Source organism: Burkholderia sp. PvR073 (assembly GCF_054055695.1).
Window position 1 is genome coordinate 1 of record NZ_JBSRXO010000019.1, and the last position, 57238, is coordinate 57238.

Sequence of the window (57238 nt, forward strand, 5' to 3'; positions counted from 1 at the left end):
ATCGCGACCGTGCGGATGTTCAGCTCGGCGGCGGCACGCATCACGCGGATCGAGATTTCCGAACGGTTCGCGATCAGGATGGACTGGATGGGGGTTGAAGTCACGGCAGCCATGAATCGTTGAAGGTTGAATGAAACCCGTCGACGCGATCCATCCGCCGCCAGATCAAGTTGCCGGTCGGTGCGCGGAGCGCGCCGGCGTTCGCTTTGCATCGGGCCCGCTTGCGGCCACCTGCATTGTTGTCACACTTTCCGGCGGCCGCAATCGGCATCGCGCCGGCGAATGGTATCCAGCCGACTGGTCGCGAGCCGGCGCGCGGCCGCTGTGCGGCGAAAGACGCGGCGAATAAAGGACCCGAAGCGGGCCCGATGCGGATCAGTCGCGATGATCGAAGAGCGGCGCGTGATCCATCCAGTCGTAGTGAGCACTGCCGGTCGCCCATGCCCAGTTCACGTCGACGCGCCGCGTGCTGTTCGCACCCGATGTCGCCGGCGCGTGCCTGTCATGTGCCACAGGGTCGTCCGGTGCGACGGAGGCACCGCAGCGCCGCGCACCGGTGCCCGTTCCAATGTCGCTCATCGCATCAGTCCCCCGGCGCATCATTGCGCGTCGCGGATCATGTTGCGGGCGATCACCAGTTGCTGGATCTGGGTCGTGCCTTCGTAGATGCGGAACAGGCGCACGTCGCGATAGAAGCGCTCGATGCCGTATTCGGCCATGTACCCCGCACCGCCGAAAATCTGCACGGCACGATCGGCCACGCGCCCGCACATCTCGGATGCGAACAGCTTCGCGCACGACGCCTCGGTGCTCACCGGCAACTTCGCGTCGCGCCGGCGCGCGGCGTCCACCACCATGCAGCGCGCCGCATAGATTTCGGCCTTGCTGTCGGCGAGCATCGCCTGCACGAGCTGAAAATCGGCGATGGGCTTGCCGAACTGCTTGCGCTCCATCGCATACGTCAACGCCATCGACAGCATGCGCTCGGCCACGGCCACACAGACCGCGGCGATGTGGATGCGCCCCTTGTCGAGCACCTTCATCGCCGTCTTGAAGCCCTGGCCCTCTTTCCCGCCGATCAGGTTGGCCGCCGGCACGCGCACGTTGTCGAAGATCACGTCGCAGGTATGCGCGCCCTTCTGCCCCATTTTCTTGTCGCGCTTGCCGAAGCTGATGCCCGGCGTCTTCGCGTCGACGATGAACGCCGAGATGCCGCCCGAGCCCTTGTCCTCCGGATTGGTGCGCGCCATCAGCGTGAAGATGCCGGCATGCGGCGCATTCGTGATGAAGCGCTTGGTGCCGTTGACCACGTAGTCGTCGCCGTCCCGGATGGCCGTGGTGCGCAACGACGCCGCGTCGGAGCCGGACTCCGGCTCGGTCAGCGCGAACGACGCGATCAGCTCGCCGGTCGCGAGGCGCGGCAGGTAGCGCTCCTGCTGCTCGGGCGTGCCGTCGAACAGGATGCCCTGCGACCCGATGCCCACGGTCGTGCCCAGCAGCGAGCGAAACACCGGCGATGCCTGGCACAGCTCGAACACCGCGAGCACCTCTTCCTCCATCGTCAGTTCCAGCCCGCCGAAGCGCTCGGGAATGGTGAGGCCGAACAGGCCCATCGCCTTCATGTCGGCGACGATGTCCTCGGGTATTTCATCGGTTTCGGCTACCTGCTCCTCGTTGGGTACGAGACGCTCGCGCACGAAGCGGGCAATGGAGTCGAGCAGGCCGTTGAGCGTTTCTTGATCGCGAATCATGTCGGTACGCCTGAAAAAGGTGAAGAAAACGTCGAAATGCTGCGCCGACTGCCGACACGAAACAATCACGTCGACGAAAACGTTCCGTAGATTGAAATCACGCCGGCTAAGCGGGGACTGGAGCCGGCGATCCGGCCGGCCGGTCATCTACCAAGGTACGGAACAAACTCGATCGATGCGTTGACCGGCGATCGGCGCGGTTCCATCGTAGGGACTCGAATCAATCGCCACTCCATTCGCCATGCCGCTCCAGCCCGATCACCTGCTGTCCCGCCGCTTTCCGCCCATCGAGCACGCGTACTCGCTGCGCGATACCCAGCTCTACGCGCTCGGCCTCGGGCTCGGCGCCGATCCGCTCGACGCCGGGCAATTGCGCTACGTCTACGAAGGCAACGAAGGCGAGTCGCTGCGCGCGCTGCCGACGATGGCGAACGTGCTCGCCTACCCCGGGTTCTGGGCACGCGAACCGGACACGGGCATCACCTGGCAAAAGATCCTGCACGCCGAACAGGAAATCCGGATTCACGCGCCGCTACCCGCGAGCGGCCGCGTCACGGGCACGACGCGCATCACCGGCCTGTGGGACAAGGGGGAAAACAAGGGCGCGTTCCTGCAGCAGACGCGCGACATCGCCGATGCCGACACCGGCCGCCTGCTTGCGACCGTGGTGCAACTGAGCCTGTTGCGCGGCGACGGCGGTTTCGGCGACGGCGGCAGCACCGACGCGCTGCCGATGCCGCACACGATGCCCGACGGCGCGCCCGACCACGTGTGCGAACTGACCACGCCCGCGCAGCTGGCGCTGATCTATCGCCTGAGCGGCGACCTGAATCCGTTGCATGCCGATCCCGCGGTGGCATCGGCGGCCGGTTTTCCGCGCCCGATCCTGCACGGCATGGCGCTGATGGGCGTGGCCGCACATGCGGTGCTGCGCACGGTGCTCGACTACGACAACACGCGCTTCGCGGGCATGCGCGTGCGCTTCACCGCGCCGGCGTGGCCCGGCGACACGCTGCGCACCGAGATGTGGGTGCGCGACAAGACGGTTTCACTGCGCGTCACGGCCGTGGAGCGCAACGTGGTGGTATTGACCAACGCGCGGGTCGACCTGCGCTGAATCGCAATTCTTCAGGAGACACACATGGATCTGGGTTTGACCGGCAAAGTTGCCATCGTCACCGGCTCGGCACGCGGCCTGGGCGCCGCCACAGCGCGCCGGCTCGCGCAGGAAGGCGCGAGCGTCGTCATCACCGACATCAACGCGGAACTGGCGCAGGCCACCGCGAAGGCGCTGCAGGACGAAGGGCTGGCCGCGCACTGCATCGTGGGCGACATCACCAAGGAAGCCGACGTACAGCGCCTCGTCGATGAAACCGTCGCGCATTTCGGCGGCGTGCACATCCTGGTGAACAACGCCGGCGCGCCGCGCGACAAGTACCTGGTGAAGATGAGCGCGGACGACTGGGATTTCGTGATGAACGTGATGCTCAAGGGCGCGTTCCTGGCCGCGCGGGCCGTCATGCCGCACTTCATCGAGCAATGTTGGGGCCGCCTGATCAACATCAGCTCGCGCGCGCACCTGGGCAATCCGACGCAGGCCAACTACTCGGCCGCGAAGGCCGGCCTGATCGGCATGGCCAAGGCGCTGTCGATGGAAGAAGGCCGCTACGGCATCACCGCGAACTGCGTAGCGCCCGGCTTCATGGAAACGGAAATGGTGCAGGCGCTGCCGACCTACGAAACGATCAAGGAGCGCGCGGTGGCGGCCCAGCCGATCAAGCGCGTCGGCCGCCCGGACGACATCGCCGACGCGGTGGCGTTCCTGGCCAGCGAACGCGCCGGCTTCATCAGCGGCGAGGTGCTGCACGTTACCGGCGGACGCTACGGCTGATCGCGCGACGGCAGACCACGGACAATAGCGGCCAGCGCGTGACAGACGCGCGATGGCGGCGGAACATTCATGACATTCAAGAGGCAATTCAAATGAAACGAGCAGCCATCGTCGCCCCGCTGCGGACTCCGGTGGGCGCATTCGGCGGAACGTTGAAGGGCGTTCCCGTCGAGGAACTCGGCGCCACCGTCGCGCGTGCGGTCGTGGAGCGCACCGGGCTCGACCCCGCGCGCATCGACGACGTCGTGTTCGCGCAAAGCTACGCGAGCGGCGAGACGCCGTGCACCGGGCGCTGGGTCGCGCTGCAGGCCGGCTTCCCGATCGAAGTGGCCGGGATGCAGCTCGACCGCCGCTGCGGCGGCGGCGTGCAGGCGCTGGCCACCGCGGCGATGATGGTGCAGACCGGCGCGGCCGACGTGGTGATGGCCGGCGGCGTCGAAAGCATGAGCAACGTCGAGTTCTATACGACCGACATGCGCTGGGGCAAGCGCGCGGGCTCGGTCACGATGCACGACCGCCTCGATCGCGGCCGCGAGCGCTCGCAGCCGGAAAGCCGCTTCGGCCGCATCAGCGGCATGATCGAAACCGCCGAGACGCTGGCGCGCGAATACGACATCACGCGCGAAGCGTCCGACCGCTTCGCCGCCCGCAGCCACCAGCGTGCCGCCGCCGCGCAGCAGGCCGGGTATTTCGACGCGGAGATCGTCCCCGTCGCCGTGCCGCAGCGCAAGGGCGATGCGCTGATCGTCAGGCAGGACGAAGGGGTGCGCGGCGACACCACGCCGGAAAGCCTCGCGAAGCTGCGCACGATCATGAAGGACGGCGTCGTCACGGCCGGCAACGCATGCCAGCAGAACGACGCGGCGGCCGCGTGCCTGATCGTCGCCGAGGACAAGCTCGACGAGCTGGGCCTCACGCCGATCGGCTGGCTGGTCGGCTGGGCGGCCGCCGGCTGCGACCCGGCGCGCATGGGCATCGGCCCCGTGCCGGCCGTACAGAAGGTGCTGGCGCGCACCGGCCTCACGTTCGACCAGATGGACCTGATCGAGCTGAACGAAGCGTTCGCGTGCCAGGCGCTGGCCTGCGTGAAGGGCTGGGGCAGCTCGATGGCGGCGCTGGAAGACAAGCTCAACGTGAACGGCTCGGGCATTTCGCTGGGCCACCCGGTGGGCGCGACGGGCGGGCGCATCATGACGACGCTGCTGCACGAAATGCAGCGTCGCCAGGCACGCTACGGCCTGGAAACGATGTGCATCGGCGGCGGCCAGGGCATCGCGATGATCGTCGAACGCGCATAAGGCAGGAGACCAACCATGAGCCACCCTGAATCCGGCCAGACCTGGCAACCGGGCCAGCGCGAGCTGCAGAACGCCGGCATCGTGAAGCTGATGCGCGCGCTGGACGTGCCGTCGTATGACGAACTGATGCGCGTATCGATCGCCGAGCCCGAGCGCTACTGGCACACCGTGATGTGCGAATGCGCGATCGCGTGGGACGTGCCGCCGACCGGCTATGTCGACCTGTCGCGCGGCCCGCAGTTTCCGAGCTGGTTCCCCGGCGGCAAGCTCAACTGGGTCAACACGATCTACGCGTGGGCACGGCATCCCGCCACAGCGCAGCAAAAGGCCGTGGTGGCCGAACGCGAGGACGGCGGCGTCAACACGCTGACTTTCGCGGAACTGGAGCAGCGTGTGCAGGATTTCGCTGCGGGGCTCGCGCGTCGCGGCGTCAAGCAGGGCGACCGCATCGGCCTGCTGATGGAAAACGGCGTCGAAGCCACCATCTCGCTGCTGGCGATCGTGCACCTCGGCGCACTGGTCGTGCCGCTGTTCAGCGGCTTCGGCGTCGATGCGATCGTGGCCCGCCTCTCCGCCGCCGAAGCGCGCATGGTGATCGCGTCCACCGGCTTCTCGCGCCGCACCAAGCGCGTGGACGTGCAAGGCGCGCTGCGCGACGCGTGGCGCCAGTTGCCGCTGCTCGAACACGTGATCTGGAAGCGCGGCGAAGGCGACACCGCGCAGGACGCGCGCGACCTCGACTGGCAGGAGACCGCGGCCGCTGCACCGGAACAACGCAGCGCCGCCGTGTCGGTCACGCCCGACACGCCGTTCATGGTGATCTATACGTCGGGCACCACGGGCAAGCCCAAGGGCGTCGTGCATACGCACGGCAGCTTCCCGATCAAGATCGCACACGACTCGCTGATCCACTTCGACGTACATCCTGGCGACGTCTATTGCTGGCCGGCCGACATGGGCTGGATCGCAGGCACGCTGGTGCTCGGCTGCGCGCTGCTGCGGGGCGCGACGCTGGTGTGCTACGACGGCGCGCCCGACTACCCCGACTGGTCGCGCATGTCGCGCGTGGTCGAACGTCATCGCGTCACGCACTTCGGCTCGGCCCCCACGCTGATCCGCGGGATGGCGAGCCACGAGGCACTGGCGCTCGCGGGCGACCGCTCGACGGTGCGGCTGCTGATCACGGCCGGCGAAGGCATCGCGCCCGAGCATTTCAACTGGTTCCTGCAACGCTTCGGCGACGGCACGGCGCCCGTCATCAACTACACGGGCGGCACCGAGGCATCGGGCGCGCTGCTCGCGAGCGTGCCGATCCGGCCGATTCCGCCGAGCGGCTTCAACACCGTGTCGCCGGGCGTGGCCGCCGACGTCGTGAACGCAGACGGCCAGAGCGTGACCGGCGAAGTCGGCGAGCTGGCGATCCGCGCGCCGTTCGTCGGCATGACGCACTCGTTCTGGCGCGACGACGAGCGCTACCTGGAAACCTACTGGCAGACCATTCCGGGGATCTGGGTGCATGGCGACCTGGCGCTACGCACGCCCGACGGCAACTACTTCATGATGGGCCGCTCCGACGACACGCTGAAGGTCGCCGGGAAGCGACTGGGGCCGGCCGAGGTCGAGGAAGTCGTGCTGGAGCTGCATGACGTGGCCGAAGCGGCCGCGATCGGCGTGGCGGATGCCGACAAGGGCCAGAAACTGGTGGTCTTCGTCGTGCCCAAGCCCGGCACGGCTGTCGCGGCCGCCGAACTGGAAACCCTCGTTTCCGGTCACGTCGACAAGCGGCTGGGCCGCCCGTTCCGGCCTGGCCACGTGCACGTGGTCGCGCAACTGCCGAAGACGCGCAGCTCGAAGATCATGCGGCGCGTGATCCGCAGCGTGTACTGCGGGCAGCCGCCGGGCGACCTGTCGTCGCTGGACAATCCCGCCGCGCTCGACGAAGTGCGCGCGGCCTCGACCGTCTGCTGACCCGCGCAACGTCCGGCCCCGGGCCCGCCCTGGCCGCGCTCGGGCCGGATCGAGCCATGCGATGCATGCGCTCGCATGAAGCGCAACCGGCATGGCCGCCTGGCCGATCCCAGATCGACCAGGCGGCCGACTTAACCGTAAACGAAACATGAAAGTACTCGAAGGCATCAAGGTCCTCGATTTCGGCCGCTTCATCGCCGGGCCGTTCTGCTCGGCGCTGCTCGCCGACTACGGCGCCGACGTCATCCGCATCGACCGCGTCGGCGGCGGCGAGGATCGCTTCATCGTGCCCGTCACCGAACACGGCGAAGGCGCGCTGTTCCTGCAGGTCAACCGCAACAAGCGCTCGATGACGCTCGATCTCGACAGCCCGGAGGGGCGCGAGATCGTGCGCAAGCTCGTCGCCGATGCCGACGTGGTGATCGCCAACATGCCGCCGCGCACGCTCAAGAGCCTCGGCCTCGACTACGCCAGCCTGTGCGCGATCAAGCCCGACGTGATCCTGGTCGCATCCAATGCGTTCGGCAACAGCGAGGCGGTGCGCGACCGCGTGGGCTTCGACGGCGTGGGCCAGGCGCTGAGCGGCGCCGTGCACATCGCGGGCACGCCCGACCGGCCGCAGAAGGCAATGGTGCCGGTGGTCGACTTCGCGACCGCGTTCTCCTGCGCGCTCGGCGTGATGCTGGCGCTCTACGAACGTCAGCGCAGCGGCATGGGCCAGGAAGTCAGCGCATCGCTGCTGTGCACGGGCCTGAACATGGCCAGCGGCGCGCTGATCGAGGAAGCGTTGCTCGGTCTCGATCGTCAAGCTACGTTGAATCGAGCCTCCGGCTATGCGCCGTCGGACATCTTCAAGGCCACCGACGGCTGGTTCATCACGCAGGTCATCGGCCGCCCGATGTTCAAGCGCTGGACGCAACTCGTGGGCCGGCCGGAACTGCTCGACGATCCGCGCTTCGCCGACGATACGCTGCGCGGCGAGCACGGCGAGTTCCTGAGCGATATCATGAGCGCATGGTGCGCGGACAAGACGCTGGCCGACGTGCTGGCCGAACTCGAAAAGGCGCGTATCCCGGCCAGCCCGGTCAACTCGCCGCGTCAGGTGCTGGAAGACGAGACCGTCAAGGCCGCCGATGTGATCCGCTGGATGGACTATCCCGGCGCGCCGAAGCAGGTACCGATCTTCGCGACGCCGGTGACGCTGTCGCGCACGCCACCGGAAATCCATACGCGACCACCGCTGACCGGTGAGCACACGGATGAAATCCTGGCGGGGATTGGTCTCGATGCGCGGACCGTCGCCGATCTGAGGGCGCGGAAGATCGTGTGACCTGACCGGAGCACACCGTCGTGACCCGTGGCATCCCTGGCCGCGACCACGGGTGCCGGGTCCCGTTGACGGTGCGCCCCCCTTCGATCGTCCCGGCCGGCGTCGTGGCATCGCGGACGCCGCAACGATATGGATATTCGCCAAGTACAATCTGCGCTATCGTCGTAAGACATACTTGACAATCGAATCATGGACCCGTCCCAGCTCCCTTCCCTCGCATGGTTCGTGCATATCGCGCACCATCTCAGCTTCACGAAGGCAGCGGCCGAGATGGGTGTGTCGCGCGCGGCGCTGTCGCAGAACCTGAAGGCGCTCGAGCGGCAATTGAACGTGAAGCTCCTGTACCGGACGACGCGCGACATGTCGCTGACCGAGGACGGGCAACGCCTGTACGACACGCTGCGGCCGGCGTTCGGCTCGATCGAACGGGCGATCCGCAGCCTGCACGAAGTACGGAACGAGCCGTCGGGTTTGCTGCGCGTCAATACGTCCCGGATTGCTGCGAGGAAGCTGATCGAGCCGCACCTGGGCGAATTCATGGCGCGTTACCCGCTGCTGCGGGTCGAACTCGTGATGGACGACGGACTGTCGAACATCATCGCCGACGGATACGATGCGGGTATCCGCCTTGGCGAAAGCCTTGCGGAACACATGGTCGCGGTGCCGATCACACCGATGCTCGAAATGGCGGTGGTCGGCTCGCCGGACTATTTCGCTCGCCACGGCAAGCCGGCGACGCCCGCCGACCTGATCGGGCACAACTGCCTGTGCTATCGCCACACGACGAGCGGTGCGATCTATCGTTGGGAATTCACGTCGACCGAAATCGAAGGCCACGCATTCGAGGTGGAACCGCAAGGCAGCGTGGTCACGAATGACGACGACGGCATGATTCGCGCGGGGCTGCAGGGCATCGGCCTGATTCAGCACCAGGACATCGCGTTGCGTGAGCATCTGGCCGCCGGCACGCTGGTGCGCGTACTTGAAGCGTGGTGCAAGCCGTTTCCCGGCTACTACCTCTACACGCCCTCGCGCGAACAGATGCCCGCGAAGGTGCGCGCGCTGATGGATTTCCTGGTCGAGAAACGAGAACACCTTGCCGCTGACGCGGCAAAGCGCTCGGCCGCCCCCGCCACACCGAAGCGCCGCAAGCCGTCGACTCGACGTGCGTGAGCGGCCGCGATTCGTGCCGCTGACCGACCCTACTCAACGCTTCCCGCGCTGCGCGAATTCGTGCACTGATGCGACCAGCGTCGGTGATTCGGTGCGGTAGCGATACTGCATCCACCTCTCCATCGCCAGCCCGTCGTTCAGCGGTATCTCCATCGCCCGGCGGGCCAAGAGCTTCATGGCCGCCAGCGCATCGGCATCGATTCGCGCGATCTCGCTGGCAAGCTGCATCGTCGCCGTGTCGAGGTCATCGCCGCTCACCGCCTGCGACGCCAGCCCCATCCGTTCGGCGTCGCGCCCCGTCATGCGCCGCCCGGTGACGAGGTAGTACATCGCACGGGCGAGCCCGATCTTGCGCGGCAACCGCTGCGAGCCGCCGCCGCTCGGCAGCAGGTTGCGCTGCAGATGCCCGTCACCGAGTTCCGCGCTCTCGTCGGCGATCAAGATGTCGCATGCCAGCGCCAGTTCGAAGCCGCCGGCCACCGCATGGCCGTTGACCGACGCGATCGTGATTTGACGCGCGCCCTCCATCGACGAGAACGTGTCCTGCATCAGGTCCTGGTGCCGCATGTGCGCCGCAGGATCAGAGAGCACGCCGCTCGCAAGCCATTTCAGATCATTGCCGGCGCAGAATGCGCGTCCGCTGCCGCGAATCACGATCACGCGAATCTCGAGCGCGGGATCCGCGGCCGTCCGCACGGCGTCGTTCAATGCAGCAAGCGTCGGGCCGTCGAGCGCATTCATCCGCTCGGGGCGATTCAGCGTGACGACGCGAACGCCGGGCAGCGAATCGTCGATCAGGAGCGATTGCGTCATGAGCCGTCACCGTGCTTGCTTTCCGGCGCGCACCGACCCACGCCGGCGCCCGTCGCGATCGCGGCATCGGCAACGCCCTGCTCCCGGCACGCGCGATCCGGCGCCGTTCGGGTCTCGTCCGGTGCCATGCCGGACGCTGCTTCGTTGTGCATGCTGTCTCCTCGCCGTCTGGGTCGACCGGCACCTGCTTGCGGTGTGCTGGCACTCCGGCCCCTGCCCTCATTAAAGGCGCGTGTCGTCGGTCTTCGCAATGCGACACGCGAGTTGTTCCGAATGTTGGAAATACACGTGGCGCCGGTAACGACAAGTGCCGCGACCTGAGCCGCTTGCCCAGCGTCGCGTGCCCGGAAATCGCGCATGCCAATCGCGCGCGACCCGGCCCCGCGCATCGCACTGTCACCGGCATCGCCGGCGCGCGCATCATGGCCGCCCCTTCCGAAGTACGAAACAATGTGCAGGAAACGGATCGGCATCGATGTCCGCCGTGATGCAATCGAATATCCATGTCCGGACGAGTACAACACGCTTCTCGAACGCGGCCGGCGCTCGATCCGCAAGGACGCGCTTCGGCAAAGCCGCCCATCAAACAATCTCGAGGGAGACACACCATGCCGTTACTGCATACCATTCGCTCGCGGATCGGCCATGCGGAAGTCGTGCAGATCGTCGAAATGGACATCAGCCGGATTCTGGAGACCCTGCTGCCCGACGCCACGCCCGACGTGTTGAAGACCATTCCGTGGATGAAGCCTCCCTACGTGGACGACGACTACGGCATGCGTGCCGTCAGCCAGTGCTTTATCGTCAGGACGGGCGCACGCACGCTGGTGGTGGATACCTGCGTTGGAAACGACAAGAACACGGCCGGCTTCGATGCGTTCGCCGATCTGCAGCTCGAATTCCTGGCCACGCTCGAGCAGGCAGGCATCGACCGTCACGCGGTCACCGATGTGCTGTGCACGCACCTGCATTTCGATCACGTGGGCTGGAACACCTACAAGCAGGACGGCCGGTGGCTGCCGACTTTCCCCAATGCGAAATACCACCTCGGCAAGCAGGAGTTCGAGTTCGCGCAACAAGGCAACCCGAACGACGCGATGTATAACGCGCAGGACCTGTCGTTCCAGGAGTCCGTCAAGCCAGTCGTCGAGGCGGGCCTCGCGAACTTCATCAATCGCGACACCGACCTCGGTGACGGGATCACGGTGTTCTCCACACCGGGGCACACCATCGGCCACATCGCGATCGAGATCGACGCCGGCACCGAGACCTTCATCATCGCCGGCGACGCCATGCACCACCCGGTCCAGGTTGCCAGGCCGGATATGGCGCAGATATTCGACTACGACAACGCCCAGTCGTCGGCCACGCGACACGCGTTGCTGTCGCGCCTCGACGGCAGCGCAACGCTATTCGCCTGCACGCATTTCTGTTCGCCGTCGTTCGGGTTGATTACCCGTGATCCGGAAGGCGACTACGTGTTCACCGGCGTGCACAAGTAACCCTTATTTTTCGAATCCATGCTCAGTCTCGTCCCCACACTCGACCGGTTGAACGTCCGCCCCGGGCGTCTTTTCATCGATGGCCAATGGCTGGACTGGCCCGATGCGCGTTTCGATCAGTTCAACCCCAATACCAACGAAGTCATGACCAGCTTCGCCGACGCGGGCCCGCGCGGCGTGGATCTGGCGGTGGCCGCGGCGCGCAAGGCATTCGACGATGGCCCCTGGCCGCGCATGCGCGCGCAGGACCGCAAGCGCCTGTTGCAGCCCATTGTCGATCGCCTGTACGCGGCAGAGGAAGAGATCGCCCGGCTGCAAACGCTCGACAACGGCATTCCGTACACCTTCAGCCGAAACTCCCGCGTGTCCGCCAAGGCGGCCGCCGACATCTTCGATCACTTCCTGGGGTGGATCGACAAGATCAACGGCGAGACGCTCCCGATCTTCTCCGGTGCGTCGAACATGCAGTACATGACCTTTCGCGACCCGATCGGCGTGGTTGCGGCCGTGCTGCCGTACAACGGCCCGGTGATGACGTTCGCGATGAAAGTGGCACCGGCGCTGGCCTGCGGCTGTACCGTGATCGTCAAGCCGTCGGAGCTCACCAACCTGGCCGTGAGCAGGTTGGCGCAGATCCTGGCCGAGAGCGACTTGCCGCCCGGCGTGTTCAACCTCGTTACCGGCGGCATCGAAACCGGCACCGCTCTCACCTCGCACGCCGGCGTCGACAAGGTGACCTTCACCGGCAGCCCGCTGGTAGGCGAAAAAATCACGGTCGCCAGCGCGCCGACCATGAAGCGCCTGTCGCTGGAGTTGGGCGGCAAGAGCGCGGCGCTGGTCTTTCCCGACACGCGCAGCGTCCAGGCCACCGCGCAGGCGCTGATGGGGCTGTGTTCGACCTTTTTGTCGGGACAGGTCTGCACCACGCCGTCACGCGCGGTCGTGCATCGCTCGATCATGGACGAGTTCCTCCAGCACGCTCAGGCACAACTCGGGAAGGTACGGTTCGGCGATCCGTTCGATGCCGCCACCACGTCGGCGCCGATGATCTCCCGGCGTCACCAGGCGCGCGTCCTCGACTACGTCGAAAGCGGCCGGCAGCAAGGCGCGAAGCTTCTGGCCGGCGGCGGCATGCCCGGTGGCGAATTCGGCAACGGCAACTGGGTCGAGCCCGCGCTCTTCGCCGACGTACGCAACGACATGAAGATCGCCCAGGAAGAGATCTTCGGCCCCGTGCTGTCGGTGATTCCGTTCGACACCGAGGAGGAGGCCGTGCGCATCGCCAACGACAGCGAGTACGGCCTCGCGGGCTGCGTCTACACCACGGACGTGAGCCGCGCCTTCCGCGTGGCGCGCGCGGTGAAGAGCGGCTCGATTGGTGTCAACGGCTTCGCCAGCATTCCGAATGCGCCTTTCGGTGGCATCAAGCGCTCGGGCGTGGGGCGTGAAGGCGGCTGGTCGACGATCGAGGCGTTCACCGAACTGAAGACCATCAACTTCAATCTGGATGCCTGAGCCATGACCGAAACCTTTGACTATGTCGTCGTCGGCGCGGGTAGCGGTGGCAGCGTGGTGGCCGCGCGCCTGGCAGAAGCAGGCCATACCGTGTGCGTGCTCGAAGCCGGCCCGCCCGATACCAATCCCTTCATTCACATTCCGGCCGGGTACATCAAGAACCTGTTCAACGACAAGCTGGTGTGGCGCTTCCGCAGCGGCCCGATCGCAGGCACGGATGGACGCACCATCGAATTGACGCAGGGCAAGGTCGTGGGCGGCTCGGGTTCGATCAACGGGATGGTCTACAACCGCGGTCAGCACGCCGATTTCGACGACTGGGCCGCACTGGGCAATCCGGGGTGGAGTTACGACGACGTCCTGCCGTTCTTCAAGAAGGCGGAAACGCGGATCGGGCCCGGCGATGATCGCTATCGTGGCCGCAGCGGGCCGCTGATCATTACCGACCCGATCATGCCCGCCCCGTTGTGCAATCTGTTCATCGAAGCAGTCGAGAGCCTGGGCTACCCCTATGTCGCCGACTCCAACGCCGAAGCTCAGGATGGTGTCGGCCCGTGGCATTTCATGATTGACACGCGCGGCCGTGCGCCGCGACGCAGAAGCGCCGCCAGGGCCTACCTGCATCCGGCCATCAAGAACGGCCGCGTGACGCTGCGGACCGGCAGCCCCGCCACCCGCGTGCTGCTGGACGGTCGCCGCGCCACGGGCGTGCGTTACCGGGCGGGCGGCGCCGGCGCACCCGAGCACGAAGTGCGCGCCAATCGCGAGGTCATCGTGGCGGCAGGCGCGCTGAACACGCCTCGCCTTCTGCAAATCTCGGGCATCGGCGACAGCGCGCATCTACGTGCGATCGGCGTGCAGACGCGGGTCGACCTTCCCGGTGTCGGCGCCAACCTGGTCGATCACTTCAACCTGCGCGTGGCCGTCAAGGTCAAGGAGGTCGCCACCATCAACGAGCGCGGGCGCGGCTTGCCGCTGGTCAGGGAGATCGCAAAGTACTTCCTCGGACGGCCCAGCATCCTGAGCATGGGCCCCGTGCCGATGCGTTTTTTCTTCCGCTCCGAACCTGCGTTGTCGCGGCCCGACCTGCAGGTTTCGTTCACGCCGGGCAGCTATCAGGAGGGACTGCCCGGCCTGCTGGATCATTATCCGGGTATGACGCTCGGTGGCCACAAGCAGCGCCCCGACAGTCGGGGTTGGGTCAAGGCGCGCTCCGCCAACATCGACGAACTGCCCGAGGTGCAGCCCAACTACCTGACCAACGAGTCGGACCAGCGCGCCATGGTGGCGGTGGTAAAGATGGCGCGCGCCGTGCTGCAGGCCCGGCCGTTCGCACCGTACTACGTCGACGAAATGTTCCCCGGCAAGGACGTCCGCACCGACGACGAGATCCTCGCGTTCGCACGCCAGCGCGGCGGTACCGTTTATCATCACAACGGCACCGCGCGCATGGGGCCGGACAGCGATCCAATGGCCGTGGTAGATGCGCGACTGCGTGTTCGCGGCGTGCAGGGCCTGCGTGTGGCCGACGCGTCGATCATGCCGTCGCCGATCTCGGGCGCGACCAATGCGGCCACCATCATGATTGGCGAGAAGGCCGCTGACATGCTGATCCAGGACGCGAAGACGATAGTCTAGGCGCGCGTCCGGCGGATGCCGCCCATCTTCCCGGATGCGGATGGGTGGGCGGCAATACGGAATACGAAAGCCGACAGGCGGTTGCCCCGCCACCGCTGAGCGCTCGACATCCGAGTCGCTACTTCACCGGCACCGCCGGTACCGGTCCGGCAGCGCTGAAATCGATTGATCGGCTGATGGCTTCCCACTGGATGGCCGCTTCGGCACGCACGCGGTCGGCGTTGCGTCCCGCTTCAATCGCATCATTGCCGAGAATGATGTGCGCCGGCAGTCTCCGGGCCTCCGCAACTTTCAATACGACCTGTGCCACCCGGGCCGGATCGCCGGATTCGTTTCCCCAGACCGATCGCAGGAAACCCAGGAACTGGCCCACGGAAGGCTCGTAGTCCGGCCACGCTTCATCTCGTTCCGGCGCCGCAACGGTACCAAACCCGGTCCGCATCCCGCCCGGTTCAAGCGCCGTGATCTCGACGCCGAACGGTGCCGTCTCTTGCGCGACCGACTCCGTAAATCCGCTCACCGCCCACTTCGCCGCGTGGTACGAAGCACTGCCCGGGAACCCGATCCGTCCACCGATCGACGAAATCTGGATCACGTGTCCGCTGCGTTGCGCACGCATAACCGGGAGCGCGGCGCGCGTCATGTTCACCACACCAAACAGGCAGGTTTCCACGACGCGGCGAAAATCCTCCGACGGCGTTTGCTCGAACGGGCGCAGGTCGCCATAGCCGGCATTGTTGACAAGCACGTCGAGCCGACCGAACGCATCGACCGCCGTTTGTACGGCGGCCTTGCCTTGCGCCTCGTCGGTTACATCCAGTCGGAAGGTGCGGACCTGCGCGCCATACCGGTCGACCAGATCGCCAAGCGGCTCGACGTTTCGTGCGGTTGCAACCAGCCGATGGCCCGCAGCGAGCACGGCATCGGCAATGGTGCGGCCCAAACCGCCGGCACTACCCGTAATCAGCCAGACTTTTGACATCGTGATCTCTTTCGTAAAGGTTTATTGAGGATTGCTACGGTGTAAGTCAATACTGGAACGACTTTTCTCGATGGCGTTGACGTATCGGCGAGTGGCTGGTGCGCCATGAAAAACGGTAGGGCACTGGCCGACGCAATGCCGACCGGCTCCGGCGATGGATCCGGCTGCCGAACGATTCGGAAAGTATGTTTTCCACTCAGCGACGCTTATCCTAGCCAATGGGTGCACTTTCCCGTATCTCTCGAATTCAAACTCAGTGTTCAGTCGCAATTGACAATGCACTCGCCGGATCGGTCGGACACGCGCCGCTACGCACGTTGGCTCGATCGATCGGCAATGATCTCGATACGTCAGCAGAGACAGAAACGGAGCCGTTGTAGTAACCTATCACTTGTTAGGTTACTGCATCGTCCGGCGTCATGTCATCTTTAAATCCGCCACTGCTCACAATCCGGAACGTCGAACGGAGAGAATCCGCTTGAGCGCGCCTGCATCCCTGCGATCAGCCGGTAAGGGTCACCCGCTGCGCGACCTGCTGTTTCCCTGGGCCATCGCTATTGCCACCGGGCTCGACTATTTCGACAGTTCGTCGTTTTCGTTCTTCATTACCCGTATCGCAGGCGGCATCAACGCATCGCCGGACGAACTCGTGTGGGCGTCAAGCGCCTACGCGGCCGCGTCGGTCGCCGGCATTCTGCAGCAGCAATGGTGGGTCGAGCGGATCGGCTATCGACGCTATATCTCGGGTTCGCTGCTCTTGTTCGCCGCCGGATCGACGATGGCGATCCTCAGTGAATCGTCGCTTGAATTGGCATTCGCCCGCGGATTCCAGGGTTACTTCATCGGCCCGATGATGTCTGCATGCCGGATTCTGCTGCAGGTGGGTTTCCCCGCGCAGCGGCGCGCAAGCGGCACCCGGCTGTTCCTGTTGATGATCCTGCTCGGCAGTGCGCTCGCGCCGCTCGTCGGCGGATACCTGGTCGCGGATTTCGGCTGGCGAGCGCTGTTCGCCTGTACGGCGTTCGCCGGCGCTGCCTCTGCGTCGCTCGCCATGTTCGCGTTGCCGCCGGCGGGCAAGGTCGTGCCCGAAGAACGCGGCGATGCGCATCTGTGGCCCTACCTCGTGTTCGCCTTCGCACAAGGGGCGCTTCAAATCTCGATGCAGCAAGTACGGTTCGAACTTTATACCGCGAGCCCGGAACTGATGCTGCTCACCGCAATCGCGCTGCTCTGCCTCGGCTGGTTCGGCTGGCATCAATGGCACCACCCGAAGCCGCTGATACGTCTGCACGCGTTGCGCGAGCGTACCTACCAGACCGGCATCGCGCTCTATGTCTGCTACTACTATGTCAGCAATGCGCTCGGCTATCTCGTGTCGCGATTCCTGGAAGGTGGGCTCGCGTACCCGATCGAGAATGCCGGGACACTGGTCGGATACACGTCACTCGCCTCATTGGCGGGCGCAGTCATCTATTTTCGCTATTCGGCGCGCATCGCGCGCAAGAAATGGCTGATTGTCCCGGGTCTCATGCTCGCCGTCGCAATCAGCGCGGGGATGGCCAACATGCCGCCCGATGTCAGCATGGCATGGCTCGCCGTTCCGCTTGTCCTTCGCGGCCTGCTACTGCTGCTCATCGCTTTGCCAAACGCCGGCATCACGTTCCGGATCTTTTCTATCGACGAGTATCACAACGGCTATCGTCTGAAGAACATCGTCAAGCAGTTGACCTTCTCGTTCTCGACCGCGACGATGATCATCCTCGATCAACACCGGCGCGCGCTGCACGAGACACGGCTTACCGAGTCCGTCAACGTGTACAACCCGCAGTTTCAAAATACCTTCGACATCCTCACCCGCGCTTTCGTGAGCCTCGGCCGCACGGTCGACAATTCAAGGGAACTCGCGCTCGCCGAAATCAGCAACACGATTACGCGACAGGCGGCATTCCTCAGCACCCTCGACGGGTTCTGGTTCATTGCGGGAGTCGCGACGGCTGGCTGCCTCTTCGCAGTCTGGCAGAAGCAGATCGACTGAAGCGTCCGGAATCGCGACATCCATACACCGCATCGGGTGCGAATGGAGCAGTTTTCCTCGGCATACGGATCGACAGATCGGCGCCGATCAGCACTCGATCGTGCAGGCCGACTGTACAACGTCGTTTCTCGGTCGTCATTCCGTACTTCGAAATACCTTCCCGGCCAGCGGACGGACGCAGCGCTGTCGCCGTCGCTCCGCCTGTCATCCGGACGATCCATTTATCTAACGAATGATAGATCGATTCGAAAATGACGACGACTCCATCCGGTCAAACCCGCACGCACGCGCCACGTACGGATCATGCAAGTCGCGCTTAATGGATAACACCCATGGCACATCACTTTCGATCTCGACAAACTACCTAACAATAGTTTGATAAAAGCACTCGCAGACGTCGTCGCAGCAGTTCCGATCGATGTGGCGATGAGCACCCGATGCACTCGATCGACGCGATGCCATCACTTCGCCTGTCGTGTCTTTCGTAATCACCGAAAAGATTTCACTGCAACTCAATGGTCGAATTGGAGAAATGATGAGGAATGCCATGAATGAATCCCCGCCCGTCGGAAACCTAAGCGATGCACTAGCGGGACACACCTCGGCCCAGACCGGGCATGACAGCCTCCGGTCATGGTACGTCTTGGTCATTCTCACGCTGGCGTACTCGCTTGCGTACATCGACCGCCAGCTCCTCAATCTGCTCGTCGACCCGATCCGGCATTCGCTTGCCATCTCCGACACCCAGCTCAGTCTCGTCCAGGGCCTCGCGTTCATTTCCGCCTATCTGATCGCGTCGCCGCTTTTCGGCCGGCTCGTCGACGTGACCAACCGGCGCAACATCCTGCTGGCCGGCATCTGTCTGTGGTGCGTCTTTACCGCCCTGTGCGGAAAGGCCACGACGTTTCAGGGGTTGTTTCTCGCGCGCGTCGGCGTTGGCGCCAGCGAAGCCTGCGTGTTTCCGATCGCACTTTCGATGATCGCCGATTGCTTTTCGGCGAAGCGGATGCCGCGCGCGATGAGCATCTTCATCCTGGGCCCGATGCTCGGCGGTGGACTCTCGCTTGTCGCCGGCGGCCTCGTCATCTCATTCGCTCGCAACGTTCGCGAGCAGTTCCCGATGCTCGCTCAGTTCGAGACCTGGCAGCTCGCATTTGTACTGATCGGGCTGCCGGGTATTCTGTTCGCGTTGCTGGTATTGTTGACGGTTCGCGAACCGGTGCGCAGCAAGGTCTCCAGTGGCGGAAAGGATGAACGTCAATACTCGACCCGCGAGTCATTCGCATTTCTTTGGGAGCGGCGCGGATTCTATGCGCGCATCCTGCTCGGCGTCGGCATGCTCGCGATCGTCGTGCTCGGCATGCCCGCGTGGCTGCCGACGTATCTGATCCGTTCACACGGTATGCCGGCAGCGCTCGTCGGATTCCGCTTTGGCGCGCTGGTGGTCTGCTCCGGCATCGTCGGCGCGCTGGTCGGCCCATGGGTCGTTCGCCAGTTCGAGAAGCGTGGCTACGAGGATGCCTCCCTGCGAACTGCCTCGTTTGCGATGATTCCGATGCTGCTCTGCTGTGCGAGCATTCCGTTTGCGCCCGGCGCAAACGGTGCACTGGCCGCGGCCGCAGGCACCGTCTTTTTCTTCACGCTGCCGACTGCCTGCATGGCCGCTGCACTGCAACTCGTCGCACCCAGTCGCATGCGGGGCATGGTCGGGGCACTCTACTCGTTCTTCGCCCAATTGATCGGCTTCGGACTCGGGCCGACGTTGATTGCACTCGTCACGGATCGCGTGTTCGGTAATCCGAAGATGGTTGGCAATTCCATCGGAATCGTCTGCGCGATTGCGGCAGCATTGGCCGCATGGCTTCTGTTCACTGCGCTACCGCACTACCGCAAATTGCTTGCAGAGGAGCGTGGCGCGCACGCTGATTGATGTTGCGCGAAGTTCGTCAGGCGGCGGCTGGCGTCTCGACGTCCCGAGGTTCAAGCGCAACGTTACTATTGCGAACGTGAAGCACCTCATTGCCCCGCGACTGTCCCCGCTGAAGGGGTAGATAGTCCTTACTATCGGCCCCTTCATTTTGTTTGAGTTCCCCTGTAGTGGTCAACCAACCGCGGACACTGAGTTAAGTTCTTCTTCCGCCACCAACAACTCGCCGTGTGACCAGATCGACCATCGCCGCCAGATAATGCCAACGGCCTTGCGCCCAGACGTAAGTGATGTCGCCAAACCAGACCTGATTCGGCGCAGCAACCTCAAACTGACGGTTGAGATGGTTCGGGATATCGATCCGTTCTACCGTCGCCTGCTTGTGCGCATGGCTGCCTGGCTGCTTGCAAATCAATCTCAGTTCTTCCATCAAGCGACTTACCTTGAAGCGGCCAATTGCCGTGCCTTCCTCGCGCATCACGCCCACGATGCTGCGGCTACTATCGCAGCGTCAAGGATCCGCAGACGGCGCTGCGTCAGCGCATGCGCGAGATCGCGCAGACGCGAGTTCGATACGGCTACCGGCGCGTGCACGCGCTGCTCAAGCGTGAAGGTTGGCGTGTGAACCGAAATCGGGTCTATCGGCTCTACGCCGAAGAGCAGCTTCAGTTGCGCTCGAAGCTGCCCAAGCGCAGCAAGATGGTGGTGTCGCGCCGCGAGCGTTGCGTGCCTGTTCGCCCCAATGAAGTCTGGAGACTGGACTTTGTAGCGGGCCAGTTGGCCGACGGCACCCGCCTGCGAGCCCTGACGGTCGTGGACATCTTTAGTCGCGACGCACTGGCCATCGAAGTGGGCAAGCGCTTGCATGCCGAGGATGTCGTGTCAGTGCTGAATCGATCGGTAGCGCAACGCCATGCGCCGCGATTTCTGTTTGCCGATAACGGCAGCGAATTCTCGGGTCGTCTACTGGACATGTGGGCCTACCACTACAAGGTGCAGATCGACTTCAGCCGACCAGGCAAGCCCACCGACAATAGCTTCATCGAGACATTCAACGGCTCGTTCAGGGACGAATGCCTGAACCTGCACTGGTTCGAATCGTTGGCGGATCAAAACGCCGGAAAACTCGCTCTAGATTTGGCCCGGAAACCCCAAGCGGATCAAAAAGACCGAACACTAACGCTCGGCACTGTCCAAGAAATCCAAGCGGCTCAAAAATCGGACGAGGCGAACGGAACGTCACTCTGCTGAATTTGCTGAAGATTGCTCACGCGCTTTCATGCCGCCCGTCCGAATTACTTTCTTCCGCTGCATTGTAAGCACACTTCATGCTCAAAAGCCCCCACTGGATATCGGTATCCATTGACCGCGCAACCCGCGATGCGAAGCCGTCCTCTGCATGGGCCCACGGCCCTCTCCTGTGGCGGTGATCCGGTTCATTGGCCACATAACACATTGGTGCGACTCTGCTCGGAATCCAGCGAATGCAACCTATGATGGCCCGTCTCTAACCATCGTCACCTACGATTGACCACTTGTCGGCCGCGGGCAATCCAGCGCCGGAGGCTGCGATGGCTGCAACGGAACGGATCACGATGACGATGCACTAGCTGGACCGATTCAAGGTCATTCAGGACGTAGCCGACGACAACCTCAAGCCATGGCGTGCGGCGGAACGGCTGGAACTGACGAAGCGGCAAGTTCGCCGTCACGTCGCCAGGTTTGCTTTTTGCGTCCGGTGAAGCCGGCTCTGGCAGGACACCTTTCGCGGCCGCGATCGGCGTAACGAGCAGCCCGAGCATCGTGTTGCGCATGCGGATTAGCCGGTTCGATATCGTGCGCCGACGGTCGCGCAGCGCGACCCGTAACGGCATCAGGTGCTCTCGTCGCACGTTCCGCGAAATTCGAGTTCGGCATTTGCGCGCGTTGAGTTCGAATATCACGCCAACCCATCGTTACCGCGGCGAATGTCAATTCAATATCATATTATGATATATAAGGATGGTTGACTAAATGACCCGGATGCTGTGGCAGACATCCGCAGCTCGCGCTTGCCGGAACCTGTCGCGGGGCGTATGGTTTATTTCTCTATCGCCCTTTTCCGGGGGATATCAAAATGGCTGCCATGCAATCCGCGGCCACGCCCCTCTCCGACGAGGAAGCCCGGCGCCAGTTGCACCGCGCCGTCATCGCCAGCACGATTGGCACCACGATCGAATGGTATGACTTCTTCCTCTACAGCACGGTCACCGGCCTGGTCTTCGCAAAGCTGTATTTCCCGCAATCCCATCCACTCGTCGGCACGCTGCAGGCGTTCCTGATCTATGCCGTCGGCTTTGTCGCACGGCCGGTCGGCGCGGCGATCTTCGGCCATTACGGCGATCGCATCGGACGCAAGGCCACCCTGATCGTGACCTTGTTGCTGATGGGGCTCGCCACGTTCGCCGTGGCCTTTGTTCCGACCTATGCCGCGATCGGCATCTGGGGCGCCGTTATCCTCACGGTACTGCGCTTCATCCAGGGCGTCGGCGTGGGCGGCGAATGGGGCGGCTCGGTCCTGATGTCGATGGAGTGGGCGCGCACCAATACGCATCGCGGTTTCGTCGCGTCGTGGCCGCAATTCGGCGTGCCTGCGGGATTGTTCCTCGCCAACCTTGCCGTGCTGGCCATGAGCTGGTTTTCCGGCAGCGCTTTCCTCGCGTGGGGCTGGCGCGTGCCGTTTTTCCTCAGCATCGTGCTGGTCGCGATCGGGCTCTATATCCGGCTGAATATTCTCGAGACGCCGATCTTCGCGAAGCTGCTGGCCGAGCGTCGGATCGAGAAGACCCCGATGCTCGAAGTGCTGCGCAAGCAGCCGAGGGATATCGTGCTGTCGGCGTTTTCGCGGATGGCCGAGCAGGCGCCGTTCTATATCTATACGGCGTTCGTGTTCACTTACGGGATCACGGCGCTGGGCGTCACGCGCGAACTGCTGCTGGCGGCGGTGCTGGTCGCATCCGTGGTCGAGTTCTTCACCATTCCGCTGTTCGGGCACGTGTCGGATCTGATCGGGCGGCGGAGGATGTACATGATCGGTGCGGCTGCCGCCGGCGTGTTCGGATTCGTCTACTTCGCGATGGTCGATAGCCGGAATCCGGTGTGGATCTTCGTGGCCATCGTATTGTCGTTGGTTCCGCATTCGATGATGTATGGACCGCAGGCTGCATTGATTGCCGAGTCATTCACAGGGCGGTTGCGGTATAGCGGCGCGTCGATGGGTTATCAGCTCGCTTCCGTCATTGCCGGTGGCCCGGCACCGCTGATCGCAACGGCGCTGTTTGCCTACTACCACTCGGGGTATGCGATCGCGGTGTACGTGCTGGTGTGTGCGGTGCTGAGCGTGGTCGCCGCATCGAAGCTCGGGGACTATACAAACAAGGATATTTCGCGGGAATACGACGACGCCCAGGCGGTGGGGGATCATGGGCACGCGCCGCCGGTGACTTGACAAATTCGGCGGTTCAGGCACGCGATGACGATGGCGGCCGCGATCCCATGGCGTCACGGATGCATCGCGGCTTCTTTGGTGGGTCGACCCGCTGGGCCGCACCGCGAGACGGCGCCGGGCGACGCAGAACACCGAGCGTAACCGGGTTATCGCTCGCTGACCTTCACGCGCGGCAGCCATTCAGCCTGGGCGCCCTGCGTACCTTTCAGATGAGCAGGAGTCGCGTCGTGCGCGTGCGCGCCGAAACGGCGTGCCGCCTCGGTGTCGAGATGCCGGCCATCGAACGTCGACTGGCGACGGGTAATCATGTTGATGCGAAGGCGTTTTGCCGCCATGGTCGGTATTCCTTGAGAAAACGGTACCCCGCCGACAGGCGAAGTGCCATAGATTTACGCGAGAAAAATGTCGCTGCGATGACGCGGCGCGCGACGCGAATCTCCACCCTCACCTCTCTCCTCCGGCAATCCCTCCTCAACCATCCGTCCAGGATGACCCAGAACAAACAGATCAGGCATAGCCTGAGGGGGGCCCTGGTATCGGCGCTTGTCTTGTAGCTGAAGAACGAGCATGCCTTGCAGGTGCAGATGTAGAAATACACTTGGCAGACATTTGTTCGTCTCGACTTTCAACAAGAACGTAATGCCGCGAATAAGAATTAGCGGACTTGACGACGCACCCCAAAAAACCGGCTACGGCCAGGTTGCCGTCGTCGCATGAGGTGGCTCCGCCGCCTACTTCATTGTCGCCAACGGATCGTGCGTGAGGGACAGGAAGCCGAAGTGTCCGTAGAGCGCCGCAGCGCCCTCGTCCTTCGCGTCGACGGTCAAGGCGACGGCCGGAATCTCGGAGCGGGCAGCTCGTCGCAGTGCATTGACCAGCAAGGTCGCACCCAGCCCCCTGTCCCGGTACCGGCGATCAACGGCCTCGTGTTCGGCATCGTGGTCGCGACGACGTTTCCTGACCGGTCAGACGCAATCCATGCGGCCCGCCCGGCACCGCGCACGCGCGTTACGCGTTCACGTCCTCGGCAATCCCGGCGGATTGGTCTGCGACCTGTCGATCGCCTCGGCATCGAGACTCCAGCGGCCGAGCACCTTCCGGTAACTGCCATTCGCGATCAATGCATTGATCGCGAGCGTCAGCGGATCGGCGAGTCCGCTGCCCCTGCGCGTCGTGATCGCGATATCCGCGGTGCGCGGCCAGCCGCCGCTCACGGTGCCGATCAGCTTCGCATCGCCGCGCAGCGACGCCTGATACGCGAGCATCGAATTCACGCTAAAGATCGTGTCGACGCGGCCCGACTGCAATGCGACCCAGCGTTCCGCAGCATCGGCGTAATACTGGATCGCGACGGGCGCGAGGCCGCGTTCGACGTTCTGCCGGTTCCATTCGAGCAGGATCTTTTCCTGGTTCGTGCCGGGGTCGGTGACGACGCGCAGCCCGGCGACGTCCTTCGGTTCGCGGATCGCCGCGATCCGGTTGCCGGACTTCACATAGAAGCCGAGCTGATCCTTGCGATACGTCGAGAAGTCGAACTTCTCCTTGCGCTGCTCGGTAACCGTCACATTCGAGATCACCGCGTCGACCTTGCCCGACTGCAGCGCGAGCGGCCAGTCGGCCCACGCGAGCGGTACGATCTTCAGCTTGCGCCCGATACTGTCCGCAACGAGTTGCGCGAGATCTGGATCGAACCCGACTACCGTGCGCGCGTCGGTCGCATACGTGCTCAGCGGCGGCAAGTTCGGCGCGATGCCGATCGTCAGCGTGTTCGCTTCGGCAAACCTGAAGCCGCCCGGCACGGCCTGCTCGACCGCCGGGTTCACAGTGCCGCGCTGCCGGCCCCGCTGCTCGGGGCTAAGGTCGAATGTCGCGGCCTGGGCGGCGACGCCAGCGCCGATCAGCGCAACGGCCAGCACGCGAACGAGGTGCGCAATCTGGAATGCAGTTCGTCTCATATCCTACTCACCCCTTTCCGTCCTTCTAATAAAAAAAGCAACGAACGCGGACGGGAGCCGAACGATTTTGACCACACATCGCCCCGCCCCACGTTCCGGTCCGTGTCAAGCCGGCGTTGCCTCGAGATCGGTCGCAGTTTCACGACGGACCGCCGGCCGCGCAGCCGGCGCGAGGCGCTGCACCGGCGAGTCGCCCGCATACAACGCCTTCGGGTCGAATACGCGCGCCTGCAGCGGCGTAAATGCGCGGAAGTTCCACAGGCTGCGCGCGACGAACACACGCTGTACCCAGCGAAACGCGCGATCGTTCTCGTCGTATTGCGGATCGAACTTGTCGCGCGAATGCAGCGTGAAGTGGTTGTTGATCAGCACCAGCTTGCCCGGCGACACCTGGACGCCGAACGACACCTCGCGTACCGCGCGATACAGGTTGGCCAATGCTTCCTGAGCGCGCGTATTGACTGGCAGCACCATGTCCGGATAGAACGCGACCGTCACGCGCGGCGCGTCGAGCGGCCCGGACAGCACGGCGCTCAGGTCGGTGTTGTCGCGCGGCGTCGGGGTCGCGCCGCGCCAGCGGTATGGCACCCGGATGATGTAATGCTCGCCGTACAGTTGCGCGATATCGTCCGGCGACAGGAGCTGCAGCGCGCGGCGCGCGTCGGCGAGCCGTGTGTACGGGCCGCCGCCGGCTTCGCTGCGGATGCCGAGCAGCAGCAACGCGAATGGCGACGTGTCGCCCTCGGGCATGTGGGCCTGCGCGGCGTTCTCGATATGGAAATCGAGTTCGACCTCGGAGCCGAGACCCGTGTAATCGCGCGCGGTCGTCTTGTGCGGCGTCAGGTTGTTCACCAGCTCGCGCCCTTCGTGCGCGATCGAATACGGTTCGCCGGCCAGCGTGCTCAATGCAACGAGCACGTTTTCGCTCAGCACGCCGGCCTTGAACGAGCGACCGGTTTCCTCGAAGCGCGGGCTGCCGTTCACGTCGCCGTCGATCGGCAGGTTGTCGATCTCGATGGAGCCGTGCGCGTCGGCGGTCGGCGCCTTCGCGCGATCGAACGCGTCGACGATCCGGTCGGGAAACGCGTTGTAGGCGAGCTTGCGGACAGCGCTGATGTAGCCGGCGCCGCCGGCTGGGTCGTAATTTAGCGCGCCGAGCGTCTTCCGGATGTGGCCGGACTCCGCCGCCGTCAAAGCGATACGTTCATCTGCGAGATAGGTCATAGGTCTCTCGAATTAATTTCCTGGATCGAAGAGCGGTGTGCCACCACCGCCGCGCGTTGCCGTCCTCGGTGCGAAGCGCTCGACAAGACTAGGGGACCGGCATTCCCTTTAGAAATGATATAAATTCGATTGCAAACAAAAATTATCGATATAAGTTCAGCAACGCAATCGGCGCGCGGCCGCGCCGGCCGATTCCGCCCTTAACACGAATAGTTGTTAAAAAATCGCCGGTTATTATTTGTATTGGCTAGCGGGTCGATGCTAGTTTCTGTCGGACTCCACGACGCGGCCGGCCGTCGATCGACGGTCGGCGCCCTTCATCCGCCACACGGGAACCCGCAGATGAACCGATACCGCCTGTCATGCCGCGCCCACTGCCACGAGACATCGCTGCCGACGCACGGCGTCATCCGCCACGCGGCCCGGGAGCTGCGATGAGCGAGCGTGTTCCCGCACTCGACAGCGCACTGGCCGCCGCCGCGCCGCAGCACCGCACGTCACTGCGCGCGATCTTCCCGACGGTTGCGGCCGCGAGCCTCGGCTTCGCGATCGTCCAGCTCGACGTGACCGTCGTCAACGTCGCGATTCCGAGCCTCGGTCATTCATTCGGATCGAGCGTTCACGGCCTGCAATGGATCGTCGATGCCTATACGCTGTCGTTCGCCGCGCTGCTGCTGACGTCCGGCACGCTGGCCGATCGCTTCGGCAGCCGGAAACTGTTCGCATACGGCCTCGCGCTGTTCCTGCTCGCGTCGCTCGGTTGCGCGCTCGCGCCATCGCTCGCCGCGCTGATCGCCGCGCGGGTCGCACAGGGCGTCGGCGCCGCGATGATTCTGCCGACGTCGCTCGCGCTCATCACGCATGCGTGCGCGAACGACGCCGCCGCGCGCGTGAAAGCCGTCGCGTGGTGGAGCGCGACAGGCGGCGCGATCAGCGCGGCCGGGCCGACGCTCGGCGGCCTGCTGATCGACTCGCTGGGCTGGCGCGCGATCTTCTTCATCAACCTGCCGATCTGTGCGCTCGGGTTATGGCTCACGCTGCGCCACGTGCAGGATTCGGCCGCCGCGCGCACGCGGCTGTTCGATCCGGCCGGTCAGATCGTCGCGGTGCTGGTGCTCGGGCTGCTGACAGGCGGGATCATCCGGGCCGGCGCCCAGGGCATCGGCGACCCTTACGCGGTCGGTGCGCTGGCCGCGTCGGTCGTGCTCGGTGCGCTGTTCGTCGCAATCGAGCGACGCGTCGCCGCGCCGATGCTGCAACTGGCGTTCTTCCGGATCGCGCGCGTGCCGGGCGTGCTCGCGATCGGTGCGATCACGAACGCCGCGTTCTACGGGCTGATCTTCTCGTTGAGCCTGTATTTCCAGAACGCGCGCGGCTTCACCGCGACCGAATCGGGGCTGGCGCTCGCGCCGCTCACGATCATCATGCTCGCCAACATCGCGAGCGCGCGGCTGGCCGTCCGGTACGGATTCCGCGTGACCGTCGTCATCGGCCTCGCCGTATCGCTCGTGGGCTATCTGTGGCTGTGGCAGACGCTTGCCGCCCATACGCCGTACCTGCTGCTCGCGCCCGGGCTCGCGGCGATGGCGGTCGGCGGCGGCATCGCGATTCCGGCACTGACGTCGACGCTGCTCGGCAGCGTCGAGACCGGCCGCTCGGCCACGGCGTCCGCGATCCTCAATACCGCACGCCAGGTAGGGGCCGCAATCGGCGTCGCGGCGCTCGGTGCGCTGGTCGCCGGCCAGGGCGCGGCGATCGTGACCGGCGCGGCGCGCGCGTTCGCGATCGCGGCCGCGCTCGTCGCCGTCTGCATCGTGCTGGCCGCGCGCTGGCGCGGCGACGCACCGCCTGCCGGCACGCGGCCCTGATCGCGTGCGGTCCGCCATCCTTCAACCGATTCCCCAGCCGAGCGAGGACTCCATGCAGCATCGCTTCATCGATACCGTCCTGATCGTCGACGGCGCGTCGACGGCCGCCTATCTGGCGCCCGCGTTTCGCGCGTACGGCATCCGTTGCGCGCACGTGATCAGCGCCCCCGATCTGCCGGCCATCTACCGGAACCAGTTCAATCCGTCCGACTACGTCCGCCAGGTCGAGCATCGCGGCGACATCGACGCAACCCTAGCGAAGTTGAGCGACCTGCGGATCGGGGCCGTGCTGCACGGCCTCGACGCAGCGCTGGAGCTGGCCGACACGCTGGCCGAGCGGCTCGACGTGCCGTATCGCAACCCGCTCGCGACATCGGCCGCGCGACGCGACAAGTTCGCGATGAACGAACGCATTCGCCAGGCCGGCCTGCGCGCACCGGCGCACTTCCACAGTACGTCGGTCGATGAAGCGCTCGAATGGGCACGCGCGCAGGCCACGCTGCCGCTCGTGGTGAAGCCGGCGCGCAGCGCGGGCGTGGCCGGTGTGAAGATCTGCCGGACCCTCGCGCAGGTCGACGCGGCCGCGCGCGACGTGCTCGCCACCCGTTCGCTGTACAACCAGCCGAACGACGACATCGTGATCCAGAGTTATTCCGAGGGGCAGGAATACATCGTCGATTCGGTGTCGTTCGAAGGCCGCCATCGCGTGGTCAGCCTATGGGAAGTGCACCGCGACCGCACGCATGCGCCGCGGCTCGACAAGATGCTGGTGCTGAACCATGCCGACCCGCGCTACGCGCCGCTGCTCGATTACGCGGCCAGCGTGCTCGACGCACTCGACGTGCGCTTCGGACCGACCCACCTCGAACTGTTCGATACGGCCGACGGCCCGACGATCGTCGAACTGAACGCGCGGCTGCACGGCAGCCTCGACCCGCGGCTGACCAGCGCGGTGAGCGGCGAGAACCACGTATCCGCCACCGTCGAAGCCGTGCTGCATCCGGAACGACTGTTCGGCGACGTCACCGCGCCGACGGATTTTCGCGGCTACTGCGGCCACGTGCTGCTGCTGTCGTCACGCAACGGCGTGCTCCGGCAGGACTTCACGTGGCAGGCGATCCAGGCGCTGCCGTCGTTCGTCGGTCTCAAGCAATGGATCAAGGTCGGCGACACGCTGCGCGTGACCACCGACCTGCAGACGGCGCTCGGCACGGTCGGCCTCTACAGCCCGACGTTCGAGCGGCTGCTCGAGGATTGCCGGCGCATCCGCGAAATCGAGGCCGATTTCTTCGCCGACGAACGCGCGGTTGCTCCGGCCTAGCGCGGCCGCCGCCGCGCGCCGCGGCGCCCGGGTCAGCGTGCGAGCAGCGCGCCCGCCTGGCGGCCCAGCACCGCACGCAACGCATCGAGTTCGGGCAGCACGGGCGCGTCGTCGGGCGTGACGAGGTAGGTCGTCACGCTGCCGAGATCGTCGAACGCATACGCGCGCAGCTCCTTGCGCGCGACATGCTCGGTCGTGATCCGCTTCGGCAGGATTGCGACGCCCATGCCGGCCGCCACGCAGCCGAGGATCGCGCCGAACGTGCCGAACGACGACACCGATTCGATCGCGAAGCCGCGCGCCTTCAGCCAGTGCTCCGCGATCGAGCGATACGGACAGCCTTCGTGAAACGCGAGCAGCCGCACGGTGTTGTCGGCCAGCAACTGCCGGCGCGTGAGCGCAGCCGCGCTCACCAGCACCATGTCCTCGGCGAACGCGGGCTCGTAACGCAGCCCGGGCCGCACGAGCGCACGCGCGGTCAGCGCGGCGTCGATCCGGCCGCGCAGCAGGGCGTCAGCCAGCTCCGGCTCGCTGCCGATCTGTACCACGAGACCGAGCGCCGGATCGCGCTTCTTCAACGCGGCCGCGAGCGCCGGCAAGCGCGTGGCCGCCGTGCTTTCCATCGAACCGAGCCGGAAGCTGCGTGCGATCGGTGTCTCCCGGACGACCTGCGTCGCTTCGTCGACGAGGCGCAGGATGCGGTCGCAATACGGGATCAGCCTGCGACCGGCGTCGTTGAGCACCAGCCGCTTGCCGTGCCGGTCAAACAGCGGCGCGTCGAGCGACTCCTCGAGCTGGCGAAGTCGCGCGGTCACGTTCGACTGCGTGCAGCCGAGCCGCTCGGCCGCGCGCAGCGCGCTGCCCTCCTGAACGACGGCCCGGAAGGTTTCGAGCAAAGGTATGTTCATATCACGTTCTCTTGTTACTGATTCAGGTTATATCATTTTACTTCGCCCATCATCCGGATTAGCCTAGCGGACATTCGGTGCCGGCCGGCCCCTTCCGAGGACTCCGCATGCCATCCGCTGTCTGCTCAGGTTTCACCGTCGTCCGCCGCGGGTCCGCGGTTCACCGATGCGCGCGCTGATCGCCGCGCTGGTGCGGCGGGGGCCGACCGTGCTCGCGTGCGGCGTCGGCCTCGGGCTGCTGGTCCCGCCGCTCGCCGAACTCGCGCGGCCGCTGATGCCCGTCACCGTGTTCCTGTTCGTGCTCGGCACGCTGCTGCGCGTCGAGCCCAGCGCCGTGCGCGCGGTCGCGCGACGCCCGTCTGTGTCGCTGCTGCTGCCGGCCGCGACGATGATCGCGTGCCCGGTCGCGCTCGGCATCGCCGCGCGGCTCGCCGGCATGCCGTACGACTGGGTCGTCGCACTCGTGGTCGCCTACTGCGCGCCACCGTCGAGTGGCACGTCGACGATCGCGCGGATGCTGTCGCTCGACGCGAGCGTCGCGCTCGTCGCAACCCTTGCGTCGATGGTGTTCGTACCGGTCACTGCGCCGCTGCTGACGGCCTGGTTCAGCCACGACGCGGCCGTGTCGATCTCGCCCGTCAATCTCGCGCTGAGGCTCGCGCTGCTGATCGGCAGCGCCGAAGGCGTCGCGCTGGTCGTGCGGCGCTTCGCCGGATCGCGGCTCGACCGTTATGCAACGCCCATCGATGCAATCGTCGTCATCGCGCTGCTGGTGTTCGCGCTCGGCACGATGGCCGGCATGCAGCAGTCGATCATCGACGCGCCGCACCGCGCGCTGACGGCGATCGCACTGGCCTTCGCCGTCAACGCCGGCTTCCAGCTCGTCGCGTACGGGATCACGCCCGGCGACGTCCGCACGCGCCTGAACGTCGCGCTGATCGTCGCCAACCGCAACGTCGGGCTGATGTGGGCGGCGCTCGGGCTCGCGGCCACGCCGACCATGGCGCTCGTGTTCGCGTGCGCGCAGTTGCCGATCTATACGCTGCCGCGCGTGGTGCAGCACCTGCTGCCGCGCCTCGAAGCACAGCGTCTGCGCAGGCGCACGCGCTAGCCCCTCTCCCGTCCTCGACAAGGATCCAGCATGAAGCGACTCATCGTGATCGGCGCACGCGCCACCGGAAGCAGCGTCGCACTGGTGCGCGCCGCGCTCGCGCGCCAGGTGGCCGTGACCGTCATCACCGCGCCCGGCCATCGTCTCGACGGCGCGTTCCCCGACGGTGTCGAAACGGTCAACCTCGCCCCCGACGCCGCGCAACTGGCCGCCTGGCTGCGCGCCCGCTTCCCGAACGAACTCGACACGTTGCGCGTGACCACCGCGCACGACACCTATGCGCGCACCGCCGCGTGGGTCGCCGACGCGCTGGGCCTGCCCGGCCCCGATGCACGGCATGTCGCACACGCGGTATCGAAGTCGAACCAGAAGGCGTTGCTCGCCGAGCACGGGATCCCGGCCGCGGGGGGGGGGGGGGGGGGGGGGGGGGGGGGGCGGGGGCGGGGGGGCGGGGGGGCCCGGCGGGCCCCCCGGGGGGGGGGGGGGGGGGGGCGGGGGCGCCCCCCCCCCCCCCCGCCCCGCCCCCCCCCCCCCCCCGCCCCCCCCCCCCCCCCCCCCGCCGCCCCCCCCCCCCCGCGGCCGAACCACTGCGCTTTCCGGTCGTCGTCAAGCCGTCGGAGGGATCGGCGAGCGACGGCGTCCGGCGCTGCGAGGACATCGCCGAAGTGCGCGCGCAGCTCGACGCACTCGCCGCCGCGCAGGCCGATGCGGCATCGCGCGCTACCGAGCGCGTCGTCATCGAGGAATTCCTGAGCGGCAGCGAATACTGCGTCGAGTATTTCGACGGCCGCTATGTCGGCGCGCTGCGCAAGCTGAAGCGGCACGGCGCCGGTTTTCTCGAACGCGGCTATACGTCCGAACTCGATCTCGACGCCGATACGCTGCGCGCGCTGATCGACGTCGGCACACGCGCGACCGCGGCCGCGGGGCTCACCTGGGGCCCCGTGCATCTCGACTGCATCGTGCGCGACGGCGTCCCGCACGTGATCGAGCTGAATCCGCGCATCGCGGGCAGCTTCATCTGCGACATCGTGCGCGACGGCTACGGGTTCAACGTGGTCGACGCGTTGCTCGACAAACTCGACGGACGCCCGGTCGCGATCCCCGAGCTGTTCGAGCCGCACGCCTATGCGCGCGCCGAATTCCTGCTCGACAGCGATCCCGGCGCGTGGCGTTTCGCACAGGCCGGCGAGTTGCACGACGGCGCCGTCACGATCAGCTACGGCCCGCAGGTACTGCCCGACCGCGAACGGCGGGCGTTTCTCTATGTGCGCGTCGCGCTGCCCGCCGCGCTTCCCGAGCATGCGGCGTCCGGGCCTGCCGCCAGGTCGGCCGTGGGCGGTCCCGTCGCGCAGCCCACGATTTCCGGCTAGCGCGGAATCGCCGCCGACCGAAGACTCGACACAACCGGCGCGGACGCGCGCCGAACGACTACCCGACTCATCCCCCTCGCCATGACGACGCTATTCTCCGCCGCCTATCCGCGCACGCTGCACACCTTGACCGACCGCTTCACGGCCGGTACCGCGACCCGCATCGAAGCCTGGCTCTTCGAAGACGATGCGGCGCGCCGCGACGCCGAACGCACGCTGGCCGCGCACGGCATCGACGCGGTGCTGCGCAGCGCGTACAAGCCGCTGCTGCATTTCTTCGTCGAGGAATTCACGCCACCGCGCGCCGGCCGCATCGTGATCCGCACGCCCGCGGGCGCATACCAGCGCTTCCGGCTCGAAGCGTATCCGCTCGCCGGCTGGCTTGCGCCGCTCGAATTCGCGTTCAAACCGGGCGACGATCCCGCGCACTACGTCGTCGAAGCCCGTGGCGATACGCATCGCGTCTTCGCGCCGAACGACGCGACCGCGTCGCCGTGCGGCTGGCTGCGCGCGTGGAACGGCGACATGCTGATCGAGGATGGGCCGCTCGTCACCGAATTCGAGGCCGCCGCCACCGCGACGCTCGACGCACTGCGCGCGCATCCGTGGCCGGACCGCGCACCGTTCTTCGACACGCTGCGGATCGCGATCGCCACGTCGGGCATCGAATGGACGCTGCCGTACGGCGAGGAGCTCGTCAGCACGCTCGAAGCGTGGACCGAGGACGCCTATTACGGCGCGGCCGAATTCTTCCACGCCCACGCGGGCCGCGACGCGTCCGACCGCACGCTGCAATCCGGGCAGATCGTGCCCGAGATCAAGCGCACGCAAGGCGATACGACGGTTCACATCACGCTTGAAACGCCTATCCGCGCGGATGCGGATGCGGCCGACACCCGCGCGACGCCGGACGACCCGCTCGCATCGCCGGCCGCACTCGCGGCACTCGCCAAGCCGCTGGCACCGCCCGCCGTCGCCCGTGCGCTCGCGGCACTGCCCGGCGAGCGTTTCGCCTATACGTCCCACCAGGGCCGCAGCGTGAACGGCATTTACGTACGCGGTACCTTGCCGGGGCTCGTCATCACCGGCGGCCAGCACGCCAACGAAACGTCGGGCGTGGTCGGTGCGCTGCGCGCGGCCCATGCGCTGAACGCGCGCCCCGGCGCGCACTACGCGCTTGTACCGCTCGAGAACCCGGACGGCGCCGCGCTGCATCACCACCTGCGCGCCACCTATCCGACGCACCTGTCGCATGCGGCCCGCTTCACCGCGCTCGGCGACGACCTCGAAGCCCGCACGCAGCCGCCGTTCGGCGAGAAGGCCGCCCGGCTCGATGCGGTCGAACGCACCGGCGCGCGGCTGCACCTGAGCCTGCACGGCTACCCCGCGCACGAATGGACGCGCCCGCGCAGCGGCTACGTCCCGCGCGGCAGCGAACTGTGGTCGATTCCGAAGGGCTTCTTCCTGATCCTGCGCCACCATGCAGGCCACGACGGACGGCCGTTCCTCGATGCGCTGACCCGCGCGCTGTCGCAGTGGGACGAGCTCGTCGCGTTCAACGAGCGGCAGATCCACGCGTGGCATGCGCATGCGGGCGACTTGCCGTTTCCGCGCATCAACGGCATTCCGTGCCACGTACTCGAGGATCACCGCTCGACCGTGCCGTTCACGCTCGTCACCGAGTTTCCCGACGAGACCATCGAAGGCGACGCGTTCCGGCTCGCCCATACGACGCAAACGCGCGCGGTCGAGCTGGCCGCCGAACTGTATTGGGACGGGCTGCTCGGCTGACCTGCCCCCGCCTCCTTCACCGCCCTGGAGACCCGGCATGGAACAGCGGCATCGGCACACCAATCTGCAGAAGGTCGTCGCGCGCTCGCGGGCCGACGGGTCGGGCTGGACCGTCGATCGCGTGATCGACTGGGCCGGCCTCGGCGGACTCGGCCCCGTGCTGTCGGGCAGCCCGCGCACGGTCGCCGATGCGCTCGAACACGGGTTCGACACGACCGGCATCGACGGGCTCAACGTCTCGTGTCTGGCGTCACGCCGATGCCACCAGCGCATTGAACGACGTATCCCAGAACGGCGCGACGTTGGCCGGACCATCCAGCACGCCGATTCGCGCGAACACGTCCGCGACCTGTTGATGCTGCGCGACCACGTCGGGCGTGACGGGCAGCAGCGCGTAGTCGTCGCTGCGCTGCGCGAACATCGCCGCCAGATCGGCAACCGGCACGCGCGTCTCCCCATTCTGCACGCGCGCATAGGCGTCGAAATGCCCGTTCGCCCACGCGTACGCGCGCTGGAACCGCAGCAGCAGATCGCCGGTCGCCGCGCGCCGGCGCGGATCGTCGAGCGTGCGCGGGTTCGCATAGATCGGGAAATTGCCGGACAGATAGCCCTTGCCCGTCTTGAGCACGCGTGCACCGTACCGGTTGCGCGCGAGCTGGCCGTTGTAGCCGTAGATCGCCCATGCGTCGAGATCGCCGCGATCGTAGGCAGACAGCCCGTCGGTCGGAGACAGGTTGATCGGGTGGATGTCGTCGAAACCGAGACCGGCCTCCGCGAGCTGCCGGTACAGGAAATAGTGCGACGTCGTCGCGCGCACGTACCCGACGCGCTTGCCCTTCAGGTCCGCGATGCTGCGAATCGGCGTGTCCTTGCGTGCGAGCGTGACCTGGTTGTTCAGGTCTTCCCGCGTACGCGAGATGAACCGGACACTCGCCTTCTGGCGCGCGGCGAACACGGCGGGAATCTCGCTGCCCGAGCCAATGTCGAGCGCATCCGCGTTCAACGCCTCGATGTGCAGCACGCCGTTGTTGAACTCGCGCCACTCGATCCGGTACGGCGTGTCGCTCAGGCCAGCCGCCTGCAGCAGCGCACGCCAGCCGCCCTTGTAGGTCGCGACGCGCAGTGTGGTACCGGCGAGATCGGCGTTGACGCTCGGCGCGGCAAGCGCGACCCGCGCGACCACGGGGGTCGCCGCGAGCGCGGCGCCGGCGAGCAGCAGGCGGCGGCGTGCCGCCGAAGTTGACGCCATCGGATGCTCCTGTCGATTGAATGAAAAGAAAAGGGAAACCGCCGAGCGCGACGGTCGACGTGCGTCAATGCAGCGTCGGGAAGCCGTGGCGCTCGGCCAGCAGGTCGAGGATGCGGCGCGGGTCGGTGACGAAACGCACCGCGCCGAGCGTTTGCGCATCGTCCGGCGCCGGTTGCGCGCTACCGAACACGAGCACCGGCAGGCCCTGATGCGCGTCGTCGAGCACGTCGATCACCGCGTGTCGCGGCCGCTCGAAACCGACGCGGCGCACGTCGAGGCGGTCGCTCCTGTCGGGCGCGCTCGCGAGCAGTCCTTCGATCGCCAGTCCGTGCGGACAGACGAAGTGTCGGCCCGGATGCTTCGGATCGGCAAAGCCCGGTTCCAGCAGAAACAGTACATCCCGACTCATTTCACTCGGCTCCCATGTTGGTAGTTTCACCGGGACACACGCACGCAGCATGCGGTGCGCCGGCGCTGGCCGGCTCGCGGCCGGATGCCCGACTCTACCGCCGCGCATCGTGCGGCCCTACCAACGTTTTGCGGAATCGATATGCCGACGTGCATACCGCATCGGCCGTGCGTGTCACAGCACCGCGTTGCATAAAAACATCGTCAGTGGAACGAACTTCGTCGCGGCATCGAACGATTTCATCGATCGATATGGGCGCGTTCGCACGTTGTCGTCGCCCGGCGTTTGTCATCGATGCCAATGCGTTCGCCGCAGCAAGCGAGCCGGACGCGATCGCGGCGCGTGCGCCGGGCGGGCATCGACGCGCATTGCAATTCGGTCGCGCAGCGAATTGCAAATCACGGATCGAGTATTCGCCGACCATGCCGAATTCAATAGCATCGTGATCCTCGCAGACGTACCCATAAAAAACAGAGGATAGTCATGATCAAGAAGTCGGTAGTCCTGAGTTTGTTTTCGATCGGTTCCATCGGTGCGCATGCGCAGAGTTCCGTCACGCTGTACGGCGTCGTCGACGCCGGCCTCGCCTATACGAACAACCAGGGCGGCGCGAGCAACATCCAGCAGACGAGCGGCAAGCTGAGCGGCAGCCGTTGGGGCCTGAAAGGCGTCGAGGATCTCGGCGGCGGCCTGCAGGCGGTGTTCACGCTCGAAGGCGGGTTCCGGCCGAGCGACGGCGGGCTCGGCCAGGGCGGCCGCCTGTTCGGCCGCTCCGCGTACGTCGGCCTGAACAAGACCGGTCTCGGCACGCTGACGTTCGGCCGCCAGTACGAGCCGATCACCGACCTCGTCGCGCCGTACTCGGGATCCGGCTTCTGGTCGCCGGCAACCCACATCGGCGACAACGACAACCTGAACCAGAGCTTCCGCATCAACAATGCGGTGAAATTCCGCAGCGCGACGATCGCCGGCTTCACGGCCGACGTGCTCTATGCATTCAGCAACCAGGCGAATGGCGGCGCAGGCACCGGTTTCTCGAACAACAACGCGTGGGGCGTGGCGGCGAACTACGTGAACGGTCCGTTCTCGGCGGGTGCGGGCTACGTGCGGCTGAATCACCCGAACGCGACGTCGAACACGAGCGGCGCGGTGGGCGGCGCGACCACGACGACCGGCAACGACTACAGCGGCGCGTTCTTTTACGGGCTGAACGGCGGCGTGCGCAAACAGCAGATCGGTGTCGCCGGGGCGAACTACGCGCTCGGCCGCGCGACGCTCGGCTTCGCGTGGAGCCATACGCAACTCGACTACGTCGACGGCTCGTCGCGCAAATTCAACAACTACGACGTGAACGGGCGCTACCAGATCACGCCGGCGGCCACGCTGATCGGCGTCTATACGTTCACAGACGGACGCGCGAGCGGCTTGCCGGGTACCGGAGGCCAGACGCTGAAGCCGCGCTGGCACCAGTTCACGCTCGGGTTCGACTATGCGCTGTCGAAGCGCACCGACATCTATCTGTCCGGCATCTACCAGCTCGCCGCAGGCGACGCGAGCACCGCGTCGTCGGGCGGCTATCGCAAGATCGCGGCGATCGCGAACATCGGCAGCGCGTCGTCGACGAACCGTCAGGTCGCGTTCGTCAGCGGGCTGCGCGTGAAGTTCTGAACGTGCGCGCAACGTGACACGGGCGCGGCGCGATAAGCAAAGCGGGAATCGTTGTTTGTCGCGCCGCGCGCGGTTGCCGACAATGTCCGTTTTTCCGGATGCTGCCGCGTCGCGCGCGACATGGCTTCGCTGATGACCGATACCTCTTCCCGTCCACGCCGCACCAGCCGCCGCGCGGCATTGCGACAGCTCGCCGGCGGCTGGGCCGCCGCGCTGCTGCCAACAGGCGGCGCGCTGGCGGGCCAGACGCTCGCGCCACTCGACGTACCGCCGTGGACGCGCACGCCGGGCGCACCGTTGCTGTCGCCGCCGTACGGCGTGCCGGGCGGGCACGAACGCGACGTGATCCGCCGCAGCACGCGCGCGCCGGCGCTGCCCGGCTCCGGCTCGTCGATGACGCCGCTCGCCGACCTGTTCGGCGACATCACGCCGAACGGCCTCGTGTACGAACGCCATCACGCGGGCGTGCCCGATATCGATGCGCAGCGTCATCGCGTGGTCGTCCACGGGCTCGTGCGCGAGCCGCGCGTCTTCACGCTCGACGACCTGCTGCGCTTTCCGTCCGAGTCGCGAATCCATTTCCTCGAATGCTCGGGCAACACCGGCAGCGAATGGAACGGCCCGAGCGGGTTGCCCGTCCAGTTCACGCACGGGCTGCTGTCGTGCTGCGAATGGACCGGCGTGCGGCTGTCGACGCTGCTCGACGAAACCGGCATCGACCCGGCCGCGCAATGGCTGCTCGCGGAAGGCGCGGACGGCGCGGCGATGACGCGCAGCCTGCCGCTCGATCGCATTCTCGAGCGCGCGCTCGTCGTCTATGGCCCGTCGAATAGTATTTGCGGCCGGTCACGCGATGATGGTCGCCATCGCGGCGCAGCACGGTCGTGTTCTCGCCCGGCCGCGGCGTGCCGCGCTCGGTCGATGCGCCGCCGAAGATCGCGCCGGCCAGCGCGCGCTCGAGTTGCACGTCGTTGAACGGCGTGCGCGGCGACAGCCGCAGCGTCTCGGTCAGGTCGTAGTGGATGCGCAGCGCGTGCGCGAGGTTCGAATCGGCGGCAGCGAGCGTCGCGATCGTGTCGAACAGATCGACCAGCGTGCCGCCGATGCCGCCGCGTTCGACCGGAATCCGCAGCACGCCGAGCGACGAGCGGCGAAACAGCGCAAAGCCTTCGAACGGCAGTTCGCGGCGCGCCTCGCGTTGCGCGGCGTCGCGCCCGATCTCGGCTACGAGTTCAGGCAGTGCAGCGAGCGCGGTACGCAGCGCGTCGCGCGCTTCGGCGCCATGACGGGCATTCATTCGGCAGTCCCTCTTCCAGGAAAACGACGGCCACACGCACGATTGCGTGAGCCGTCGACGCAGCCCGCAGGCGGCACCGAAAAGTATAGGGACGCATCCGCCACGCGTGAAAAACCGATTTCAGCTTTGGTTATGCCTGCGTCGGGAATGCGCATGCGTGCTCGGTACGACAGGCCGGAGTGCCAGAAATGGCCGGCGTCGCCGAGTTCGATCGGCCTGCCGTTTTCGACGATGTTCGACACGATCAGCACTTCATGGATATTGCTCGGGCTGACAAACCATCGCAACGCCCGAGGCACCGAGAATTCGGTCGATTCGGGCCACCACACCAGCGTGCCGCCATCCAGTTCTTGAATGCCGTTCCGGACCTCGATGAACGTGCACTTGTCCGCGCCGTTCGCACCCGTTATCAGGACGACTTCGTCCGCGTCGAACCACTGAGACAACACCGGCGGCGCGACTGTCGCGCCGAAGCGCGTGGTGCTACCGACGGCGCTCGGAACGACCGTGCCGTATCGACCCGCTCGTCAGAGTCCGTCAGATCCGGATTGCCTGAAAGACGCTCCATGCGCGCTGTCCGGAAGGCGATCGCGTCCGCTCAGCCGCGAACGGAAGGTGCCGGTAGGCGCCGTCGTCCGGTACAGGCCGCGCTTCTTCAATTCCGGCACGATCAGTTCCGCGAAGTCGTCCAGCGTGCCCGGGCTGACCAGCGGATTGAGCATGTAGCCGCTCGTCGTCGACTGCCGCGCATGCTCGGCGAGCTGGTCCGCGACTTCGTCCGGCGCGCCGACGAGGATCAGGTCGGTGCCGCGCGTGACGCTCGCGAACTTGCGCCGCACGTCGCCCGCGGTCAGCGGCTTGCCGCTGCCGTCCGGCCGCACCACATAAGATGTCAGCCCTTCCGTTTGCGTCGTCAGCGGCTCGTCGTCCGCATAGCGGTCGATGTCGATACCGGTGTCGCCCGCATAGCTGACGAGTTGAGCCTGCAGGTGATAGTGCTGCTGCAGCGCGTGGTATTTCTCCTTCGCGTCGGCCGTCGAACGCGCAGTCACGAGGCGCAGCACCGTGAGCGCCTTCACATCCTCCGCTGCCCGGCCGTTTTCGATCGCCAGCCGCCGGATTTCATCGAGGCCGGTGCGGATCTCGTGTGGATTCGACTTCGCGACGAACACCACTTCGGCGTGCTTTGCCGCGAATTCGCGCCCTCGCCCGGACCAGCCAGCCTGGATCAGCACCGGTGAACGCTGCGGCGACGGCGCACAGACGTGCGGGCCGTGCACGCGATAATGGGTGCCCACGTGCTCGATCGGCCGCACACGATCGCCGCGCGCGTAGCGCGGCTCAAGCTTGTCGGCGACGACCGCGTCGTCCGCCCAGCTCCCCTCCCACAGCTTGTACACGACCTCGAGAAATTCCTCCGCGCGCGCGTAGCGCTCGTCGTGGCCGATCATCCGGTCGAGCCCGAAATTGCGCGCCGCGCTCGTCAGGTAGGACGTCACGATGTTCCAGCCGATCCGCCCGCTGCTCAGGTGATCGAGCGTGCTGAAACGCCGCGCGAGCGCGAATGGATGTTCATACGTCGTGCTCGCGGTCACGCCGAATGCGAGCCGCTCGGTCTGCGCGACGAGCGCCGGGATCAGCATCATCGGATCGTTCGCGGGCGACTCCACCGCCCACTTCAGCGCCGCGTCGGCCGACCCGCCATAAACGTCATACAGACCGAGCACGTCCGCGAAGAACAGCATGTCGAGGTCGGCCTGCTCGGCCTTGCGCGCGAGATCCGACCAGTACGCGAGCGTATTCGCGCGCAGCCGTTCGTCGGCGGGATGGGTCCAGAGGCTCGGCGCGCCGCCGCAGCCGACGCTGGCCTGTTCATAAAGGGAAAACAGCAGGGGGCGAGGATCGGACATCGTCGTGTTCAGCTCAAAAGCAGGAATCAGTTGGGTGCCGCCCACGCGCCGGCCGATGCGCCGCGGCGCCGTGCGGGCATGCGATCGTCGGGCTCGCGGGTCAGGTAGCGGTTGAGGTGTTTCTCGAGACGGGCGGCGGGAATCGTCAGCAGCGCGACGAGCACGACATAGACGAGCGCCGCGCCGGCAAGCGGTTCGTATACGCGCAACGTCTCGAAGCGCAGCGTATTGGCCGTCCCCATCACGTCGAACACCGTGACGGTCGACGCGAGGACGGTCGATTTCAGCAGCAGGATCGCTTCGCCGGTGAGCGCGGGCAGCGCGAGTCGCCACGCACGCGGACCGACGATCCGGCGCAGTACGCCCGCCCGCGTCATTCCGTATGCATAGCCGGCCTCGATCTCGCCGGCCGGCACGCCGGCAATCGCGCCGCGCAGGATCGTCGCGACGTAGGCACCCTCGTTCACGCTCAACGCGACGACGGCGTACCAGAACGCGTCCCGCAACAGAGGCGACGCCCAGCTGTCGCGCATCCATTCGCGCGGGACGATCTGGCCGAAGCCGTAATACAGCAGATAGAGCTGCACCAGCAGCGGCGTGCCGCGAATCAGCATGATCCAGCCGCGTGCGGACCAGCGGTACGGTACGTGACGCGAGCTTGCCGCAAGCGCGAGCGGAATGCCGATCACCATGCTGGCGATGCCGGACAACAGCAACAGCGCCAGGGTTGTCGGCACCGCCGCGAGCAGCTTCGGCATCACCGTGTCGAGCAGAAACGTCGGCGAGAAGCTCATGCGGAGGCGCGCCTCGTGCCGCGATTCGCATACCGCTCGAGCATGGCGAACAAGCCCGTCGACATGATGCTCAACAACAGGAACAGCGCCGCAGTGACCAGATAAAAGAACACGTAATGCCGCGTCGCGCCGGCGGCGAGCTGGCTCGCCTTCAGCAGATCCGTGAAAGACCCGAGCACGCTGATGAAGGACGCATCCTTGGTCGCGTTCAGCCACACGTTGCCGACGCCCGGCAGCGCGAGCCGCGCCGCGATCGGCAGCCGGATGCGTGTCAAGGTTTGCCACGGGCGCATTCCGTACGCGTGCGCGGCCTCGATCTGCCCGACTGGTACGTTGATGAGCGCCGCGCGGAAGATGTCGGTCAGATAAGCACCCTGGATGAAGCCGAGCGACAACGCGGCCACGATGAACGGATCGAATGCGAAACCGTCGGACGCGACACCGATGCGATGCAGAACGGCCTCGAGCGCCGGTGCGACCGCGTAGAACGCGAGCAGCAGGCACAACAGTTCGGGCAGCGCGCGCACGAGTGTCGTGTAAATCCGTGCGAGCCACGCGAGCGACGCGTGCCGTGACAGCTTGCCGAGCGCGCCGGCGATGCCGAGCAGCGTCCCGGCGCCAAACGACGCCGCGGCGACGCCAAGCGTCAGCGCGAACGCGCTCGCAAAGATGCGGCCGTAACCGCCGTTACCGAACGCGAGCAATGCCAGCAGCGAATCATCCGCGGCCATCGGCTCACCGGCCCTTCTCGATCGTGCCCTTCAGGTTCGGATAGCGCGCGGTGATCGCGTCCCACGTGCCGTCCTGCTGAAGTTGCGCGATCACGGTCGACAACCGGCCGCGCAGTGCATCGCCTTGCCGCACGCCCGCACCGATGCCGAGACCCAGCACCGGGTTGTCCCCGCAGGTGGCCTTGACCTCGAAATCCTTCCCGTCGCGCGACGACAAGAACGCCGTGAACAGGCCCTTCGCTTCCTGCACGTAGTCGACCCGTCCGGAGACCAGGTCCGCAAGGGCGTTGTCGAATTTGTCGAACGCCTTGATCTGCGCATCGCGCTTGAAGCGTGCATCGAGGAACGCCGAGAAGTTCGTGCCAGCCTCCACGCCGATCACGCGATCCTTGAAGGTTGCAGGCACCGCGCAATCGACGCGGCGCCGATCGCTTTTCGCGCCGACGAATACCGTCGGCGATTCATAATAGGCACGACTGAAGTCGATCGCCTTCTGCCGTTCGCCGGTGATCGTCATCGACGACCAGATCACGTCGATCTTCCGGTTTTGCAGTGCCGGGATCAGCCCGTCCCACGCGATGTCGGTGAGTTCGCAACGCACGTTCAGCTTGCCGCACGCCGCATCGAGCACATCGATTTCCCACCCTTTCCACTTGCCGGTCGCATCCTTCGAGAAGAACGGCGGGTACGACTCGGCGTCGATGCCGACGCGCAGCGTCGGCTGCGCCGCGTGGGCGGCGGACGCCACGCCAAGCATGAACAACGCGGCCGCGGCGCCGCGGACCCGGGAGTACATCGATCGATTCATCTGGCAGGCTTCCGAAATAGTGTCGAAATCGCCGGCGTCGCAACCGGCAGCAGGATGCGAGACTTTAGTGCCTGCCGGTGCGTGTACCAAATGGTTATTTTTTCGATCCATATCTGATCCGGCGATATGCGGCGAGCCAGCCGAGTGCGATCGCGAAACGCGCCGCCGCACGAGAAAAGCGACGCGGGGCGCGAACCGGTTCAACCGTGGAACACGAGCAGCACCAGCGGCATCGTGACGGCCGCGAGCGCCGTCTGAACCGTAATGATGCCGGCAGACAGACGATGATCGCCGCCGAGCAGCTTCGCCATGATGTAGGCGGACGGCGTGCACGGCAACGAGTTGAACAGCACGATCGTCGTCAGCGCCGGGCCGCGGATGCCGAGGCTGAAACCGATCCAGAAGGTCAGCAGCGGCACGAGCAGCAACTTGATCACCGACGACTGGAACACCGGGCCGCGCGCCGCCTTCGCGGCCTTCACGTCGAGGCCCGCGCCCACCGCGAGCAGGCCGAGTGGCAGCGACGCCGCGCCGAGAATCGACAGCACGCTTGCCGCCATGCCCGGCAAACGCAGCCCGCCGAGATTGAACGCGGCGCCGAGCACGACCGACATGATGACCGGGTTCCTCAGCAGCGCGCCGCCGATCTGCCGCGCCGACGGCGCGCCGCCACGGCCTGTATCGCATATTCGAGCATGAAGGTGGCCTGGCCGCCTATATCCGCAACCGCAGGCTAAGAATGGCGGCCGATGAGCTGGTGCGCTTTCCTCATATGGAGGTACAGGACGTAGCCTCGGGGTTAGGTTTCAATGATGCGTCGAGCTTTACGCGCGCATTTCGTCGCGCCTTCGACATCGCGCCACGAGAATTGCACGAGTACGCACCGTTGCTCCAGCGCGGAAGTACAAAACGGGAGCGCTTCACATAGCGGCAGTGGTGAACCGGTTGAATCGGGGGCTGCGATCGGGGCCATCTGACTATACGATCGGGTCAGGCTGCAAGGTCTGGTGGCGCTGCAGGACAAACCCAATGCATTTCTGGGAAGCGTCGCCTTCGAACCGTTACTATGGGGAGACCGGCGCCGGCGTTCGCTTGCACGCTTGCATCGAAGGCGAACTGGACCGGCCAGAGTTTCATGGCCACTCACGAGCCGTTTAGCGCGTAGCACCGCTCAAACGCTATGACGATCAGCGTTCCGCATCCCCCGCGAGTAGCGCGTTCAGCACCCGCGCGTCCGCCGCCCGCTCCAGCGACAGGCACGCGTCGCTCAACGCATCGACCTGCGCATGCTCGAGCGCCATGCCCGCCAGCGCACGATACTTCGCCAGCAGCGCCGCGTCGGACAGCGGTTTGCGAGGATCGCCGAGCGCGATCGGCACGTGACGCGATTCCCGCCGCCCGTCCGCGCGATGCAGGCTCACCGTCGGCTCATCGAGATCGCCCAGCGCTGGATCGACCTCGATCGCGATACGTGCGAGCAACGCCGTGACGCGCGAATCCGTACGCCTGTCGTCGCGATAAACGCCGATCCCCGTGTCGCCGTACGCGAGTGCCGCCGCTACCGCGTACGGCAGGCTCATCTGCGCCGACGACAGCGTCGACAGGTCGCGGCCGCCGCACATCCGGGCCACGAACGCGCTCGCCCGCACGACCACCCGCTCGATCTCGACGGCCTCGAACGTGTGACCGTCCGCAAGCTGCAGCGCCGCGTCGATTGCCGCATGCGCGCTGCGGCACGACGCGTGCGGCTTGATCGAGCAGCGCATCAGTTTCCAGTGCGCGCCGAGGCCGTCGGTCAGCGCGTCGGGTGCCTGCGATTGCGCGGCGAACGTGTTGAAGAAGCCACCCCACACGTCATCGAACACCCTGGCCGGGCCACTCACACCTTCCCGTGCCAGCAGCGCCGCGAGCACGCCGCCTTCCGCGGCCCGGCCGGCATGCAGCCGCTTCGTCTGTGAGCCGTCGTGGATGAAGCCCCACAGACCACCGGAGAAACTTGCCGCATGGCCGAGCGCGTCGCGCGTGCGCGCAGCGTCGAGCCCGAGCACGCGTGCGCTCGCGGCCGCCGCGCCGAACACACCGCAACTGAGTGTCGAGTGCCAGCCGGCACCGTTGTGAGCCGAGTAGCCGCCGGCTGCTTCCAGCACGCGCCGGCCGACGTCGTAGCCGAGCACGATTGCGGTCACGCATTCCCGGCCGGTCACGGGGCGGCCTGCGCACGACAACGCGGCGAGCACGGCCGGCAGCACGACGGCACCCGAATGATCGCAGCCGCCGGCATCGTCGAGCTCAAGCGCGTGTGCGGCGATCCCGTTGACGAACGCGGCGTCGCGCGCGCTTGCGCTGCACTGCGTGCCCCACAGCGACGCGCCGTCGCGCGCGACAGCGCCGGTGAGCGCACGTGCACTGCGCGTCTCGACAGCCGAGGTTCCAGCCAGTGCGGCACCGAACGTATCGAGCACATGACGCGTGGCCTTTGCGACGACATCGTCAGGCACGGCGGCGGCAGGCGTTTGCGCGACAAACGTCGCGAGCCGCGTGGCGCGCGTTTCGGTATCCATCGTCATCGCGCCGACGCCTCTGCCACGCAGCGTGCAAACACGTCGACCGGATGGTCCGGCTCGTTGTCGCGAACCTGCCCGCGCCACCAGCGCGCAACGTCACGCCCGGTCGCAAACCAGACGTCGCCCGCGTCGCGCAGGTGCGCGAGCAACGCACGCAACAGGTCGATCCGCCCTGCCGTGCCGATGATCTCGGGATGCAGGCGCAGCACGCAGCACAGCCCGAAGCGCCGAAACCCGTCGACATCGCGCCGCCAGTTGTCGAGCACGTCACGGTACGCGGCGATGCGCGGCTGACCGGCCGGCACCGGCGGCGACAGATTGAACTCGAAGTACGGCTCGTCCTCGAGTTCGTAGTGCAGCGGCAGTTCGACGAGCCGCAGGTCGGCCGCGCCTGCGTCGGCGCGCGGATGCAGGTACGGCAAATCGTCGCCGCGCCACGACGACGACCACGTGAAGCCTTCCGCCACGAGAAAGTCCGCAAAGCCGTCGGCCCAGTTGCCAGTGAACGAGCGAAAGCCTTCCGCGCGGCGCCCGGTCGCGTCCGCGAGCGCCGCCCGCCCGGCGCGGCACGCATCGATCTGCGCGGCAAGCGGCAGTGCGTCGAAATCCTCGCAGCGAAAACCGCTCACGCCGAGCTCGTGCCCGGCGGCGGCGATCGCCCGCACGGCGCCGCCATGCGTCTGCGCGACGCGGCCCGGCACGAACCAGCTCGTCGGTACGCTGAATTCGTCGAACGCGGCGAGTAGCCGGTCGACGCCGCGCGTCGCGCCGTAGCGCCACACCGACAGCGATTTTTCCCGGCCGACGATACGCGGCTCGCGTGTCTGGATGCCATGAATGTCGTTGAAGTCGACCGTGATCGCGACCGCGCATCGCGCGCCGCCCGGCCACGCACAAGGTGTCTTCACATGTTGCTCCGGTGCGTGGATTGCACGCCTTGCGCGTGCTGCGCGAGCCACCAGTCGGCCACGTCGCGGCAGCGCGCGAACCAGACGCCATCCTGCGCGCACATGTGGCCGAGCCAGGCCTCCAGCAGCGCGATGCGCCCCGGCTTGCCGCAGACTTTCGGATGAAGCAGCGTCGTCAGGCACAGCCCTTCGCGGTATATCCCGTCGAATTCGCGCGTCCAGTTGTCGAGCGTCGCCTCATAGCCGGCGATCCGGTCGAGCCCCGCCGGATAGTCGGGGTTGCGGTGATACGCAAGCGACGCATAATCGTCGGTCTCCCAGCGGCCGGGAATCTCGACGAGCGGCGGCTCGCCGTCCGCGCCGGGCAGCAGGTACGGACGGTCGTCGCCACGCATCGAGCTCGAATAGCGCACGCCCGCTTCGCGCAGCACCGCCACCGTAGCGTCGCTCCAGTCACCCGACGGTGTGCGGAACCCGACCGGCCGCACGCCGAGCGTGCGCGCGAAGATGTCGGCCGACTGCGCCATGATCTCGCGCTGCCGCTCGGGCTCGAGCGCCCAGAACGCTTCGTGCCGGTAACCGTGATATCCGATCTCGTGGCCGCGCTCGACGATTGCCGCGCATTGCGCGGGCCACGTCTGCGCGACCCACGCGGGCACGAAGAACGTCGCGGGCAGGCCGAACGATGCAAGCATGTCGAGCAGCCGGCCGAGCGCCCGCCACGGCCCGTAGCTGCCGAGCGTGAAATACGCGGGGTTGCGCCAGATCGACCCGTTCAGCATCGCGTCGCCGGTCGGGCCGTCGAGATCGAACGCGAGCGCGACGCACGCGCGCTTCGCGGCCGGCCAGCGGGGAGCCAGGTCGGTCATCGCGCGCTCAGTGGGTGCCGTTGACCATCGCCTTCGCCACCGCGTGCTCCTGCAGCCCCCACTTCGCGAGCAGCTTCTGATACGAGCCGTCCGCGATCAGTTGGTTGAGCGCCGTCGTCAGTGCGCCGCTCAGCGCGGTATTGCTCTTCGCGACGCCGATGCCCGTGTATTGCGACAGGAACGGCTTGCCGACCGGTGCATACGCGTTCTGCTCGAGGCTGTTCTGGTACGGCAGCGTCTCGCCGCCCTGCACGGCCGCGTCGATGCGGTTCTGGCGCAACTGCATCCGCGCGTCCGACGAGCCGTCGGTACCGACGACGATGATCGCCGGCTTGCCGGCCTTCACGCAGTTCTCGGCGCTCCACGCGGTGGTGTTGTCGGGGAACGACGTGCGTCGGCTCGAGCCGACGCGCTTGCCGCACAGCGCGCCCATCTGCGCAAATTCGCCGGCGCGCGCCTTGAGCGTATAGAACTGCGGGCCGGTCTCGATGTAGTCGACGAACGTCACCGCATCGCGGCGCGTCGGCAGGTCGGTCATGCCGGACAGGATCATGTCGACGCGCTGCGTCGCGACCGCGCTCATCATCTGGTCGAAGCTCGTTTCGACCCAGTTCAGCTTCGCGCCCATCTTCGCGGCGAGCGCCTCGCCGAGATCGACGTCGAAGCCCGCCAGCTTGTCGGTCGCCGGATCCTTGTATTCGAACGGCGGATAGTTCGGCACGATCGCGACGTTCAGCGTGCGTTTCGCGCTTGCGGATTGCGCGACGGCGAACGATGCGTGGAGTGTGAGCGCGCCGAATGCGACGGCGGCCAGCGTGCGGGTCAGGACGGATGCTTTCATGGGTGTCGCCTTGTCATGTAGAGGAATGGGGACGATGCCGCGCTCGTCGACGGCTCGATCGTTGGGACGCTGCAAAACGGGGCGCCCGCCCCGGTCATGCAATCACGGCGGAGATGAACTCGCGCGTGCGCGCGTGCGTCGGCGCGGACAGCACCTGATCGGGCGGCCCGCTCTCGACGATCCGGCCGCCGTCCATGAACACCACGCGGTCGGCCACCTCGCGCGCGAACCCGAGCTCGTGCGTGACGACGATCATCGTCATCCCGCTCTTCGCGAGGTCGCGCATCACGGCCAGCACTTCACCGACCAGTTCGGGGTCGAGCGCCGACGTCGGTTCGTCGAACAGGATCAGTTGCGGATGCATCGCGAGCGCCCGCGCGATCGCGACGCGCTGCTGCTGTCCGCCGGACAGCTCGACCGGAAACGCATCGCACTTGTGCGCGAGCCCGACGCGCGCGAGCAGCGCACGCGCTTCCTCCTCCGCTTGCGCGCGGCGGCGCTTGAGCACCTGCACCGGGCCTTCGATCACGTTCTCGAGCGCGGTCTTGTGCGGAAACAGGTTGAAGCGCTGGAACACCATGCTCGTCGCCAGCCGCTGGCGCGCGACCTGGCGCTCCGACAGTTCGTGGAGCCGGCTGCCGGCGCGGCGGTAGCCGGCCAGTTCGCCGTTGACCCACAGCGCGCCGGCGCTGATCGTCTCGAGCTGGTTGATGCAGCGCAGGAACGTGCTCTTGCCCGAGCCCGACGGCCCGATGATGCACAGCACTTCGCCCGGCTCGACGTCGAGCGTGATGCCGTGCAGCGCCTGGAAATCGCCGTACGACTTGCGTACGTCGACCGCGCGAACGACCGCGTTCGTCATGACGTTCTCCCGATGGTTGAGGGTCGTGTCGTTCATTTACGGCCCGCCGCCCTGCCCGCGCCGCGTGCGAAACGCCGCTCGACGCGGGCCTGCGCGATCGACAGCACGGTGACGACCGCGAGATACCAGATGCCCGCGACGATCAGCAACTCGATCACGCGGGCATTCGCGTAGTAGATGTTCTGCGCGTTGTGCAGCATCTCCGCGTACTGCACGACGCTCGCCAGCGACGTCAGCTTGACCATGCCGATCAGCTCGTTGCCGATCGGCGGCACGATCACGCGCATCGCCTGCGGCAGGATGATCCGGCGCAGCGCCTGCAGGCGCGGCATGCCGATCGATTTCGCAGCCTCGTACTGGCCCGTGTCGACCGACAGCAGCCCCGCCCGCACGACTTCCGACGTATAGGCTCCCTGATTGATGCCGAGCCCGAGCACCGCCGCGAGGAACGGCGTCATCACGTCGACGGTCCGGTATTCGGCGATACCCGGGATGCCGAGCGTCGGAAACACCAGCGCCAGGTTGAACCACAGCAGCAGTTGCAGGATCACCGGCGTGCCGCGAAACAGCCAGATGTAGCCCTGCGCGATCGCCCCGAGCACCGGGTTCGACGACAGCCGCATCACCGCTGTGACGACGCCCAGCACGACGCCGAGCGTCATCGCGAGGACGGTCATCACGATCGTGTTGCCGAGCCCCGTCAGGATCGAGCGTGCGGTCAGGAACTGGCCGACGACGCGCCACTCGATCTGTCCGCGCGCGAACGCGACCGCCACATACGCAAGCGCGGCAATGATCGCGATCGACGCGACATAGCGGCCCCAGTAGCGCCGGCGCACGCGCACGAACCCGGCGATATCGTCCGCGGCGCGGGCGGCCGGCTCCGGTGTGTCATCGAGACGGCCCGATTCGGATGCGCTCAGCATGACGGCCCCCGGTAGTCGGCCGCCCATGCGGACTGGCGTTCGATCGCGTCGCTCAGGCGGCCGATCTGCTCGCGCACGCGCGCGGGTGACGTGCCGCCCGCCCCGCCGCGCGCGGCGACGGCCGCGTCGAGCGTCAGATGCGCGCGCACCGCGGGCGCGAGGCGCGTGTCGACGGCCTGCAACTGTTCCGCGCTCGCGTCGGCCAGTTCGATGCCGTCCCGCTCGCACGCGCGCACGAGCGTGCCGGTGATCTCGTGCGCCTCGCTGAACGGCACGCCCGTCAGCGCGAGCCAGTCCGCCACCTCGGTCGCGAGCGTGAAGCCGAGCGGCGCCTGGCGACGCATCTCGTCGACGTTGACGCGCATCGTACGGATCATCCCCGCCATCGCGGGCAGCACGAGTTCGAGCGTGTCGATCGAATCGAACGCCGCGATCTTGTCTTCCGCGAGATCGCGGTTGTACGCGAGCGGCAGCGACTTCAGCGTCGCGAGCAGGCCCGTCAGGTTGCCGATCAGGCGCCCCGCCTTGCCGCGCGCGAGTTCCGCGATGTCCGGGTTCTTCTTCTGCGGCATGATCGAGCTGCCGGTCGCATAGGCATCGTCGAGTTCCACCCAGCGGAATTGCCGTGACGTCCACAGGATCACTTCTTCCGACAGCCGGGACAGGTTCACGGCCAGCATGCTCGTGACGAATACGAATTCGGCGACGTGATCGCGCGCGGCCACCGCGTCGATCGAGTTCTCGCACGGCGCGTCGTAACCGAGTTCCTGCGCGGACAGCTCCGGCCGCACGCAGATCGCCGAGCCCGCGAGCGCGGCCGCGCCGAGCGGCGAACGTGCGGTACGGCGGTCCCAGTCGACGAGGCGGTCGACGTCGCGATACAGCGACTGCGCGTGCGCGAGCAACTGATGACCGAACACGATCGGCTGTGCGGGCTGCAGGTGGGTGAATCCGGCGGTTACCGTGTCGACGTGCCGGCTCGCCTGGCCGATCAACGCATCCTGCAGGTCGAGCACGCCGCGCACGAGCTGGCGGGCCTTGTCGCGCAGGTACAGGCGCAGGTCGTTCGCCGCCTGGTCGTTGCGCGAGCGCCCTGCGCGCAGCTTGCCGCCCAGCGCCGGCAGCCGCTGCGTGAGCACGCGCTCGAGGAAGGTGTGCACGTCCTCGTCGACGAGCGACGGCGCGATCGCACCGGCCGCGTGGTCGCGCGCGATGCCGTCCATGGCGGCCAGCAGTTGCGCGAGTTCGTCGTCGTTCACGATGCCGGCGCGATTCAACTCGCGCGCATGCGCGCAGGAGCCCGCGAGGTCGTACGGCACGAGACGAAAGAAACTCGGATCGGAGCGCGACAGGTTCTGCAGCGCGTCGGACGGTTTCGACTGGAAGCGGCCGCCCCACAGGCGCTCGATCGGTTCGGTAAGGCTCATTGCGGTCGACCTCGACTCGGTTGGATTACCCCCACTGTAGGCATTCAATTTTTTTTGTTGTAGCGAGAAATTGAATCCGCTTTAATGAAATTTTTCTCAGCACCGTCGCCTGCGACGCGCCCGCCGATGCGCAACCGCCTGCCCCCGCTGAACCCGCTTCGCGCGTTCGAGGCTGCCGCCCGGTGCGGCACCGTGTCGGCCGCCGCCGACGAACTGCACGTGACCGCGAGCGCGGTCAGCCATCAGATCCGGATTCTCGAGAGCACGCTCGGCGTCGCACTATTCGTCAGATCAAAAGCCCGCGTAAAGCTCACGCCCGAAGGCGAGGCGTTGCTGGAACCGGTCGGCGCCGCGTTCGACATGATCGCGAACGCCACCGTCAGGCTCGATTCGCCGGCGGCCGCCGGCGATCTCGTCGTGTCGACGCCGCTGTCGCTGACGTCGCGCTGGCTCGCCCGGCACATCGGCGATTTTCTCGAGCGCTATCCGGGGATCCACCTGAAAGTGATTCCGTCGAACGACGATCGCGAGACCTACTCACCCGACGTCGACGTATGCATTCGCTACGGGGAAGGCAACTGGCGAAACCGGCGCGTCGAGCTGCTCGCGCATCCGGCGCTGTTCCCGGTCGTAAGCCCGGCGTTGATGAACGGGCCCGATGCGATCCGCAAGGTGCAGGATCTCGCGGGACGCACGCTGTTCTGCGAGCACGCGGGCTCCTGGACGCGCTGGCTGGCGGAAGCGAACGCGGACAAGCTGCCGGGCATCCGCATTCTGGAAATCGGCAACGCGCACATCGGCGTCGAAGCCGCGGTGCACGGGCAAGGCGTCGCGCTCGGCGACAGCCTCTCCGTGCGCGACGACCTGCTCGACGGCACGCTCGTGCGGCCGTTCAGCGCGGCCGTGCCGTCGCGTCATGCCTACTATCTGGTCACGCGTCACGAGCTGGCCGATTCGCCGCTCGTGACCGCGTTCACGACGTGGTTGCGCGCCTGCCTGGCGTGACGCGCGAGCGCGCGGCAGGGGGCGGACTCAGGTAGCGAGACTCGCCAGGTCGTCCCATACCATCACGATGTTGTGCGATCGCCAGATCGGCCCCGGATCGACATACTCGCCCGCCAACCGGCCGTCCAGCGACGCGTAAAAGGCGATCGCGGCATCGTTTCCCTTGACGACACTCAACGCCGCGCCCCGATACCGCACCTTCTGCAAATGCGTGGCGAGCCGGGCGAGCAGCATGCGGCCGATGCCGCGACGCTTGAACCCGGGGTCGACATACAGGAACTTGATCTCGCCACGGCCGCCGAAGATCGGCTCCGACGGCGCGCCGGCCGCGCCGATTCCGACGATCGTGCCGTCGATTTCCGCCACGAGCACCAGCTGGTCGCCATCGTTCGACGCCAGCTTCTCCCGCCATTTCCTGCCGCGATAGTGCGCGTCGAGGACGGCATGTGCTTGCGCCGGCGCGAGATCGCGATAGGTATGCCGCCAGACCTTGACGTGAAAATCGGCGATCGCCTGCGCATCGGCGAGGCTGGCGGATCGGATGGATATTCCGGACATGGAGGCGTCTCTCGGGCGGCTTGGCGCGCGCGGGTGCGGCGCACACGCCGGATTGTCGATGATCCGGGCGACGATGTCAGCACCTCGCAGACATGGCGGATCAGCGCGCCAGCGCTTTCGCATTGCGGACGCTGTGCAGGAACCGCGTCAACCGTCACGGTGAGCACACCGCTGGTCGAGATCTCCTGCAACCGCTCCAAACCCAGCGTCAGCCGGTCGCCGCGCCGTACTCTCCGCCAAGCGCCAAGCCCTGGAGCATTCGAAGATTGTGCATCTTTGTCTCCTCCTTTCCTTGTCGCGCCGACAGGAACACCGACGATCAGCCGGCTTCGACACGTAGACTCGTGTCTGGAGGCCTGCAGACCTCAACGATAGGTCTGCAGCGTTTATTTTCGAAATGGATATGTTGATCTAACTATTCACAGCACAAATAAAATACGGTTCATCGCGGCTTTCCGGGGGAACACCGGGGACGTCGGCATTCAGGCGCTAGAATACGACACGACGCTATCCAGATGGCGACCACGGTTGGCAGAATCGGTGAGCCTTGAAGGGGTATTCAGGGAAGAACGATACACAGATGCAGTAGGCATTCTGGTCTGGCGGGCATTTTTGCCACGCTCTTTCGAAATAGAAAAACGAGCAATGACAAAACTGATTCGATTCCGGGTTCGGCCCGCATATCACAGTAGCGATCTTCTGGTCGAGATACTTGAAGACCATCGCACTGTCGACTTTCCAAACGTCGCTGCGATCCTACAAGATGCTCTCCATTCTGTCCCAGTGCCGCATCCAGACGGCCTTGATGATCCACGAATCGCATTATCTCAGGATCGCTATTTCAGCTATTGGAAATATGCTCGCGGATACTATGAAATAGACGACGATATCTGGGGACTATTCGTCACCGCCTCAATCAACAACTCGTCCATAGTCGCAGACATCGAACGAACACTCCTGTTGACAGGGAAGCTCGTCAAGGAAGAAGTAGATTTCGGCAAGTTCGAGTGACCGGTGACGGCTTACGCTAGTCGGGTTGGATACCGGTTTCTTTGCAACTAGCCGGGACCATCGCTGGCGGCCGCGAGAAGCGGCACGACCAGATCGCTGATCGGCGTCGGAATTCCGTGAGATCGTCCGCATCGCTGCACAACGCCATTCCGGCAGTCCCATTCGAGGGGGCGGTTACCCTGCCGGTCGGCAAGAATGGACGTCCCCAAATCGGGCGGGCAGCGATGGAATCCGTCGACGATCTCCCGCGGCACTTCATCGCCCAGCTTCGCGCCCTCCGCACGGGCGACTTCGAGACATTCCCGCAGGTAGGCGAGCGACAGTTCAGTGATGTCGCTTCGCGAGAACATGCCGGCGCGGCGGCCAGTCAGCACCATGAGTCCCGCCACCGCGTTCTGCAAAAGCTTTCGCCACGCGAGCGAGACGAAATCGGCCGCCACCTCGACCGGGCATCGCGTGCCGTGCAACGCCGAGACCACCACGTTGCTTGCCGGCGTATCGGGCACAGTGAGCCGAGGTTTGCCGCGCAGCCACACCGACGCATCCGATTCGCGTTGCGCCGGAAACCAGACGACCGATGGCACGATCGCCGCGCCGGCTGCATATGGCGCGAAGGCGGCTGTTTGCTCGACGCCATTTTGCAGCACGCAGACAACCGTCTTCGCATCGCATAGCGCTGGGATCCAGGGTGCCGCACTCGCCACTTGCGTCGACTTGACCGCAACGAACACGAGATCGAACCTTTCCTTGACCGCTTGCGGATCGGTCAGCACGGGCCCGGGCACGACGATCTCGCCGCCATCGAAGCGCAGCGTCAGCCGCTCGTGCGCCGAGCGGCCGCAGATCACCGGCGTGCGGCCAGCCTCATGGAGGGCCGCGGCAACGGTCGTTCCGATTGCGCCCGGACCGACAACGGCGACGGTCGGGTAGTCAGACTTCATCATGGTGTTCATCCTCCGAGTGATCTCCGAGATGCGGGCGCAGTGCGAGCGCGAGCGGAAAAATTGCCAGAGCGGTGAACGCGGTGGCATACGTGGCGGCCTGCACACCGATCCTGTCGCCGAGGAAACCGTAGAGGACGGGCGATATCGCGCCCGATGCGATCGTTCCCGTGTAGAAAATCGCGAATGCGCGCTCCGTGCGCTCGGGCGGGGACATCTCCGGAACGGTTCCGTACAGCACGGACGACGTGCCGTTGAGCATCATGCCCAGAATCGGCAGCAGCACCATGGTAAGCGCCAACGGCAGATACATCACGCCGATGATGCACGCAGCCGTACCGCCTTCCGTAAGCAGCACCGTACTCACCACACCCATGCGAACGCCAAGCCAGCCACAGAAGAATTTGCCGGCCGCCCCGCCAATGAAAACAAGCGCAAGGGCCGTTCCCAACAGTTGAGGCGAGATGCCTTTTGCGTTGAGCAGGAAAGGCAGAAAGGTAAGCAGTCCCATGCGTACGGCCGTATCGAGCACGCCAATGGAAAACAGCGCGGTGAATCCGCGCCCCCCGGTGCCCCTGCGTTGAGCGGACGCTTGCTCTTTTGCGGCCGTCTTTCCGGCGTCACGTGGCACGGCGGGAAACCAGAACGCGATGCCGGCGGCAACGACGCAGCCCAATCCGGCGACGACCCATAGCGCGTGACGCCACGGCATCATGATCACGAGCAGCGAAATGGCTGCCGGCAGCGCGGATTTCCCCAGATCGCCGGAAAAGTTGTAGAGGCTCAGTGGGCCTCTCGCGTCACGCCCATAGGTGCGCGAGATGGCGCCCGATGCGATCGGATGTTGCGTGCTGGATCCACCGCCCGATATCGCCAGCGCCACGCACAAACCGAGCAGGCCACCCGACATGCCGGCGATTGCATAGCCCAGCGCGGCGAGCAGCGTGCCGATCGCAAGGACTGCGCGACTGCCCAGGCGTTGCGCGAGACGCCCGGCCGGCAATTGCAGCACCGCCATCGTGCCGGCATAGAGGCCGCGCAGCATAGCCAGGGCCGCGAAGTCGAGTCCGAACTCCGACTGCCATACGGGCAGCAGCGCGTAGATCATGTCCGTATAGCCATCGTGGATCGCGTGTGCAATGCAGGCTAGCCATAGCACGCGCGGCCGTGATGGCACGGCGTCCCGCATGACGGGAGGAGAAAAAACCGGCAAGCGCATCGACGTTCTCTCTGTACGAGCGGCTGATGGAAGCGGCTCTCGGTTTGGTTTTCGGCTCGATGCGTCAATTTTATGGCGGAGGTATCAGCCATTTCAATTGAGCTAAAATCGCGTCAATGGAGAGAAAAAGTCACGTCATGAGCGAAAGCCACGGTGCTGCGAAAATTCGGGACGAGTTGCCGCCGCTCAATGCGCTGCGCGCTTTCGATGCGGTCGCGCGGCACGGCAGCTTCGCGGGCGCGGCGGCGGAACTGCATGTCACCCATTGGGCCGTCGGAAAACAGATCCGGCTGCTGGAGGACTGGTTCGGCCTGCCGTTGTTCGACCGTCGTCCGCGCGGCGTCGTGCTGACCGACGAAGGGGTCGTATTGCTGAACGAC

Annotated in this window: 50 protein-coding genes and 6 pseudogenes (1 of these 56 cut by a window edge); 25 read left to right on the forward strand and 31 right to left on the reverse strand. The window is 66.0% G+C overall.

Annotation, left to right across the window (positions count from 1 at the left end):
• The 3 genes from ACVK00_RS32410 to ACVK00_RS32420 form a co-directional block, all read right to left on the reverse strand.
• Positions 1–212: biotin carboxylase N-terminal domain-containing protein (locus tag ACVK00_RS32410; RefSeq protein WP_456826980.1), on the reverse strand; the 212-nt coding region annotated here is incomplete at its 3' end.
• 163 nt (positions 213–375) lie between these two features.
• Positions 376–579, reverse strand: coding sequence for a hypothetical protein (locus ACVK00_RS32415; protein ID WP_354123342.1), 204 nt, complete (start codon positions 577–579; stop codon positions 376–378).
• 20 nt (positions 580–599) lie between these two features.
• Entirely contained in the window at positions 600–1751 is a 1152-nt protein-coding gene (locus tag ACVK00_RS32420; RefSeq protein WP_284901437.1) for an acyl-CoA dehydrogenase family protein, read from the reverse strand.
• A 241-nt stretch (positions 1752–1992) separates the two neighbouring features.
• Between ACVK00_RS32420 and ACVK00_RS32425 the strand changes: the two genes are divergently transcribed.
• From ACVK00_RS32425 to ACVK00_RS32450, 6 genes are all read left to right on the forward strand, one after another.
• Positions 1993–2868 (forward strand): MaoC family dehydratase, encoded by an 876-nt coding sequence (locus ACVK00_RS32425; RefSeq protein WP_284901435.1) that lies wholly within the window; start codon positions 1993–1995, stop codon positions 2866–2868.
• A 24-nt stretch (positions 2869–2892) separates the two neighbouring features.
• On the forward strand, positions 2893–3642 hold the full coding sequence (locus ACVK00_RS32430; protein ID WP_284901433.1) for an SDR family NAD(P)-dependent oxidoreductase: 750 nt from the start codon (positions 2893–2895) through the stop codon (positions 3640–3642).
• A 92-nt stretch (positions 3643–3734) separates the two neighbouring features.
• Positions 3735–4940: an acetyl-CoA C-acetyltransferase gene (locus ACVK00_RS32435; protein WP_284901431.1), complete on the forward strand. Its 1206-nt coding sequence runs from the start codon at positions 3735–3737 to the stop codon at positions 4938–4940.
• Between the two features lie 15 nt (positions 4941–4955).
• Entirely contained in the window at positions 4956–6908 is a 1953-nt protein-coding gene (locus ACVK00_RS32440; protein ID WP_284901430.1) for an AMP-binding protein, read from the forward strand.
• A 148-nt stretch (positions 6909–7056) separates the two neighbouring features.
• On the forward strand, positions 7057–8238 hold the full coding sequence (locus tag ACVK00_RS32445) for a CaiB/BaiF CoA transferase family protein (protein WP_284901428.1): 1182 nt from the start codon (positions 7057–7059) through the stop codon (positions 8236–8238).
• Between the two features lie 189 nt (positions 8239–8427).
• A complete protein-coding gene (locus ACVK00_RS32450) occupies positions 8428–9411 on the forward strand; it encodes a LysR family transcriptional regulator (protein ID WP_284901426.1) in 984 nt (327 codons plus the stop codon).
• Between the two features lie 33 nt (positions 9412–9444).
• On the opposite strand, the gene ACVK00_RS32455 is transcribed toward ACVK00_RS32450, so the two are convergent.
• Positions 9445–10224: an enoyl-CoA hydratase/isomerase family protein gene (locus tag ACVK00_RS32455; RefSeq protein ID WP_284901424.1), complete on the reverse strand. Its 780-nt coding sequence runs from the start codon at positions 10222–10224 to the stop codon at positions 9445–9447.
• Positions 10225–10832: 608 nt separating this feature from the next.
• On the opposite strand from ACVK00_RS32455, the gene ACVK00_RS32460 reads away from it, so the two are divergent.
• From ACVK00_RS32460 to ACVK00_RS32470, 3 genes are read left to right on the forward strand one after another with little or no spacing between them, the layout of a single operon-like run.
• On the forward strand, positions 10833–11726 hold the full coding sequence (locus ACVK00_RS32460) for an MBL fold metallo-hydrolase (RefSeq protein WP_354123343.1): 894 nt from the start codon (positions 10833–10835) through the stop codon (positions 11724–11726).
• 18 nt (positions 11727–11744) lie between these two features.
• Positions 11745–13241 carry an aldehyde dehydrogenase family protein gene (locus ACVK00_RS32465; RefSeq protein WP_284901421.1) on the forward strand — a complete coding sequence of 499 codons (1497 nt, stop codon included), beginning with the start codon at positions 11745–11747 and terminating at the stop codon, positions 13239–13241.
• A gap of 3 nt (positions 13242–13244) precedes the next feature.
• Positions 13245–14879: a GMC family oxidoreductase gene (locus ACVK00_RS32470; RefSeq protein WP_284901419.1), complete on the forward strand. Its 1635-nt coding sequence runs from the start codon at positions 13245–13247 to the stop codon at positions 14877–14879.
• A gap of 118 nt (positions 14880–14997) precedes the next feature.
• Here ACVK00_RS32470 and ACVK00_RS32475 read toward each other — a convergent pair whose 3' ends face one another.
• Entirely contained in the window at positions 14998–15861 is an 864-nt protein-coding gene (locus ACVK00_RS32475) for an SDR family NAD(P)-dependent oxidoreductase (protein ID WP_284901417.1), read from the reverse strand.
• A gap of 478 nt (positions 15862–16339) precedes the next feature.
• Between ACVK00_RS32475 and ACVK00_RS32480 the strand changes: the two genes are divergently transcribed.
• Positions 16340–17896 carry an MFS transporter gene (locus ACVK00_RS32480; RefSeq protein WP_284901416.1) on the forward strand — a complete coding sequence of 519 codons (1557 nt, stop codon included), beginning with the start codon at positions 16340–16342 and terminating at the stop codon, positions 17894–17896.
• 547 nt (positions 17897–18443) lie between these two features.
• Positions 18444–19826, forward strand: coding sequence for a spinster family MFS transporter (locus ACVK00_RS32485; protein ID WP_284901414.1), 1383 nt, complete (start codon positions 18444–18446; stop codon positions 19824–19826).
• Between the two features lie 211 nt (positions 19827–20037).
• Here ACVK00_RS32485 and ACVK00_RS32490 read toward each other — a convergent pair.
• Positions 20038–20304, reverse strand: a pseudogene (locus ACVK00_RS32490) (DDE-type integrase/transposase/recombinase); the annotation flags it as partial.
• Between the two features lie 5 nt (positions 20305–20309).
• Between ACVK00_RS32490 and ACVK00_RS32495 the strand changes: the two are divergent.
• A pseudogene (locus tag ACVK00_RS32495) lies at positions 20310–20933 on the forward strand (IS3 family transposase); the annotation flags it as partial.
• 407 nt (positions 20934–21340) lie between these two features.
• Here ACVK00_RS32495 and ACVK00_RS32500 read toward each other — a convergent pair.
• A complete protein-coding gene (locus ACVK00_RS32500) occupies positions 21341–21766 on the reverse strand; it encodes a hypothetical protein (RefSeq protein WP_284901412.1) in 426 nt (141 codons plus the stop codon).
• A gap of 173 nt (positions 21767–21939) precedes the next feature.
• Here ACVK00_RS32500 and ACVK00_RS32505 point away from each other — a divergent pair, with 173 nt between their 5' ends.
• A complete protein-coding gene (locus ACVK00_RS32505) occupies positions 21940–23310 on the forward strand; it encodes an MFS transporter (RefSeq protein ID WP_228910834.1) in 1371 nt (456 codons plus the stop codon).
• A 146-nt stretch (positions 23311–23456) separates the two neighbouring features.
• Here the strand turns inward: ACVK00_RS32505 and ACVK00_RS32510 are convergent, their stop codons facing one another.
• The 4 genes and pseudogenes from ACVK00_RS32510 to ACVK00_RS32525 all read right to left on the reverse strand — a co-directional run bounded on the left by ACVK00_RS32510 (position 23457) and on the right by ACVK00_RS32525 (position 26489).
• Positions 23457–23645 (reverse strand): hypothetical protein, encoded by a 189-nt coding sequence (locus ACVK00_RS32510; protein WP_105786888.1) that lies wholly within the window; start codon positions 23643–23645, stop codon positions 23457–23459.
• A gap of 396 nt (positions 23646–24041) precedes the next feature.
• A pseudogene (locus ACVK00_RS32515) lies at positions 24042–24233 on the reverse strand (GNAT family N-acetyltransferase); the annotation flags it as partial.
• A 93-nt stretch (positions 24234–24326) separates the two neighbouring features.
• Complete coding sequence (locus tag ACVK00_RS32520) at positions 24327–25265, reverse strand: ABC transporter substrate-binding protein (RefSeq protein ID WP_284901411.1); 939 nt, start codon at positions 25263–25265, stop codon at positions 24327–24329.
• A 105-nt stretch (positions 25266–25370) separates the two neighbouring features.
• Positions 25371–26489, reverse strand: coding sequence for a TauD/TfdA family dioxygenase (locus tag ACVK00_RS32525; RefSeq protein ID WP_354123344.1), 1119 nt, complete (start codon positions 26487–26489; stop codon positions 25371–25373).
• 434 nt (positions 26490–26923) lie between these two features.
• Between ACVK00_RS32525 and ACVK00_RS32530 the strand changes: the two genes are divergently transcribed.
• Positions 26924–28357: an MFS transporter gene (locus tag ACVK00_RS32530; RefSeq protein ID WP_284901407.1), complete on the forward strand. Its 1434-nt coding sequence runs from the start codon at positions 26924–26926 to the stop codon at positions 28355–28357.
• A gap of 52 nt (positions 28358–28409) precedes the next feature.
• Positions 28410–29678: an ATP-grasp domain-containing protein gene (locus tag ACVK00_RS32535; RefSeq protein ID WP_284901405.1), complete on the forward strand. Its 1269-nt coding sequence runs from the start codon at positions 28410–28412 to the stop codon at positions 29676–29678.
• 32 nt (positions 29679–29710) lie between these two features.
• On the opposite strand, the gene ACVK00_RS32540 is transcribed toward ACVK00_RS32535, so the two are convergent.
• Positions 29711–30586 carry a LysR family transcriptional regulator gene (locus tag ACVK00_RS32540; protein WP_228910844.1) on the reverse strand — a complete coding sequence of 292 codons (876 nt, stop codon included), beginning with the start codon at positions 30584–30586 and terminating at the stop codon, positions 29711–29713.
• A gap of 166 nt (positions 30587–30752) precedes the next feature.
• Between ACVK00_RS32540 and ACVK00_RS32545 the strand changes: the two genes are divergently transcribed.
• From ACVK00_RS32545 to ACVK00_RS32555, 3 genes are all read left to right on the forward strand, one after another.
• Entirely contained in the window at positions 30753–31697 is a 945-nt protein-coding gene (locus ACVK00_RS32545; protein WP_284901403.1) for a hypothetical protein, read from the forward strand.
• Between the two features lie 293 nt (positions 31698–31990).
• Complete coding sequence (locus ACVK00_RS32550; protein ID WP_456826981.1) at positions 31991–33070, forward strand: ATP-grasp domain-containing protein; 1080 nt, start codon at positions 31991–31993, stop codon at positions 33068–33070.
• Positions 33071–33151: 81 nt separating this feature from the next.
• Positions 33152–34861, forward strand: a complete 1710-nt coding sequence (locus ACVK00_RS32555) for a M14 family metallopeptidase (RefSeq protein ID WP_284901399.1) — start codon at positions 33152–33154, stop codon at positions 34859–34861.
• Positions 34862–35111: 250 nt separating this feature from the next.
• On the opposite strand, the gene ACVK00_RS32560 is transcribed toward ACVK00_RS32555, so the two are convergent.
• A complete protein-coding gene (locus ACVK00_RS32560) occupies positions 35112–36110 on the reverse strand; it encodes an ABC transporter substrate-binding protein (RefSeq protein ID WP_228910852.1) in 999 nt (332 codons plus the stop codon).
• 64 nt (positions 36111–36174) lie between these two features.
• The gene (locus ACVK00_RS32565) at positions 36175–36519 is read right to left on the reverse strand and encodes a DUF3088 domain-containing protein (RefSeq protein WP_284901397.1); all 345 of its coding nucleotides are present in this window, start codon (positions 36517–36519) and stop codon (positions 36175–36177) included.
• A 483-nt stretch (positions 36520–37002) separates the two neighbouring features.
• Here ACVK00_RS32565 and ACVK00_RS32570 point away from each other — a divergent pair, with 483 nt between their 5' ends.
• Both ACVK00_RS32570 and ACVK00_RS32575 read left to right on the forward strand, forming a co-directional pair.
• Positions 37003–38187, forward strand: a complete 1185-nt coding sequence (locus ACVK00_RS32570; protein ID WP_354123347.1) for a porin — start codon at positions 37003–37005, stop codon at positions 38185–38187.
• 120 nt (positions 38188–38307) lie between these two features.
• Positions 38308–39006, forward strand: a pseudogene (locus ACVK00_RS32575) (molybdopterin-dependent oxidoreductase); the annotation flags it as partial.
• Position 39007: 1 nt separating this feature from the next.
• Here the strand turns inward: ACVK00_RS32575 and ACVK00_RS32580 are convergent.
• From ACVK00_RS32580 to ACVK00_RS32610, 7 genes and pseudogenes are all read right to left on the reverse strand, one after another.
• Positions 39008–39484, reverse strand: a pseudogene (locus tag ACVK00_RS32580) (acyl-CoA dehydrogenase family protein); the annotation flags it as partial.
• Between the two features lie 155 nt (positions 39485–39639).
• Positions 39640–39738, reverse strand: a pseudogene (locus ACVK00_RS32585) (TauD/TfdA family dioxygenase); the annotation flags it as partial.
• 273 nt (positions 39739–40011) lie between these two features.
• Positions 40012–41394, reverse strand: coding sequence for an LLM class flavin-dependent oxidoreductase (locus tag ACVK00_RS32590; protein WP_284901393.1), 1383 nt, complete (start codon positions 41392–41394; stop codon positions 40012–40014).
• A gap of 26 nt (positions 41395–41420) precedes the next feature.
• The gene (locus ACVK00_RS32595) at positions 41421–42188 is read right to left on the reverse strand and encodes an ABC transporter permease subunit (protein WP_284901391.1); all 768 of its coding nucleotides are present in this window, start codon (positions 42186–42188) and stop codon (positions 41421–41423) included.
• Positions 42185–42919 carry an ABC transporter permease gene (locus ACVK00_RS32600; protein ID WP_284901389.1) on the reverse strand — a complete coding sequence of 245 codons (735 nt, stop codon included), beginning with the start codon at positions 42917–42919 and terminating at the stop codon, positions 42185–42187. Before ACVK00_RS32600 ends, ACVK00_RS32595 begins: the two co-directional genes overlap by 4 nt.
• A 4-nt stretch (positions 42920–42923) precedes the next feature.
• Positions 42924–43727: a transporter substrate-binding domain-containing protein gene (locus ACVK00_RS32605; protein ID WP_284901387.1), complete on the reverse strand. Its 804-nt coding sequence runs from the start codon at positions 43725–43727 to the stop codon at positions 42924–42926.
• A 200-nt stretch (positions 43728–43927) separates the two neighbouring features.
• A complete protein-coding gene (locus tag ACVK00_RS32610; protein ID WP_435521303.1) occupies positions 43928–44416 on the reverse strand; it encodes an AEC family transporter in 489 nt (162 codons plus the stop codon).
• Positions 44417–44445: 29 nt separating this feature from the next.
• Here ACVK00_RS32610 and ACVK00_RS32615 point away from each other — a divergent pair, with 29 nt between their 5' ends.
• Complete coding sequence (locus ACVK00_RS32615; RefSeq protein ID WP_354123407.1) at positions 44446–44655, forward strand: helix-turn-helix domain-containing protein; 210 nt, start codon at positions 44446–44448, stop codon at positions 44653–44655.
• Positions 44656–44663: 8 nt separating this feature from the next.
• Positions 44664–44885: a zinc-ribbon domain-containing protein gene (locus tag ACVK00_RS32620; protein ID WP_354123348.1), complete on the forward strand. Its 222-nt coding sequence runs from the start codon at positions 44664–44666 to the stop codon at positions 44883–44885.
• 29 nt (positions 44886–44914) lie between these two features.
• On the opposite strand, the gene ACVK00_RS32625 is transcribed toward ACVK00_RS32620, so the two are convergent.
• The 7 genes from ACVK00_RS32625 to argH all read right to left on the reverse strand — a co-directional run bounded on the left by ACVK00_RS32625 (position 44915) and on the right by argH (position 52124).
• Positions 44915–46294 (reverse strand): MmgE/PrpD family protein, encoded by a 1380-nt coding sequence (locus tag ACVK00_RS32625; protein WP_354123349.1) that lies wholly within the window; start codon positions 46292–46294, stop codon positions 44915–44917.
• On the reverse strand, positions 46291–47199 hold the full coding sequence (locus tag ACVK00_RS32630) for a polysaccharide deacetylase family protein (protein ID WP_284901384.1): 909 nt from the start codon (positions 47197–47199) through the stop codon (positions 46291–46293). The genes ACVK00_RS32625 and ACVK00_RS32630 overlap by 4 nt, the downstream gene beginning before the upstream one ends.
• Entirely contained in the window at positions 47196–48068 is an 873-nt protein-coding gene (locus ACVK00_RS32635) for a polysaccharide deacetylase family protein (RefSeq protein WP_284901382.1), read from the reverse strand. The genes ACVK00_RS32630 and ACVK00_RS32635 overlap by 4 nt, the downstream gene beginning before the upstream one ends.
• A 7-nt stretch (positions 48069–48075) precedes the next feature.
• On the reverse strand, positions 48076–48909 hold the full coding sequence (locus ACVK00_RS32640) for an ABC transporter substrate-binding protein (protein WP_284901380.1): 834 nt from the start codon (positions 48907–48909) through the stop codon (positions 48076–48078).
• A gap of 94 nt (positions 48910–49003) precedes the next feature.
• Positions 49004–49807: an amino acid ABC transporter ATP-binding protein gene (locus tag ACVK00_RS32645; protein WP_284901379.1), complete on the reverse strand. Its 804-nt coding sequence runs from the start codon at positions 49805–49807 to the stop codon at positions 49004–49006.
• Positions 49804–50697: an amino acid ABC transporter permease gene (locus ACVK00_RS32650; protein ID WP_284901377.1), complete on the reverse strand. Its 894-nt coding sequence runs from the start codon at positions 50695–50697 to the stop codon at positions 49804–49806. The genes ACVK00_RS32645 and ACVK00_RS32650 overlap by 4 nt, the downstream gene beginning before the upstream one ends.
• On the reverse strand, positions 50691–52124 hold the full coding sequence (gene argH, locus ACVK00_RS32655) for an argininosuccinate lyase (protein ID WP_284901375.1): 1434 nt from the start codon (positions 52122–52124) through the stop codon (positions 50691–50693). The genes ACVK00_RS32650 and argH overlap by 7 nt, the downstream gene beginning before the upstream one ends.
• A 126-nt stretch (positions 52125–52250) precedes the next feature.
• Between argH and ACVK00_RS32660 the strand changes: the two genes are divergently transcribed.
• On the forward strand, positions 52251–53129 hold the full coding sequence (locus tag ACVK00_RS32660) for a LysR substrate-binding domain-containing protein (protein ID WP_006751123.1): 879 nt from the start codon (positions 52251–52253) through the stop codon (positions 53127–53129).
• Between the two features lie 27 nt (positions 53130–53156).
• On the opposite strand, the gene ACVK00_RS32665 is transcribed toward ACVK00_RS32660, so the two are convergent.
• Complete coding sequence (locus ACVK00_RS32665; RefSeq protein WP_284901373.1) at positions 53157–53810, reverse strand: GNAT family N-acetyltransferase; 654 nt, start codon at positions 53808–53810, stop codon at positions 53157–53159.
• Positions 53811–54215: 405 nt separating this feature from the next.
• Here ACVK00_RS32665 and ACVK00_RS32670 point away from each other — a divergent pair, with 405 nt between their 5' ends.
• Positions 54216–54698, forward strand: coding sequence for a hypothetical protein (locus ACVK00_RS32670; RefSeq protein WP_284901371.1), 483 nt, complete (start codon positions 54216–54218; stop codon positions 54696–54698).
• Positions 54699–54745: 47 nt separating this feature from the next.
• On the opposite strand, the gene ACVK00_RS32675 is transcribed toward ACVK00_RS32670, so the two are convergent.
• Complete coding sequence (locus tag ACVK00_RS32675; protein WP_284901369.1) at positions 54746–55642, reverse strand: oxidoreductase; 897 nt, start codon at positions 55640–55642, stop codon at positions 54746–54748.
• Positions 55629–56858 (reverse strand): MFS transporter, encoded by a 1230-nt coding sequence (locus ACVK00_RS32680; RefSeq protein ID WP_284901368.1) that lies wholly within the window; start codon positions 56856–56858, stop codon positions 55629–55631. Before ACVK00_RS32680 ends, ACVK00_RS32675 begins: the two co-directional genes overlap by 14 nt.
• Before the next feature lie 137 nt (positions 56859–56995).
• Here ACVK00_RS32680 and gcvA point away from each other — a divergent pair, with 137 nt between their 5' ends.
• Positions 56996–57238, forward strand: partial view of a transcriptional regulator GcvA gene (gcvA, locus tag ACVK00_RS32685; RefSeq protein ID WP_228910112.1) — the 5' end (the start) only. It continues 690 nt past the right edge of the window; the window shows 243 of its 933 coding nt (coding positions 1–243); the start codon lies at positions 56996–56998; its stop codon lies off the right edge, out of view.

Bases quoted from the DNA above. Each gene is read 5' to 3' on its own strand.
- ACVK00_RS32625 (WP_354123349.1), bottom strand. From the start codon at position 46,294: ATGACGATGGATACCGAAACGCGCGCCACGCGGCTCGCGACGTTTGTC.
- ACVK00_RS32560 (WP_228910852.1), bottom strand. From the start codon at position 36,110: ATGGCGTCAACTTCGGCGGCACGCCGCCGCCTGCTGCTCGCCGGCGCC.
- ACVK00_RS32445 (WP_284901428.1), top strand. From the start codon at position 7,057: ATGAAAGTACTCGAAGGCATCAAGGTCCTCGATTTCGGCCGCTTCATC.
- ACVK00_RS32530 (WP_284901407.1), top strand. From the start codon at position 26,924: ATGAGCGAGCGTGTTCCCGCACTCGACAGCGCACTGGCCGCCGCCGCG.
- ACVK00_RS32660 (WP_006751123.1), top strand. From the start codon at position 52,251: ATGCGCAACCGCCTGCCCCCGCTGAACCCGCTTCGCGCGTTCGAGGCT.
- ACVK00_RS32485 (WP_284901414.1), top strand. From the start codon at position 18,444: ATGAATGAATCCCCGCCCGTCGGAAACCTAAGCGATGCACTAGCGGGA.
- ACVK00_RS32460 (WP_354123343.1), top strand. From the start codon at position 10,833: ATGCCGTTACTGCATACCATTCGCTCGCGGATCGGCCATGCGGAAGTC.
- ACVK00_RS32435 (WP_284901431.1), top strand. From the start codon at position 3,735: ATGAAACGAGCAGCCATCGTCGCCCCGCTGCGGACTCCGGTGGGCGCA.
- ACVK00_RS32425 (WP_284901435.1), top strand. From the start codon at position 1,993: ATGCCGCTCCAGCCCGATCACCTGCTGTCCCGCCGCTTTCCGCCCATC.
- ACVK00_RS32430 (WP_284901433.1), top strand. From the start codon at position 2,893: ATGGATCTGGGTTTGACCGGCAAAGTTGCCATCGTCACCGGCTCGGCA.
- argH (WP_284901375.1), bottom strand. From the start codon at position 52,124: ATGAGCCTTACCGAACCGATCGAGCGCCTGTGGGGCGGCCGCTTCCAG.
- ACVK00_RS32455 (WP_284901424.1), bottom strand. From the start codon at position 10,224: ATGACGCAATCGCTCCTGATCGACGATTCGCTGCCCGGCGTTCGCGTC.
- ACVK00_RS32450 (WP_284901426.1), top strand. From the start codon at position 8,428: ATGGACCCGTCCCAGCTCCCTTCCCTCGCATGGTTCGTGCATATCGCG.
- ACVK00_RS32680 (WP_284901368.1), bottom strand. From the start codon at position 56,858: ATGCGCTTGCCGGTTTTTTCTCCTCCCGTCATGCGGGACGCCGTGCCA.
- ACVK00_RS32590 (WP_284901393.1), bottom strand. From the start codon at position 41,394: ATGTCCGATCCTCGCCCCCTGCTGTTTTCCCTTTATGAACAGGCCAGC.
- ACVK00_RS32545 (WP_284901403.1), top strand. From the start codon at position 30,753: ATGCGCGCGCTGATCGCCGCGCTGGTGCGGCGGGGGCCGACCGTGCTC.
- ACVK00_RS32505 (WP_228910834.1), top strand. From the start codon at position 21,940: ATGGCTGCCATGCAATCCGCGGCCACGCCCCTCTCCGACGAGGAAGCC.
- ACVK00_RS32510 (WP_105786888.1), bottom strand. From the start codon at position 23,645: ATGGCGGCAAAACGCCTTCGCATCAACATGATTACCCGTCGCCAGTCG.
- ACVK00_RS32555 (WP_284901399.1), top strand. From the start codon at position 33,152: ATGACGACGCTATTCTCCGCCGCCTATCCGCGCACGCTGCACACCTTG.
- ACVK00_RS32675 (WP_284901369.1), bottom strand. From the start codon at position 55,642: ATGATGAAGTCTGACTACCCGACCGTCGCCGTTGTCGGTCCGGGCGCA.
- ACVK00_RS32600 (WP_284901389.1), bottom strand. From the start codon at position 42,919: ATGGCCGCGGATGATTCGCTGCTGGCATTGCTCGCGTTCGGTAACGGC.
- ACVK00_RS32415 (WP_354123342.1), bottom strand. From the start codon at position 579: ATGAGCGACATTGGAACGGGCACCGGTGCGCGGCGCTGCGGTGCCTCC.
- ACVK00_RS32640 (WP_284901380.1), bottom strand. From the start codon at position 48,909: ATGAAAGCATCCGTCCTGACCCGCACGCTGGCCGCCGTCGCATTCGGC.
- ACVK00_RS32645 (WP_284901379.1), bottom strand. From the start codon at position 49,807: ATGAACGACACGACCCTCAACCATCGGGAGAACGTCATGACGAACGCG.
- ACVK00_RS32470 (WP_284901419.1), top strand. From the start codon at position 13,245: ATGACCGAAACCTTTGACTATGTCGTCGTCGGCGCGGGTAGCGGTGGC.
- ACVK00_RS32525 (WP_354123344.1), bottom strand. From the start codon at position 26,489: ATGACCTATCTCGCAGATGAACGTATCGCTTTGACGGCGGCGGAGTCC.
- ACVK00_RS32605 (WP_284901387.1), bottom strand. From the start codon at position 43,727: ATGAATCGATCGATGTACTCCCGGGTCCGCGGCGCCGCGGCCGCGTTG.
- ACVK00_RS32635 (WP_284901382.1), bottom strand. From the start codon at position 48,068: ATGACCGACCTGGCTCCCCGCTGGCCGGCCGCGAAGCGCGCGTGCGTC.
- ACVK00_RS32540 (WP_228910844.1), bottom strand. From the start codon at position 30,586: ATGAACATACCTTTGCTCGAAACCTTCCGGGCCGTCGTTCAGGAGGGC.
- ACVK00_RS32565 (WP_284901397.1), bottom strand. From the start codon at position 36,519: ATGAGTCGGGATGTACTGTTTCTGCTGGAACCGGGCTTTGCCGATCCG.
- ACVK00_RS32595 (WP_284901391.1), bottom strand. From the start codon at position 42,188: ATGAGCTTCTCGCCGACGTTTCTGCTCGACACGGTGATGCCGAAGCTG.
- ACVK00_RS32665 (WP_284901373.1), bottom strand. From the start codon at position 53,810: ATGCGAAAGCGCTGGCGCGCTGATCCGCCATGTCTGCGAGGTGCTGAC.
- ACVK00_RS32535 (WP_284901405.1), top strand. From the start codon at position 28,410: ATGCAGCATCGCTTCATCGATACCGTCCTGATCGTCGACGGCGCGTCG.
- ACVK00_RS32570 (WP_354123347.1), top strand. From the start codon at position 37,003: ATGATCAAGAAGTCGGTAGTCCTGAGTTTGTTTTCGATCGGTTCCATC.
- ACVK00_RS32520 (WP_284901411.1), bottom strand. From the start codon at position 25,265: ATGAGACGAACTGCATTCCAGATTGCGCACCTCGTTCGCGTGCTGGCC.
- ACVK00_RS32440 (WP_284901430.1), top strand. From the start codon at position 4,956: ATGAGCCACCCTGAATCCGGCCAGACCTGGCAACCGGGCCAGCGCGAG.
- ACVK00_RS32475 (WP_284901417.1), bottom strand. From the start codon at position 15,861: ATGTCAAAAGTCTGGCTGATTACGGGTAGTGCCGGCGGTTTGGGCCGC.
- ACVK00_RS32465 (WP_284901421.1), top strand. From the start codon at position 11,745: ATGCTCAGTCTCGTCCCCACACTCGACCGGTTGAACGTCCGCCCCGGG.
- ACVK00_RS32420 (WP_284901437.1), bottom strand. From the start codon at position 1,751: ATGATTCGCGATCAAGAAACGCTCAACGGCCTGCTCGACTCCATTGCC.
- ACVK00_RS32650 (WP_284901377.1), bottom strand. From the start codon at position 50,697: ATGCTGAGCGCATCCGAATCGGGCCGTCTCGATGACACACCGGAGCCG.